The 44,846-nt window shown below is 63.9% G+C and carries 38 protein-coding genes (1 of these 38 running past the window's edge); 27 read left to right on the forward strand and 11 right to left on the reverse strand.

The genetic code is table 11. The features are described from left to right. Positions 1–328 carry the 5' portion of a hypothetical protein gene (locus ABVF28_RS01315; protein WP_371029204.1) on the reverse strand. The gene continues 269 nt to the left of window position 1, outside the view, so only the first 328 of its 597 coding nucleotides appear in the window; its start codon is at positions 326–328; its stop codon lies beyond the left edge, outside the window. Between the two features lie 346 nt (positions 329–674). Between ABVF28_RS01315 and ABVF28_RS01320 the strand changes: the two genes are divergently transcribed. Both ABVF28_RS01320 and ABVF28_RS01325 read left to right on the forward strand, forming a co-directional pair. Further along, positions 675–2,357: a LuxR C-terminal-related transcriptional regulator gene (locus ABVF28_RS01320; RefSeq protein WP_371029205.1), complete on the forward strand. Its 1,683-nt coding sequence runs from the start codon at positions 675–677 to the stop codon at positions 2,355–2,357. A 223-nt stretch (positions 2,358–2,580) separates the two neighbouring features. Next, the gene (locus ABVF28_RS01325) at positions 2,581–3,393 is read left to right on the forward strand and encodes a hypothetical protein (protein WP_371029206.1); all 813 of its coding nucleotides are present in this window, start codon (positions 2,581–2,583) and stop codon (positions 3,391–3,393) included. 154 nt (positions 3,394–3,547) lie between these two features. Here ABVF28_RS01325 and ABVF28_RS01330 read toward each other — a convergent pair whose 3' ends face one another. After that, entirely contained in the window at positions 3,548–4,642 is a 1,095-nt protein-coding gene (locus ABVF28_RS01330) for a LacI family DNA-binding transcriptional regulator (RefSeq protein ID WP_371029207.1), read from the reverse strand. Positions 4,643–4,887: 245 nt separating this feature from the next. Here ABVF28_RS01330 and ABVF28_RS01335 point away from each other — a divergent pair, with 245 nt between their 5' ends. The 9 genes from ABVF28_RS01335 to ABVF28_RS01375 all read left to right on the forward strand — a co-directional run bounded on the left by ABVF28_RS01335 (position 4,888) and on the right by ABVF28_RS01375 (position 13,607). Next, on the forward strand, positions 4,888–5,919 hold the full coding sequence (locus ABVF28_RS01335) for an SIS domain-containing protein (protein ID WP_371029208.1): 1,032 nt from the start codon (positions 4,888–4,890) through the stop codon (positions 5,917–5,919). 4 nt (positions 5,920–5,923) lie between these two features. Beyond that, entirely contained in the window at positions 5,924–6,736 is an 813-nt protein-coding gene (locus ABVF28_RS01340; RefSeq protein WP_371029209.1) for a PfkB family carbohydrate kinase, read from the forward strand. A gap of 53 nt (positions 6,737–6,789) precedes the next feature. Next, complete coding sequence (locus tag ABVF28_RS01345; protein ID WP_371029210.1) at positions 6,790–7,911, forward strand: extracellular solute-binding protein; 1,122 nt, start codon at positions 6,790–6,792, stop codon at positions 7,909–7,911. Beyond that, positions 7,911–8,834 (forward strand): ABC transporter permease, encoded by a 924-nt coding sequence (locus ABVF28_RS01350; protein ID WP_371029211.1) that lies wholly within the window; start codon positions 7,911–7,913, stop codon positions 8,832–8,834. The genes ABVF28_RS01345 and ABVF28_RS01350 overlap by 1 nt, the downstream gene beginning before the upstream one ends. Further along, positions 8,831–9,616 (forward strand): ABC transporter permease, encoded by a 786-nt coding sequence (locus ABVF28_RS01355; RefSeq protein ID WP_371029212.1) that lies wholly within the window; start codon positions 8,831–8,833, stop codon positions 9,614–9,616. The genes ABVF28_RS01350 and ABVF28_RS01355 overlap by 4 nt, the downstream gene beginning before the upstream one ends. Then, complete coding sequence (locus ABVF28_RS01360; RefSeq protein ID WP_371029213.1) at positions 9,613–10,776, forward strand: ABC transporter ATP-binding protein; 1,164 nt, start codon at positions 9,613–9,615, stop codon at positions 10,774–10,776. Before ABVF28_RS01355 ends, ABVF28_RS01360 begins: the two co-directional genes overlap by 4 nt. Before the next feature lie 63 nt (positions 10,777–10,839). Next, a complete protein-coding gene (locus ABVF28_RS01365; RefSeq protein ID WP_371029214.1) occupies positions 10,840–11,688 on the forward strand; it encodes an endo alpha-1,4 polygalactosaminidase in 849 nt (282 codons plus the stop codon). A gap of 673 nt (positions 11,689–12,361) precedes the next feature. Continuing rightward, positions 12,362–12,895 (forward strand): hypothetical protein, encoded by a 534-nt coding sequence (locus tag ABVF28_RS01370; protein WP_371029215.1) that lies wholly within the window; start codon positions 12,362–12,364, stop codon positions 12,893–12,895. Between the two features lie 364 nt (positions 12,896–13,259). Then, the gene (locus tag ABVF28_RS01375) at positions 13,260–13,607 is read left to right on the forward strand and encodes a hypothetical protein (protein WP_371029216.1); all 348 of its coding nucleotides are present in this window, start codon (positions 13,260–13,262) and stop codon (positions 13,605–13,607) included. A 186-nt stretch (positions 13,608–13,793) separates the two neighbouring features. On the opposite strand, the gene ABVF28_RS01380 is transcribed toward ABVF28_RS01375, so the two are convergent. Continuing rightward, a complete protein-coding gene (locus ABVF28_RS01380; protein ID WP_179556127.1) occupies positions 13,794–14,903 on the reverse strand; it encodes an LCP family protein in 1,110 nt (369 codons plus the stop codon). Between the two features lie 326 nt (positions 14,904–15,229). On the opposite strand from ABVF28_RS01380, the gene ABVF28_RS01385 reads away from it, so the two are divergent. Next, positions 15,230–16,843 carry a sugar transferase gene (locus ABVF28_RS01385; protein WP_371029217.1) on the forward strand — a complete coding sequence of 538 codons (1,614 nt, stop codon included), beginning with the start codon at positions 15,230–15,232 and terminating at the stop codon, positions 16,841–16,843. A 116-nt stretch (positions 16,844–16,959) separates the two neighbouring features. Further along, a complete protein-coding gene (locus tag ABVF28_RS01390) occupies positions 16,960–17,304 on the forward strand; it encodes a PqqD family protein (protein WP_179556128.1) in 345 nt (114 codons plus the stop codon). Positions 17,305–17,331: 27 nt separating this feature from the next. On the opposite strand, the gene ABVF28_RS01395 is transcribed toward ABVF28_RS01390, so the two are convergent. Further along, on the reverse strand, positions 17,332–18,321 hold the full coding sequence (locus tag ABVF28_RS01395; protein ID WP_179556129.1) for a nucleotidyltransferase family protein: 990 nt from the start codon (positions 18,319–18,321) through the stop codon (positions 17,332–17,334). Between the two features lie 146 nt (positions 18,322–18,467). Here ABVF28_RS01395 and ABVF28_RS01400 point away from each other — a divergent pair, with 146 nt between their 5' ends. Further along, positions 18,468–19,616, forward strand: a complete 1,149-nt coding sequence (locus ABVF28_RS01400; protein WP_371029218.1) for a hypothetical protein — start codon at positions 18,468–18,470, stop codon at positions 19,614–19,616. After that, positions 19,613–20,347 (forward strand): signal peptidase I, encoded by a 735-nt coding sequence (lepB, locus tag ABVF28_RS01405; RefSeq protein ID WP_371029219.1) that lies wholly within the window; start codon positions 19,613–19,615, stop codon positions 20,345–20,347. Before ABVF28_RS01400 ends, lepB begins: the two co-directional genes overlap by 4 nt. Positions 20,348–20,435: 88 nt before the next feature. Here lepB and ABVF28_RS01410 read toward each other — a convergent pair whose 3' ends face one another. Further along, positions 20,436–21,671 carry an O-antigen ligase family protein gene (locus ABVF28_RS01410; RefSeq protein WP_371029220.1) on the reverse strand — a complete coding sequence of 412 codons (1,236 nt, stop codon included), beginning with the start codon at positions 21,669–21,671 and terminating at the stop codon, positions 20,436–20,438. A 241-nt stretch (positions 21,672–21,912) separates the two neighbouring features. Between ABVF28_RS01410 and ABVF28_RS01415 the strand changes: the two genes are divergently transcribed. The 10 genes from ABVF28_RS01415 (at position 21,913) to ABVF28_RS01460 (ending at position 34,869) form a co-directional block, all read left to right on the forward strand. Next, positions 21,913–23,040 carry a glycosyltransferase gene (locus tag ABVF28_RS01415; protein WP_371029221.1) on the forward strand — a complete coding sequence of 376 codons (1,128 nt, stop codon included), beginning with the start codon at positions 21,913–21,915 and terminating at the stop codon, positions 23,038–23,040. 200 nt (positions 23,041–23,240) lie between these two features. Beyond that, positions 23,241–24,776, forward strand: coding sequence for a polysaccharide biosynthesis tyrosine autokinase (locus ABVF28_RS01420; RefSeq protein WP_371029222.1), 1,536 nt, complete (start codon positions 23,241–23,243; stop codon positions 24,774–24,776). Continuing rightward, positions 24,776–25,327 (forward strand): hypothetical protein, encoded by a 552-nt coding sequence (locus ABVF28_RS01425; RefSeq protein WP_371029223.1) that lies wholly within the window; start codon positions 24,776–24,778, stop codon positions 25,325–25,327. Before ABVF28_RS01420 ends, ABVF28_RS01425 begins: the two co-directional genes overlap by 1 nt. Then, positions 25,320–26,348, forward strand: a complete 1,029-nt coding sequence (locus ABVF28_RS01430; protein WP_371029224.1) for a glycosyltransferase — start codon at positions 25,320–25,322, stop codon at positions 26,346–26,348. Before ABVF28_RS01425 ends, ABVF28_RS01430 begins: the two co-directional genes overlap by 8 nt. Positions 26,349–26,419: 71 nt before the next feature. Continuing rightward, positions 26,420–27,370, forward strand: coding sequence for an RNA-binding protein (locus ABVF28_RS01435; protein ID WP_371029225.1), 951 nt, complete (start codon positions 26,420–26,422; stop codon positions 27,368–27,370). 2 nt (positions 27,371–27,372) lie between these two features. Beyond that, positions 27,373–28,122, forward strand: a complete 750-nt coding sequence (locus ABVF28_RS01440; RefSeq protein WP_371029242.1) for a cytidylyltransferase domain-containing protein — start codon at positions 27,373–27,375, stop codon at positions 28,120–28,122. Beyond that, positions 28,119–30,365 carry an N-acetylneuraminate synthase family protein gene (locus tag ABVF28_RS01445; protein WP_371029226.1) on the forward strand — a complete coding sequence of 749 codons (2,247 nt, stop codon included), beginning with the start codon at positions 28,119–28,121 and terminating at the stop codon, positions 30,363–30,365. The genes ABVF28_RS01440 and ABVF28_RS01445 overlap by 4 nt, the downstream gene beginning before the upstream one ends. Further along, positions 30,356–32,506 carry a glycosyltransferase gene (locus ABVF28_RS01450; protein ID WP_371029227.1) on the forward strand — a complete coding sequence of 717 codons (2,151 nt, stop codon included), beginning with the start codon at positions 30,356–30,358 and terminating at the stop codon, positions 32,504–32,506. The genes ABVF28_RS01445 and ABVF28_RS01450 overlap by 10 nt, the downstream gene beginning before the upstream one ends. Next, complete coding sequence (locus ABVF28_RS01455; protein ID WP_371029228.1) at positions 32,503–33,603, forward strand: acyltransferase family protein; 1,101 nt, start codon at positions 32,503–32,505, stop codon at positions 33,601–33,603. The genes ABVF28_RS01450 and ABVF28_RS01455 overlap by 4 nt, the downstream gene beginning before the upstream one ends. Before the next feature lie 390 nt (positions 33,604–33,993). Continuing rightward, positions 33,994–34,869: a glycosyltransferase family 4 protein gene (locus ABVF28_RS01460; protein ID WP_371029229.1), complete on the forward strand. Its 876-nt coding sequence runs from the start codon at positions 33,994–33,996 to the stop codon at positions 34,867–34,869. Here ABVF28_RS01460 and ABVF28_RS01465 read toward each other — a convergent pair. Continuing rightward, complete coding sequence (locus ABVF28_RS01465; protein WP_371029230.1) at positions 34,839–35,753, reverse strand: glycosyltransferase family 2 protein; 915 nt, start codon at positions 35,751–35,753, stop codon at positions 34,839–34,841. The two genes, ABVF28_RS01460 and ABVF28_RS01465, sit on opposite strands and share 31 nt — an antisense overlap. Positions 35,754–35,853: 100 nt before the next feature. On the opposite strand from ABVF28_RS01465, the gene ABVF28_RS01470 reads away from it, so the two are divergent. Further along, positions 35,854–36,918, forward strand: a complete 1,065-nt coding sequence (locus ABVF28_RS01470) for a glycosyltransferase family 2 protein (protein WP_371029243.1) — start codon at positions 35,854–35,856, stop codon at positions 36,916–36,918. A 59-nt stretch (positions 36,919–36,977) separates the two neighbouring features. Here the strand turns inward: ABVF28_RS01470 and ABVF28_RS01475 are convergent, their stop codons facing one another. After that, positions 36,978–38,177 (reverse strand): glycosyltransferase, encoded by a 1,200-nt coding sequence (locus ABVF28_RS01475; RefSeq protein ID WP_371029244.1) that lies wholly within the window; start codon positions 38,175–38,177, stop codon positions 36,978–36,980. A 507-nt stretch (positions 38,178–38,684) separates the two neighbouring features. Here ABVF28_RS01475 and ABVF28_RS01480 point away from each other — a divergent pair. Then, the gene (locus ABVF28_RS01480; protein WP_371029231.1) at positions 38,685–39,539 is read left to right on the forward strand and encodes a glycosyltransferase family 2 protein; all 855 of its coding nucleotides are present in this window, start codon (positions 38,685–38,687) and stop codon (positions 39,537–39,539) included. Positions 39,540–39,583: 44 nt separating this feature from the next. Here the strand turns inward: ABVF28_RS01480 and ABVF28_RS01485 are convergent, their stop codons facing one another. From ABVF28_RS01485 to ABVF28_RS01500, 4 genes are all read right to left on the reverse strand, one after another. Beyond that, positions 39,584–40,279, reverse strand: coding sequence for a hypothetical protein (locus ABVF28_RS01485; RefSeq protein ID WP_371029232.1), 696 nt, complete (start codon positions 40,277–40,279; stop codon positions 39,584–39,586). Between the two features lie 224 nt (positions 40,280–40,503). After that, a complete protein-coding gene (locus ABVF28_RS01490) occupies positions 40,504–42,294 on the reverse strand; it encodes an ABC transporter ATP-binding protein (RefSeq protein ID WP_371029233.1) in 1,791 nt (596 codons plus the stop codon). 403 nt (positions 42,295–42,697) lie between these two features. Then, the gene (locus ABVF28_RS01495; protein WP_371029234.1) at positions 42,698–43,438 is read right to left on the reverse strand and encodes a glycosyltransferase family 2 protein; all 741 of its coding nucleotides are present in this window, start codon (positions 43,436–43,438) and stop codon (positions 42,698–42,700) included. Positions 43,439–44,228: 790 nt separating this feature from the next. Continuing rightward, a complete protein-coding gene (locus ABVF28_RS01500; protein ID WP_371029235.1) occupies positions 44,229–44,660 on the reverse strand; it encodes a hypothetical protein in 432 nt (143 codons plus the stop codon). Between the last annotated feature and the right edge of the window lie 186 nt (positions 44,661–44,846).

Genomic DNA, 44,846 nt, shown 5'->3' on the forward strand with positions numbered 1-44,846 from the left:
CGTTCGCATCCGCATAGAAGGTGATGCTCGCGGCGTCGAGCTTCGTGCGGGGGCTCGTGCCGGTCACCCAGAGCCCACGGTCCGGGGGAGTGCCGCTGCCGTCGATCGTGAGGTGATTGACCGTGACGCGGCGGGGCCAGATGCCCTGCGACCACTCCGTCGTCTGCGTCGTCGTGAGGGCTACCCAGCCCTGAAGGCCCTTCTCGAGCTCTTGCGATGCCGCCGCGAGTGGGGCCGCGACGGCGACCGCGATGACGGGTGCCGACCAGGCGGCCGCGGTGAGCAGCGCGCGGCGGTGGAGTTCCGGGGTTGGTGTGGCGGACGACATGGGGACTCCTCTGAGTTGACGTAGCAGTCGTTCATGGCGGCGTGTGCTCGCCGGCGATCGGGGGACCGCTGCGCGGATCGGCTGCCAGCAGACGCGGGCTCACTCGGTTGCGAAGGAAATGAACGACGTTCACCAGCATATGCTTGCAGTTACAACGAATGCAAATGCATGTACTTTGATGGGCGGCTTGCTCAGGAAGGACGCTGGGTAGCCGGGATAGTCTCACCGCGGCTCTGCGCCGGCTGGTCTTCCCGGCCCGGGCGCGCAAGCCGGCCATCCCGGTGCCCAGACCCCGCTACCGAGAATCCCGAAGGGATCGCGTGGGCTTTCACGAGACGAGAATCCGTTGACCGACACTGCCCCCGTCTTCCTCCCGGTGCTCGCTGACGGCGTCCGCGGCCGCCGGGAGTCGGACGAGGTTGTTCCGGCCCCGTCGCCCATCGAACGCATCGTCGCGGCTCAGGCGCGCGGCGACTGGGACTCGGTCACGCAGCTTCTCGAGCAGCACTGGTCCTCGCTGCTGCGCACTTCACGCGCCGCGATGCGGGAGGTGGTGAACGCGCTGCCAGATACCGTGCTGGAGGCGAAGTCGCGCTGGGCTGCAGCACGGCAGTACCTGAACTTCGCGCCGGATGACGGGCGCGTGCGCCCGGCGCGTTTCGATTTCGAGGCGGCGCAGCCGAACGACGCGGGCGAGCTCATCGACGACCTGGCGCAGTACACCGGGCAGACGGCGCACGAACGCGGGCGCGGTCACTTCCGCACCGCAGCCTCTATCGCCGCGACCGCGATCGAGGCGGTCAGGCAGGCCTCCCGCGCAGAAGCGAAGACCCTGCGTCCGCTCCTGCCTGGGCTGCGCATCCAGTGGGCGACCAGTCTTCTCTTCGCGGGCGACATCCGCGAGGCGCTCGTCGAGTTCGAGTCTGCGTACGGAGACGCCGTCGCGTTCGACAGCGACCGCATGGCCACCGCGGCGGCCGGGTCGATCGCGCTCATCCACAGCCTCACGGGCGACTTCGTGCTGGCCCGTTCGTGGCTGCGGCGCCAGCCGACCGCGCTGAACGGCGAATTCGAGGGGCCGGGCGAGTTCGACGGCGGCCCCGGCGACGCGGTCACCGTCATGGGTGCGCTGGGCGCGGCGAACATCGCGATCGATGAGCTGAACGTGGAGGAGGCGCGGGCCTGGCTGGCGAAGGACCCCGGCGACGAGGTCGCCCCCGAGCAGTGGGCGCTGCGCCTCGGTGTCGCATCGCGCCTCGAGGTGCTGAGCGGGGACCCGCTCGCGCAGTCGCTGCGCAACCGCGCCGCGGTGCGAGCCCGGCCAGCCCATCTCGCCGAGGATGGGCTGAACGGGTGGGCGCTCAGCTTCTCCGACGTCGGCATCCGCATCGCGTTGCGCGACGTGCGTGGAGCCACGGAGGCGATCGCGGCGCTCGACGCCGGCGACAGCGAACTGCACCGTCAAGCAGCACTGATCGCTCGCATCTGGCGGTTGGTCCGGGCCGGCGAGCACGTGCAAGCGGTCGCCGTCATGGAATCGGTCCCGACCGACGAGCGCAGCCTGAGGGTCGGCATGGAGCTGCTGGCAGCCGCCACGATCATCCACCTCAGCGCCGGAGCGAAGGCGAGGGCCGCGGAACTGTTCCGCACCCTGACCACGATGGTCGCCGAACAGGGTTTCAACGGGGTGCTGATGCGCTTCAGCGACGAGGACTACGAAGCCCTGTGCGTGAGCAGCGGCGTGCGACTCAAGGTTCGCGAAGCGAGGCGGGCGTTGGTCGGTGAGCTCCACACGACCGCGCAGGCCGCAGTGTCGGACATCAGGCTCACGGAGCGCGAACGCGTCGTGCTCCGCCACCTGCTTCAGTCCAGGAAGCTCAACGACATCGCCGCCATCGAGCACGTGTCACCCAACACCATCAAGTCGCAGCTGCGAACGCTCTTCAAGAAGCTCGGCGTCTCCTCCCGCGACGACGCCATCAAGGTGGGGCGACGCAACCCGAGCCTGTGGTCCGACGTCGGGCTGTAAGGCGCGGGTGCTGCGTGTTGGCTCGCTCGCTGACCACGTGTCTACCGTCATCCGCTACCCCCAGAACGAAACCTCCGCTTCGTATAGCCTGATCGCCGCCGAACCGACGCGCGCTCAGCATTGCCTGCGCTCGTTCGCGCCCGGCCACGCCAGTTTTCTCCTCCGCCCCCAGGCGGAGTTCGAGATGTTTGAACGGACCAACATGGAGGATCTATCTGTCGGCATGCCCTCTTCGAGTCGACGTCAGGTGCTCGCTGCCCCCGCCTGGACTGCACTCGTGCTCGCGACCGCCGTCGCGACGCTGCTGGCATCTGCTTCGCCGTACACCTGGCAATACCCGGGTTCGGTCCGGTTCGTGGCCCAGGACGGTCTGCCCGCGAACTACGTGCGCACGACGGGCACGGACGCCGCCATCAGAGGGACCGCTGACGTCGCTCTGATTGGTGCCCCAGAAAAGGTGACTCCGTTCACGGTGAGCGTCGTGAGTACCGCGATCACGAACGGCTACCGGCTGCTCGACCCGAACTTCTCGCTGAGCACCCCGACCATCCCGAACCCGAACACCGGCCCCGGCGAGCCTGTTGAGGTGCCGGGCCCCTCGCGGTTCACGATCCAGCAGGCAACGCCTGCCGGTGGGGTTCCTCCGGTGTCCGGTGACATCGGTCAGACGCTCACGGTGACGTTCCCGCGTCCGGTGCGCGGGCTCACGTTCGAGATCCAGGGGTTCACGCGTTCCACCGCCAGATACAGCGATGCGCTCTCCATCACCGGGGTGCCCTTCACCTTCGGCGACCCGGATGACCAGGTGTCGGGCTCTCAGGTGTCTGGCTCGGGCACGAAGGCGGAACCGTGGACGGTCGAGAACGTCAACATCGGAGCGACCGGTTCGCAGGTTACGGCCGAGAACACGGTGCGTGCTATCAGGTTCGCGGGTCCGCTCACCAGCTTCTCCCTGCACTTCTACTCTTCGTCCGGAAACGGGGCCACACAGGCGGTGTTCCCCAGCAACATGAACTTCACCGCGAGCTGCGCCTGACCGCCTGACATCGGGGTTGCTGCGGATGCGTACTCGAAAGCGTTTCTGACGGTACGGAGTCGACACGCATCATCCGCGGTCAATAGGCTGGCGTCGTTCTGCCGTCGGCGTCGGGCTGTGGCAATGGCCACGTCTGGGTTGCGGAGACTCAGAGCTAGCTGCTCGGCGGAGATGCCACCGAGTCGCGCTCGATCAGCACCGTCGGCGAGGTCACGATGCGCGGTTCGCCTTCGAGGCCGTCGATACGCTCGAGTAGCAACCGGGCCGCCTGCTGCCCCATCGGATAGGAGGGCTGATCGATCACGGTGATCCTCGGAGTTACCAGGTCGGTCCAATCCTGGTTGTCGAAGCCGATGAACGACACGTCGTCCGGGATGCTCAACGGCGAACTGATAAGTGCCTTGTAGGCGCCGAGGCTCATGACGTTGTCTGTAGCGATCATGGCGGTCACTTCAGTCGTGGACAAGAGGGCGTCGGTGGCCGCTTCCGCGGCCCCCAGGTTGTAGGACCCCGCCCGGACCACGAGTTCAGGATGCACGGTCTTGCCAGCAGCGGCGTGGGCACGAAGGTAGCCGACGAGTCTCGCGTTGCTAGGGGAGAGCGTGAAGACATCGAGCTGCCCGAGTGCGCGTTCGTTCAGTGAGAGCACGCGCTCCATGTCATCGACGTCCTGGAACTCACCGATAATCGCAATGCGCTCGTGGCCGAGACTGAAGAAGGTCTCAACGGCGTTCTGAACTGCGCTCGGGCCATCGACCACGACGGCATCTGTGGAGATCTTGGCACTCGCTCGGTCGATGAAGGTGACGGGCTTGCCCCTACCGCTCCAGTCCACCAGATGGTCGACCCGCTTCGGCTCCGCTGGGGAGGCGATCAGACCATCCACACCGCTCGCGCTGAACGTGGCGACGGCCTCGACCTCGGTCGGCCAGTCCTCGTCGCTGTTCGCGATGAGCACCGTGTACCCGCGCTCGCGGGCCACGTCGGTGACCCCTCGCACGATGCCGGCGAAGAACGGATTGTGCACGTCACCGCAGATGACTCCGATGGATCTGGTTCTCCCCGTGATCATGCTGCGGGCGAGCTCGTTGGGCTGGTACTTGAGTTTCTTGGCAGCGAGCATCACCTTCTCGCGCGTCGACTCCCGGACTGGACCGTAGTTCCCCAGTGCCCGGGCAGCCGTCGCCGTCGAGACGCCGGCTTCCTTCGCGACTTCGATGATCGTGGCGGTTCGGGCGGTTTTCGCCATGCGGGCTCCTTCGGCTCAAGGCCGGACGCGGTGGGCAACGGGCCAGCGATGCCGGCGAAGACTTCAGGAGCGCATCGGCTCCTGACGTCGAGCGTAGTCCATGACGGCGACTTCGATGGATCATCACGACAAGAAACGAGAACGTTCTCAATCGCTCGGAATCGTTGTTGACACTCGAAATGATGCCGTGTTAGCTTCATCGGCGTGAGAACGTTCTCACTACGATCACGACGAGAGGTTCCGAATTGTCGAAGGTACTCAGCCCGCTCCGCCCCATCGAGAGCGATCTGGTTTCAACGCTCGAAGGCGCCGTCGCGCAGCGCGGGCTCACGCAGAAGATCGCGGCGGATGCCCGCGGTCGTGACATCACACGCATCCTGTTCGTGGGCATGGGTGGGTCGTGGGCTTCCTCCGTGCCCGTCGTCCTCCAGCTGCAGCGCGCCGCGATCAAGGTGCCGGTCTACAACCTCAACGCCGCCGAGTTCAACGCCCTCTACGCGGGCAACGTCGGACCGAGCGACCTCGTCGTCGCCGCATCGCATTCCGGTGGCACACCAGAGACCGTGCAGGCGGCCGAGACCGCGAAGGCAGCTGGCGCGCTGGTGGTCTCCGTCGCGATCGACGCTGACAACGCCCTGTCGGCCCCAGCCGATCACTCCCTGGTCTACTGCAGCAACCGCTCCATCACGAGCGCGAAGTACACGCTGCTCTCCGAGCTCGCCTATTCGCTGCGCGAAGCTCATGGAGATGACGCTGGAGTCGCAGCGGCGCGGTCGGCACTGGAGCGCATGCCCGCAGCGACGCTTGCTGCGACGGAAGCGTATGAAGGCCACCTGGCCGAGATCGCGGGCTCGTACGCGTTCGCCGACAACGTCTACGTGCTCGCCTCTGGCAGCCTGTCCGGCCTGGCCTACCTGCTCTCCGTCTGCTACCTCGTCGAGATGCAATGGAAGAAGTCGACGCACTTCGCCACGGGTGACTTCTTCCACGGCCCGTTCGAGCTCGCCCAGAATGAGCAGCCGTACCTCCTATTCTCTGGCGAGGACGAGACCCGCGCATCTGCGGACCGCGCTAGGAAGTTCTTCGACTCCTACAACCCCAACTACCGCGTACTTGATGTGAAGGATCTCGAGCTTCCCGGTATCGACGCGTCATTGCGTGCCGAGCTGCAGCACATTCCGATGGCCTCCATCACAATGCGTCTCGCCGACCATTTCGAATCGGTCTCCGGGCACGACCTCGACTCGCGCCTCTACATGCACAAGGTCGCGTACTGAACCCATGACGAGAATGTGCGCGGTCGGCGACAACGTCATCGACTGGTATCCACAGGAGCAGCTGGTCTTCCCAGGTGGGAGCGCGGCCAACGCGGCGGTGTTCGCGCGGCGCCTCGGCATCGAGGCTTCGTATGTCGGTGTCCTCGGCTCTGACGAGCAGGCTGAGTTCATCGCGAGCAGTCTCACCGCTGAGGGCGTGGACATCTCCCATTCGCAGTGGCGCGACGAACCCAGCTCTCGCACGGATGTCCTCGTCGATGAGTCGGGCAACCGTACCTTCACGGGCTTCCTGCCCCCGGTGAGCCGCATCCGTCTGGACGCGGCCACCCGGTCGCACCTGCAGGGCGCGGCCTGGATCCACACCGGCCACAGCAGCTTCACGGAGTCCCTGCTCGCGGAGCTCGCGGACATCGCTCCGGTCTCGTTCGACTTCTCGAAGAATGGCCTCGAGTACGCGGAGCCGCTGCTTCCGCACATCCGCTACGCCGCTTTCTCGCGAGAGGAAGCGAGCGTCGAAGACGCTGTCAACCTCTTGCGCGAACTCATCGCGCGAGGCGTAAAGTACGCCGTCGTCACCAGGGGCGGCGACGGGGCGATTGCCGTAACCCCGGATGGCATCTTCACGCAGCCGGCGACCCCCGCCGAGGTGCGCGACACGATCGGCGCGGGCGACGCGTTCCAGACCTGCTTCATCTCGAACATCGTCGCGGGCCGTACACCGACCCTCGCCCTGCAAGCAGCCAGCCGGTTCGCCGCGGAGGTCTGCAGCTACCGCGGCGCATTCGGACACGGGCAGCGCACCGCGCTGACCACATGAACCACCCGCGGCGTCCAGGCCCTCGCCTGAGCGCCACTGTTCAAGGAGGAAAAGTGAGAAACACAGCAAGACGCCCACTGGCTGCTGCCGGTCTCCTCGCGACGAGCGGTCTGCTGCTCGTCGGATGCACGCCACTCGCGGGATCGACGGACGCAGCCGACGTCCCCCTCGACCTCGCTCCGCCTGTCGCGGGCGAGATCGCTCCCGGTGCCCTCGACGGGATCAACCTCGTCTACGCCGGCAACGGCGGCGTCATTCAGGAAGGACAGACCAGCGCGATCTGGGACCCCTTCGCCGAGGAATCCGGTGCGACCGTGCAGCAGGACAGCTACGAGCTCACGAAGCTCAAGGCCATGGTCGACTCCGACAACGTGAGCTGGAACATGGTCAACTCCTCGATCCTCGAGAACGAACGCTACTGCGGTGAGCTCTTCGAGAAGATCGACCCGGACAAGGTCGACCTGTCAAATGCGCCGGAGGGAACCGTCGCCGGGGAATGCACGGTGCCGAACATCTTCATGGGTTACGTCGTCGCCTACAACACCGACGTCTACGGGGACAACGGACCGAAGAGCGCGGCAGACTTCTTCGACACCGCGAAGTTCCCCGGCAAGCGCGGCGTGCCGCTCACCCCGTGGATGGAGGCGCCCGCGATCGAGTTCGCGATGCTCGCCGACGGCGCCGACTTCGACAATCTCACGGTCGACGACTTCCACGGTGCGACGGACCTGTACGACTCGCTCGGCGAGAATCTCGTGCCCTGGACCTCGGGCGCCCAGTCGCAACAGCAGCTCGAGAGCGGCGAAGTCGACATGAGCCTCGTCTGGAGCGGGCGCGGGTTTGGCGCTGCGAACGCGGGAGCGCCGATCGCCGGGATGTGGGAGGAGTGGGTCGTCAACATCGACGGAATCGCCATCCCGAAGGGCACCCCGAACCTCGACGCCTCATACGCCGCCGTCAACTACCTTCTCGGTGCCGACCAGCAGGCGGCTGCCTCCGAGGCGACGTCCTACGCACCCGTGAACGTGAACGCAGTTCCGGATGTCCCCGAGCTGACCAGCGAATGGCTCGTATCGAACCACCTCGAGTCCGGACACAACCTCGAAATCGACTACTGGGTCGACAACTGGGATGAGCTCGCTGACGCCTGGACCACCTGGGTAGCCGGAGGCTGATGAGCATGTCCCAGCTCGCGACCGAGGCGACAACCGTCAGTATCGGCACGTCGAACGCAAGCGATACGTCGGCGCTCGTGCGGCGACGTCGCCTCCCGGCATCCTGGCTCACGCCGGTGCTCACACTGCCGGCGGCGGTGCTCATCACGGTGTTCTTCGCGATCCCCATCGTGCAGGTCATCATCCTGAGCTTCACCGACCCGCAGGCGGGTCTCAGCAACTATGCGTGGCTCTTCTCGACGCCACTCATCGGCCAGGCAGCCGTCGGCACGTTCCTGATCTCGCTGTCCGTAACGATCGTGTGCCTGCTCATGGCGTACCCATACGCCTACCTCATGACGATCGTCTCAGCCCGAACGCGGTCGGTCATGACGATGCTGATCATGGTGCCGCTCTGGTCGAGCATCCTCGTGCGAACGCTCGCCTGGGTGGTGCTGTTGCAGGACAGCGGGCCCATCAACGGGATGCTCACCGCCATCGGGCTGGGGCCGCTGCAGCTCATCCGCACCCCGCTCGGGGTCGGGATCGGCATGTCGCAGGTGCTGCTGCCGTTCATGGTCATGCCACTCTACTCGGCGCTCTCCAGGATCGACACTCGCCTCGTGACGGCGGCGAAGAGCCTCGGCGCGCATCCGGTGCTCGCGTTCTTCCGGGTGTACCTGCCGCTGTCACGCCCCGGAATTTTCTCGGGCTGCCTGACGGTGTTCATCCTGGCATTGGGCTTCTACATCATCCCGTCGCTGCTCGGTTCGCCGCAGGACACGATGCTGTCGGCCATGATCCAGCTTCAGGTGAGCGGCTTCCTCGCCTGGGGGCGGGGGTCTGCCCTCGGGGTCGTGCTGCTCGCGGCGACGCTCGTCGCACTCATCGTCGTGGCCCGCCTCGGCAAGAACACTCGCACGTCGAAGGGAGGAGCCAAGTGAAGCTCAAGGTCGTGCTCAGCATCATCAGCGCACTGGTCGTAGCGTGGCTCATCCTCCCGACTCTCGTGCTCGTGCCCATCTCTTTCAGCGAGACGGCCTCGTTCAACTTCCCCGCGAAGGGGTTCTCGCTCCAGTGGTACGAGAACTTCTTCACCGACCTCACGTGGGTCCGCTCGCTCCTGCTCTCGCTCCAGGTGGGTGTGCTCGCGACGATCATCGCGACGGTGACGGGCACACTGGCGGCATTCGGCTTGTCGAAGATGCGCATCCGAGGTCGGGCCCTCTTCGAGGGGTACCTTCTGACGCCCATGATGATCCCGGGCATTGTGCTCGCGGTCGGCCTCTACGCGGTGTTCCTGCAGTTCGGTCTGCTCGGCACTGTTCCCGGCTTCGTGCTCGCGCACACCGTGCTCGCTCTGCCGTTTGTCATCGTCAACGTCCTCACGAGCCTTGAGGGTGTCGACTCGCGGCTCGAGCTCGCGGCTGCGAGTCTCGGCGCGAACCGCACCACGACGTTCTTCCGGATCGTGCTCCCGCTCATCGCGCCCGGCGTCGGAGCTGGCGCTCTCTTCGCCTTCGTCACCTCGTTCGACGAGGTCATCGTGTCCCTCTTCATCCAGTCGCCCGGACTCCAGACGCTCCCCGTCAAGGTGTTCCGCAGTGTGACCCAGGACACGGATCCCACGGTCGCGGCCGTCTCCGTGATCGTCACCGTCTTCTCGATCCTCGCTGTGTCCGTCGCTCAGCTGAGGTTCGTCAACAAGAAAAGGCAACAGGTATGAGCACACGCGAGATTCAGAAGGATACGAAGGCAGTCGGGCTCGAGACGAACGCTACGGGACGGCTCGAGGAACGGGAACCTGCGGGCATCTCGATCATCGATCTGACCAAGACCTACGGCAAGAAGGCAGTGGTCGATCAGATCGACTTGACTGTCAGGCCGGGGGAGTTCATGACGTTCCTCGGGCCAAGCGGCTCTGGGAAGACAACCACGCTGAGCATGATCGCCGGGTTCACGGAAGTGACCAGTGGTGAACTCAGGATCCACGGCGAGTCAGTCTCCCGTGTTCCTGCGCACAAGCGGGACATCGGCATGGTGTTCCAGAACTACGCGTTGTTCCCACACCTGAGCGTCCGTGCCAACGTCGAGTTCCCTCTTCGCGTGCGGAAGATCGCTAAAGCCAAGCGCGCGGTCATGGTCGAGGATGCGCTCGCGATGGTCCGAATGACCGAGTACGGTGACCGGTTCCCGGGGGAGCTCTCCGGCGGTCAGCAGCAGCGTGTCGCGCTCGCCCGCGCGCTCGTCTACAGCCCATCGGTGCTGCTCATGGATGAGCCTCTCGGCGCCCTCGACAAGAAGCTGCGCGACTGGTTGCAGGCGGAGATCAAGCGCATCCACACTGAGGTCGGCTCTACGTTCGTATACGTTACGCACGACCAAGAGGAAGCGCTGTCGATGTCTGACCGCATCGCGGTCTTCAACAACGGGAAGATCGAGCAGGTCGGGACAGGCGTTGAGCTCTACGAGCGCCCGGCGACGCTGTTCGTGGGCACGTTCCTCGGCGAGTCGACTGTGCTCTACGGAGACTCGGCGCGTTCTGCCGACGGAGGAGCCGCGGGCACCGTCGTTCGCTTCGCCGGCCATGAGCTGCGCACGACTCAGGTGCTGGACGACACGAAGGTCGCGCTGCTCGTCCGACCTGAGAAGCTGTCGTTGTCCAGAACCGGCGACGAGACGTACGGCACGAACCGGAACTCTCTCCCCGTGACCGTCTCGACGGTCACCTACCTGGGGTCTGCGTGGCGCATCGTCGTCGAACTGCCTGACGGTTCGAGTGCGCTTGTTCGCACCGAAAGCAACGCCGGGGTGCCGAGTGCGGGGGAGCAGGGCGTCCTCCACTGGAACGTCTCTGACGGAGTCCTGCTTCGCGACGACAGGTAACGAGTCTGGCTTCGCCGAGCTCGGTCCGAGCTCGGCGAAGCCGAGGTGCCTCATGATGTCTTCATGCGCGCATCCTTCGCCCTCCTCTCGGTCGTGATTGGCACCGTGACGCTGGTGAGCACGTTCCTGAGCGGCTGCGCGGACCGCGGGGCGGTCTCATCAGTGCCTCTGCCACCCACGTCGGGCACGTTCGACTACCAGTTGGGGGAGCCGTACGCGATCGACGGCGGCATCGACGTCGTCGCCCGCGATTCGACGGCAACGCCCGAGCCTGGCGCCTACAACATCTGCTACGTGAACGGCTTCCAGACCCAGCCGGGGGAAGCGGAGGCGTGGCTGGGGGAGCGCGGCGAGCTGCTGCTGCGCGACGCCAGCGGTGAGCCGGTCATCGATCCGGACTGGCCGGACGAGTACATCCTCGACCCGTCCACGAGCGGTCAGCGCGACGGGATCCTCGCGGTGATCGAACCCGTCATCGCCGGATGCGCGGAGGCGGGCTTTGACGCCGTCGAGATCGACAACCTCGACACGTACACGCGGTTCGACGGCATCGACGAAGCCGGCGCGCTGCAGCTCGCGCGCGCCTACGTCGACGCGGCACACGCATCCGGTCTCGCGATCGGGCAGAAGAACAGCGCCGAGCTGGCCGACAGGGGGCGTGACGAGCTCGGCTTCGACTTCGCCGTCACGGAAGAGTGCAGCGCGTACGGGGAGTGCGGCACCTACTCGGCGGCCTACGGCGACCAGGTGCTGCAGATCGAGTACCTCGACAACCTGCCGGCGGCGGGCGCCGCGGCAGTGATCTCGACGGATGCGGTGTGCGACGACCCGGATCGGGCGCCGCTGACGATCATCCGCGACCGGGATCTGGTCGGGGTCGGTTCTGAGGGCTACTTCTACCAGCAGTGCTGAGAAACCATTCCCGAGCGCGTTGAGGCGATCCAGGCAACACCCTTTCGGGTGCCCGTCCGTGGGAAAGTTGCTCGCGTCAATCGCCTTGGGCTTCGAGTGACGTCGCGCTTCTAGCGATGCGCTGCTTGCCTGATCCCTCGTGGCGTCGTCGAAACTGTCTTGAATCCGCCCCAACTCTTCGTCGAGGTACAAATTCACCAATACAGATCTGGAGCACGCGCGCTTCCACGAAGGAAGAATTCACCTGGAACGTTGGCTCTTCGCTAGCGAGCGCATAGGCTAGAGGCTCCCCGAACCTCGCTGCTCGCGCCCCAATTGCTGATGCGGCACACGCTGGCTAGAAGTAGTATTCTCGCCGCTCTACTGTGAACGGATCTGCCCCATGCCCAAAACCCCTGTCGATTCCCCCCAGGCCCTCGGACGGCGCCGCGTGTTGACCACCGCGGCGTGGGCTGCTCCCGTGCTTGCGACTGCAGTTGCAAGCCCCATGGCGTCAGCGTCGCCATGCACCCTGCAGTACCCCGGGTCGGTGCGCTTTACTGCAGTAGGCGCCCTCCCCGCAAACTACACGCGATCAACGACGACTCCCACCCTCGCCGGATCTGCGAACGTCGCCCTGGTCGGCGCTCCCGCGAAGGTGACCCCCTTCACGGTCTCGATCACGAGCGCCGCCGTGAGCACGAATTACGTGCGGAGAGCGGAGAACTTCTCGCTGCTGAACGCAACTGAAACACCCCAGGGTGGCGGTGCTCCAGTTGCCGGGGTAGCGCGCTTCGCAATCGTGCAGACAGCCCCGGCGGGCGGCGCCCCACCGGCTGGTGCAGCGAACATCGGTCAGACGGTCACATTCACCTTCCCGCGCCCCGTGCGATCGCTCTCCTTCAACATTCTTGGCTTCACGCGGTCCGGTATTGCTACCTACGGCGACGCTGCTTACATCACCGGCGCGACGTTCACCAGCGGCGCGAACGGGAGCCAAGTTTCCGGTCAAGGCACCAAAACGAACCCGTGGACGACAAATACGGTCAACGCCGATCCGGTCAATTCGATAAACGCCCCACAGGTTTCTGCAGCGAACTCTGTCACCGGCGTGAGCTTCGCTGGGCCCCTGACAACCTTCTCGATCCACTACTACTCGTCTCTGGGAGTCGGGGCGGCGCAGGGCCTCTTCCTGAGCAACATGAACTTCACCGCGAGCTGCGGTTAGGCTCTGCGGCCAGCTGCTTCCTTGACAGACTGGTTCAGCTGCCCGTCGGTTCCGAAGGCTCCGCGCGTCCGCTCGGACGCGCGGAGCGTTTTGCAGAGGGAGTTCGCTGGTTGTGTGACCCTCGAAATGTGAACACACGCTGAGGAATGTCAGCCGGTCCGTCGCGGCCCGCACCTCGCTCTCGACCACCAAGCCTCCACGCTGAGACCTCCACTTAGAGTTTCCCTCGCGCAAGTACGATCTGTCCTGCTCCAATTCCTCCGTTGAGTGAAGGTTTGCTGTGCACATCTCGTCCGCATCCCGTCCGAGAGCCCTCCAGGCGTCGACCGATCGCCGCTCCTTGATTCGGAACACCGCCTGGGCGGTGCCTACGATCGCAGCCGCCGTCGCAGTGCCGCTCGCTTACGCGTCGACGACAGCCGACATCGACGTGGGCGCGTATGTGAACCGCGGAACGTGCGGAGTTCCCGGCCTTTTCGGCCCTGGGTTCACCCTGACCGCATCCCCGACCGTTCCGCTGCCGGTTGACACGACGATCACGATCATCGGAAGCGGAGTCGCGAACATCGGCACGTTCAGCCCCTCAAGTGGCGCGGCCTCGGTCGCCACGCTCAGCGGCACTGCGCGGCAAGCAGTCCTCACCGCTCCGCTGCCCGCAGGCGCAACACTCGTCTGCCAACCACGCTGCCCACCAGCGCAGCCTTCACGCTGAACGCCGTCGTGACCCTCCCCAGCGGATACACCGGCACCGGCGCCAAGCCGGCGGCCAGCGTATCCTCGACGCTTATCCTCTGGAGCGGGTTCTAGAGCCTCTTCAAGGTCCGCGTCGCGCGGCGCATGCAGATCGCCCCGTGCATCCGAGTGGATGCACGGGGCGATTCGCCGTGAGGGCCGCGCGCTAGCGTCCCGTCGGCTGGTACTCGCTGACCGTGTCGGCCGCGAGGTGCTGCTTGAGGTCGGCGATGCTCACCGTGTCCAGGAAGACGACGGACTGGTCGCCGACCATGCCGGTGCCGTTCGTCGGCAGGGTGAAGCTCCGGACGTTGCTGCCGCGGATGTCGCGCATCGAGAAGCCCAGGTTCGCCATGGTGGTGAGATCAAGGGAGTCGCTGACGCCGACGTAGGGCGTGAACTGCGTGATGATGTTGTTGATCTTGCCCGGATCCGTGAGCGTCTCAGCGCTGAGCATCTTGTCCAGCACCGCCTTCAGCCATGCCTGCTGGTTGCGCACGCGCTGGTAGTCGCCGTCGGTGAAGGCGTAACGCTCTCGTACGAAGGCCAGCGCTTCCTCGCCCGTCAGGGTGATGGGACCAGCTTCGAACGTCTTGCCCTTCATGTGCGAGGAGTTGAACGCGACGTCGTTATTGATTGTGACGCCGCCGAGTGCGTCGGTGATGCCGGCAAAGCCGTCGAAGTCGACGACGGCGACGTGGTTGATGCGCTGCCCGAGCAGCCCCTCGACGGTCTGGACGACGAGCGGAACGCCGCCGAACGAGAGCGCGGCGTTGATCTTGGCCTCACCGTGGCCGGGGATCGCGAGCCAGCTGTCGCGCATGATCGACATGATCTGGACGTCGCTGCGGTCAGCGGGGATGTGCACGAGCATCATCGTGTCGCTGCGGCTGCCGAGGTCGGTCATGATCGACGGGCTGCCGGGTGCCCGCGAGTCGCTGCCGAGAAGGAGGATGTTGACCGGTTCGCCGGCGTCGGTCACGACCTGCTCCGGTCGGCCTTCGTACTCGCCCGGGTCGCCCTCGAACGTCTCGATGGCGTCGATCCTCGATTGCACGTTCCACCAGACGATCCCGGCGCCCGCGACGGCTGCGACGAGGATTCCGACGAGCGTCCACAGCAGGATCTTCGGGCCGCGACGCTTCTTCTTGCCGTCCTCGCGCGCACCCCTGCGGGTGCCGTCCGAGCTGCCGGCTGCGTCGTGCTCGAAGAGATCTGAGAGGGCGTCGTCATCGCTTCGGGGGCGCGACGAAGCCTGGCCTGGGGTCTGCTCCATGCAGGCGAGTATGACACGCGCAACGTTTCGAGCACGATTCAGGCCAGCGGGCCTCAGTGAGCGTCGCATTTCGATTCATCTGCGACGTGAATGCACACCGAACATGTTTCGGCCAGGAAAACACGCCCACGATGCGCAAAAAAGACCGGGGTAACCCTTTCGTTATGCGTGAACGTTGGGATAGTCTCAGCTGGCACCCAGGATCTCTATGACGAGCCACAGGCCCGAACAGAGCGCGGCCAGTGGCGGCGGAGACCCGAAGCGCATAGCCGTTGCCCCTAAGCGGTGTGCGCACCAAGAAGTACTCATCTCTTATTGGAGCACACGTGACGCCTCCCTCCTCAGGGCCCGCTACCGCGCAGATCCCGGTCGTGACGACCGACGACACTCGCGACAGCGCATCACTGCCCTCGGTCGAGCCGCACTTCGCGCAGACTGCCGCGGAGCCGAACGCCCGCGTTCAGCGCACGCTCAAGCGCCGCGCCAACTGGCGTCAGGGCTACGCCCGCCTGCTGATCCTCACAGATCTCGCGATTCTGGCCGTGGTCATGCTTGGCGCTCAGCTCGTCTGGCTCGGCGGTGGCAACGCGGCCGTTCCCGCCGGTGGCAACGCAGTCATCAGCAGCGACGTGTCCTACTGGCTCGTGTCCGCCGTCATCGTCGCTGGTTGGGCGTGGATGCTCTCCCTCTTCGATACCCGCGACTACCGCATCCTCGGCTCCGGCTTCGAGGAGTACCGGGGCGTCTTCAACGCGTCGCTCATGCTTGCGGGAATCGTGTCGATCTTCGCGTATCTCACCGCGTTCGAGCTCGCCCGCGGATACGTGCTCATCGCGTTCCCGGTCGGCACGGTCGCGCTCGTGCTCTCGCGCTGGATCGGACGCCAATGGCTCGTCCGTCAGCGCAAGGGCGGGAACCTGCAGGCTCGCGTGCTGCTCGTCGGCTCGCGCTACTCGGTGCTCGACCTCAACCGCGACCTCTCGCGTCGTGAGGCTGCCGGCTACAACGTCGTCGGCGCCTGCCTCATCGACGGCAAGAGCGGTGAGCTCGACCCGAACGCTCCCGACTTCCTGCCAGGCACCGACGTGCCGGTAGGTGGAAACCCGGAAGACCTCGCGGGGTCACTCGACGCCATCGGCGCCGACACCGTGGTCATCGCCGGCAACGATGTCACCTCGACGCAGTGGCTGCGCGAGGTGGGCTGGGACCTGCACCCGGACCGCCACTTCCTCATCGTCGCCCCGGGCCTGCTGGATGTGGGCGGCCCCCGCATCGTCACGCGCCCGGTCGCGGGCCTCCCGCTGCTGCACGTCGACTCCCCGAAGTTCACGCGCATGGGCCTCCTGCTCAAGCGTGCCTTCGACGTCCTCGTGTCTGGTCTCCTTATCCTCGTCCTCTCCCCGCTGCTCATCGGGACGGCGATCGCGGTTGCCGTCACGTCGCCCGGTGGCGTCTTCTTCAAGCAGGAGCGTGTCGGCTACAGCGGCCAGCGCTTCACGATGTGGAAGTTCCGCAGCATGCGCGCCGACGCCGAAGAGGTGCTCAAGAAGCTGCAGAGCGAGCGCCGCGACGCGGGCAACGACATCCTTTTCAAGATGAAGGACGACCCGCGCATCACGAAGGTCGGCAAGTTCATCCGCCGGTACTCGATCGACGAGCTCCCGCAGCTGTTCAACGTCTTCGGCGGTTCCATGTCGCTTGTCGGTCCCCGCCCGCCGCTGGACCGTGAGGTCAAGCAGTACGAGGACCACGTGCACCGTCGCTTCATGGTGAAGCCGGGCATCACGGGTCTGTGGCAGGTCAGCGGCCGCTCCAACCTCACGTGGGAAGAGACCGTGCGCCTCGACCTCTACTACGTCGAGAACTGGTCGATGGCCGGCGACTTCGTCATCCTCTTCCGCACGGCCCGCGCGGTCGTCGCGAGCGAGGGCGCCTACTAGGGGTTCTCCCGAAGCTGCCTGGAGCGGCGGTGGTCCACGACGTGGACCGCCGCCGCTTTGCTCGTGTATGGCCGTGACGCGTTCCGAGCATCCCCGCTGAACAGTAGGCTGGCGGGATGGACCAGGGGACAGGCGAGCGGCTTGGAGTGAGCGGCGAGCTCTTCGACGCCGTCGTCGCCCCGGTCGAGTCGCTTGCGCTGGTCAGGGACGACGAGAGCGGTGATGTCACCGTCCTGTCGCTGACGGATACCGACTGCAAGCCGCTCGTGCTGAGCGGCACCGCGGCGGTCATCTGGGACGAGCTCGACGGACAGCGTTCGCTGCGCCTCATCGTGCGTGAGCTCGCCGACGACTACGAGTTGGACGAGCAGGTCATCGGGGAGCAGGTGCTGACATTCGTGGCGCAGCTGCTCGATGCGCGCCTGCTGCAGCAGCGGAACGCCCAGACGGCCGCTGACTGAGCCTGCGGCGGAACGTCAGCGCTCGTCTCAGCGCTCGTCGAAGGCTCGCAGGTCGCGGCGAGCCTGCACGATGCCGTGGAGCCCTCGGCTCACACGCCTCCACCAGGCTTGCCGGAGGCTGATGGCACCGTTGCGGAGGTCGGGGTCGATCGCCTCGAGGTCTGCGCGTGCGGGGAAGAAGGCGCGCGCGGCGATGCCAGGCTTCTCGAGCAGCGGCGCGCGCTGCAGCTTGAGCATCCACCCCGTCATCGCGTGCTCGGCCTTCGCGTTGAGACGCCAGAGTCGCAGGGGCTCGCTCGCCGCTGAGTTCGGCACGAGCGGCACGTCGTGCCCCAGATCGATGAGGAAGCGGCGCGCGGTCTGCGTGGAGTCGGTGCCGACCGCGTCCTGGAGGATCTGCTCGGAGAGCGAGGCTGTTGTGCGCGCCCCGGCGATGTACTCGGAGTCGGTGCCCTGCATTCGCTTGAGGGCCTCGACGAGTTCCGTGTACTCCGTCATCTGTCGAGAGTCGTCTGAGACCTGGCCCTCCTCGCGCAGGGAGTGGAGCGCGAGTACAAGGGCGCTGCCGGCGATGTCGGGGGTGTCGATGGGGTGTCCGGCGACGTTGACCTGGATGCGGTGCAGCCACAGCCGGTCGAAGGCGCTCTGCGGGTTGCCGAGGAACCCGGGCCAGTAGTGGTGCACGTCGATGTCGTTGGGCCAGGACTCGTGGATGAGGGTGCGCGAGTGCTGCTCGAGGAGCTTCGGGAAGTCGGGCCATGGGCGCGGCGTCCAGCCGTAGACGGCGAGCGCCTCGATGAAGTCCTTCGCCCGCGTGGGTTCGACGATGATGTCGACGTCGGTCGAGTACCTGCGAGTGCGCAGGCCGAGGTCGGCGGAGATCGGTCCCTTGATGACGAGCATCCTGATGCCCTGGTCGCGGGCAACATGCTGTGCGAGGGCCGTCGACAGCGCAACTCCATCGCTCACCGAGAAGGCGATGGTCGCTGCGTCCGAAGACGCTTCAGCTGGTGCCACTGAAGTCCTTACCTGTGAGCTGCGGGTCTGGAGGACTCGCAAGGGTGAGCATATCGAGGTCTGCGAGCGGATGTGCACTTGATCGGGGGCAGGGGAGCGCTGCCCTGGCCCGTTCTGCGGCCGGTCTGCTTGGTACAGTTGCGAGCATGACGAGAACACTGCGCCTGCATCCCCTTGGCGTAGACGTCGAACTCTGCCTCGATGACAGCATCTCTGCGGAGTTCGAGGCTGATCTGCGTGAGTCGTGGGCCGATGTGACCGGCCAGCCCAGGGATGGTGAGCCGGACGAGACGCATCGTCTTGCGCTCACGCAGCTCGACGAGCCCGAGGTGAGCGATGTGGTCGGCGGTTCTGACGCCGACCTGGCGTCGCAGATCTCGACGACCGTGACGTTGGACGCGATCGAGCACAACGGCGGGCGCCTCGTCATGATCCACGCGGCGGGCATCGCGCTCGACGATGGACGGGTCATCGCCTTCGTGGGACCGTCTGGGCGGGGCAAGACGACGCTCGCGAAGACGCTCGGACGCGAGTACGGCTACGTCACCGACGAGACGCTCGCCATCGACTTCGACGGCAACGTGCTGCCGTACCGCAAGCCGCTCTCGGTCATCGTCGACCCGAGCCGGCCGAAGGAGCAGCTGTCGCCCGCGAAGCTCGGTCTGCGGCCGCTGCCGGATGCACCGCTCAGGATCGCCGCGATCGTGCTGATGCACCGCGTCGACGAGCACGAGCTCGAAGACGGCCCGCTCATCTCGCCGGTCGCGACGGGCAGCGCTATCGGCTGGATGGTGCCGGAGCTCAGCTACCTTCCTGCGCTCCCGGACCCGCTTGTGCAGCTTGCGGAGCTCATCGATGCGACGAACGGGGTGCGCCGAGTCACGTACTCGGATGCGTCGCAGGTCGCCGCGCTGGTCCCGGAGATCTTGAGCGCGCACGGTGACGTGCAGCCGTGGACGGCCGGACACAGTGAGCCGGACGCGACGACGCCGTCGGCTACGGTCGGCGAGGACTCGTACCGTCGGGCACCCGGCGTGCACTGGCTGCTGTTCGCGAACGAGGCGGTCACGCTCGAGGCTCGCATCGTGCGCCAGCTGGCAGGTATCGCGCCCGGCCTCTGGGAGCTGCTCGGAGAGTGGACGACGCTCACGCAGCTCACGGCGGAGCTCATCGAGCAGTACGGCGAGGTGGCGGACGCACGCGAGCTGGTGCAGGTCGCCCTCGACGGTCTCATCGAGGCGAACCTGGTCGAGCGCGTCCAGGCCGCCGTCGTCGGCAACACGGCCAGCAAGTGACCGACCCGGGGGTCGCGACCGCCGCCGCGCCGCAGCCGCGTCGTTCGCCGCTTCGACGCCTCACGTCGCATCCGCTCTTCCACCTGGTTGCGGCGTTCGTCGTGCTCGCGCTTGTGCAGGCGTTCTTCGTGAAGGTCTACGCGATCCCGTCGGCGTCGATGGATGACACGCTCGCCGTGGGTGACCGCATCCTCGTCAACCGCCTCGCGTACCTCGGCGATGCCGAGCCCGTCACGGGCGACATCGTCGTGTTCGCGGCGTCGGACACGTGGGATGAGGCGCCGCCCGAGCCGCCAAGCGACCCGCTGCGGTTCGCCGCGCGAGTCGTCGGCGAGGTGTTCGGCATCGGCCAGGGCTTCTCGCACATCCTCGTGAAGCGCGTCATCGCGACCGGCGGGCAGACCATGGCGGTCGACCCCGCGACCGGTGGCATCGTCGTCGACGGAGTCGCGCTCGACGAGAGCTCCTACGTCGACCTCGACTTCGAGTTCGTGCCAGGCACCCTCGACTGCTCCACATCGCCAGCGTCGCTGCGCTGCTTCGACGAGTTCACGGTGCCAGAGGGGCAAATCGTCGTGCTCGGCGACAACCGCACCAACTCATCCGACTCACTCGCCGCCTGCCGCGGCGGGGGAGTGGACGCATCCTGCCTGCGCACCGTCCGCGACGACGACGTCGTCGGCGAGGTCTTCTCGATCGTGTGGCCGATACCGAGGTTCGGCGGGGTCTGACTTCGTTCGACGATCGGTCTCGCTCGGCGATCGGTCGCGGACAAGGCCGAAGTCGCACCTGCCCGCACGTAGGGGGCGACTGGATCCGTCAGAAGGATGTATGTTTCACGACCGGCATGAGCGAGCCGAGCCGAAGCGCTTCCGCTACTCGTTCGGCCTCGCGGTCCTTCGCCCAGGCCTGATTGCGTTGAGCGGCAATCGCGATGCCGATGCCGATGATGATGAACGCGGTCTGCGTGATGAAGACTTCCCCGAGGCGGAAGGCGCAGAGCAGAACGACGATCGATGCCGCTTCGATGATGCGGGCATCACGAGAGGTTGGCCCCTTGGCAAGGAATTGGAAGCCGGCGAGCCCGATCAGCGAGAGGAAGGCGATAAGAAGGAAGTAGCCGCCCTCGGTGATAAGGCCCCAGTAGGCGTTGTGGTACAGCCAGTTGTCGCCTGCGATCTGCGTCACCGCCTCGCCGAGCCCGTACCCGTTCCAAGGCGCGGCGATCGTCTTCTCCAGCGAGGCGGCATCGATGCGCTCACGCAGGGCGTCCGAACCTTCGCGCGTGGTCGCGTAGTCGCCAGCCGTTGAGAGATTGGTTTCAGCGAAGATGAAGCCCGCGTAGATGAGGGCAGCCAGGCAGATGCGCCAGAAAGGACCGAGGTACTTCGCCACGACGAGCCAGATGAGCGCTCCGGCGAGGGCTGCCATCGACGTGCGCGAGTCCGTGAGGACAACGCAGGCCCCGCCCACCAGCACGATGGTGCCGCGAACCCAGGCCCGGTTGGCGAGAAGCAGAATGAGGATGGTGACCACGGCGTAGGTCAATCCTGCGACGTTCTTGTCACCGAGGTACCCGGTGAGGAGGCCACCGTAGTTGTCAGGCGCGACGCCCGCGTAGAAGAGAGGCACGTTCACGAGGAGCGCGAGTGCGAACCCCTTGAGTGCGGAGGCGATGTCGATTCGCCCCGTCGCGATGAAGGCGCCCATCACCATCATGATGAAGATGCGTCCACCGCGGTCGATGTCGCTCTGCTCGACACCTGCGGCCAGAGCGTTGAGCGCGAGGTACGCGAGGATCACTGCGCAGATAGCGGGGTACCAGTAGGCGCCCGCAAGCGAGCGCGTGGGTCGGCGGAAAGCCGCGATTCCGATCAGAGCGAGGCCCGCGAGATCGTTGATCGGCAAGCCGAGACCCGGCGCAGGCAGGCGGACGATGAAGATGGCCATGATGATGGCGTCGGTGATTCGCGTCTCGCCGAGTGCGAGAGCGGATTCTCGCAACGCTCGCGTCGCAGACTTCTGCGGGTAAGCGTCATTCACCTTTTCGGTCACGCCGACGATGGTACGTTGTTTCCCAGTCGCCGACCAACCGCGTGAGGCGCACGCTCGGCTGTTCGAGGGGCATTCGTGTGACGTCGCTCAGCTGCAGATTCTCGTGTGTCACGAGTCCGTATGCTTTGCTCAACTGCTACATCCTGACTGAGAGGTGTGTCGTCGCCACGGTGACGACGGTGTACGAATGACGAAGAGCCGAAGTGCGCAGGTGGGGGGTCCTGACGGACCCCGCCCGCGTGTGGCGATCGCTCACGACTACATCACCCAGCGCGGCGGTGCGGAGCGGGTGGTGCTCGCACTCCATCGAGCATTCCCGGAAGCGTCTGTCTATACGACGCTGTATGAACCCGCGACGACATTTCCTGAGTTCGAAGAGATCGACATCATCAGCTCGCCCCTGAATCGCCTCGGTGCCCTGCGCCACGACCACAGGAAAGCCCTGCCATTGCTGGCGCCGGCAAGCTCGAGGGTTCGGATCGATGCGGACGTCGTCATCGCCTCTACGACCGGCTGGGCACACGGCTTCGAGACGACGGGCACGAAGATCGCCTACTGCCATAGTCCGGCTCGCTATCTCTACCTTCAAGATCAGTATCTCGGTGATGCCGGCCGTTTCTCCCCGGCATCACTCGGCGTGAAGATGCTGACGCCGTACCTTCGTCGCTGGGACCAGCGCGCTGCGAAGACTGTCGACACCTACGTCAGCAACTCCACGGTGGTGCGTGATCGGATTCGAGAAATCTACGGGCGTGAATCGCAGCTGATCTTTCCTCCCCACAGCGTCGATGTGAGCGGCCCTCGTCTTCCACTCCCGGAACTCGAGGACTTCGTCGGATTGGGAGGCCACCTGCTGTTGGTCTCACGCCTGCTCCCATATAAGAACGTCGATAAAGCGATCAAGGCTGTTGCTGGGTTGCCTTTGGAGAGGCTGATCATCGTCGGCGACGGCCCCGATCGCGAGGCGCTCAGAGCTTCCCTTCCGTCGAACGTCCGCATGGTGTCCGGTATCTCGGACGCCACGCTCCGGTGGCTGTACGCACGGAGCAGGGCACTCCTGGCACCTTCCCACGAGGACTTCGGTCTCACGGTAGTCGAAGCGGCGGCTTGGGGTAAGCCCAGCATCGCACTGCATTCGGGTGGCTATCTGGACACCGTCGATGAGGGAACCACAGGTCGGTTCTTCCCGCGCCCCGAGCCGGACGAAATCGCGGCTGCCATCGCGGCGTCGCGGTTCGATGTCTGGGACGTCCAGAAGATCAAGGCTCACGCGCGGCTTTTCTCCGAGGAGTCGTTTGCTCAGCGTCTCAGGGGTCTCGTCGACGACGCCCTTGGTGCCCAGGGCGGGGCCCGGGACGCGCTTGTCTAGTTCACCGATGTTGTTACTCTTGAGTTCGGTCGCGCACGAGGGAAACCCTTTACGAGCGCCCATTTGTGTGTCAAAGAGAGGGTCGACCCGTGACGGTACTTGATTTCCTGAGGCTTACGGGCCGCAGTTGGAGGACGCTGCTGATCGGTGTCGCGATCGGACTTCTTGCAGCGTTCGGCTACACACAGGTCCAGCCGCATGTGTTCACGGCGAATTCGTCGGGCTTCGTCACGGCCGGCCCCTCGGAGGGCGGGCTTATCGGAGGGTCCGAAGCCGCGATTGCCAAGGCACAGTCCTACCTTCCGCTCATCACGAGCCGCCCCGTCTACGAGAAGATCGAGCAGAACCCGGACTCGGGTCTCGCTGAGGGGCAGACGCTGACAGGGCGCTTGACGGCATCCGTCGCGCCCAACAGCAACCTCATCGAAGTGCAGGCCAGCGCAGATTCTCCTGCCGCCGCGGTTGCCCTCGCCAACGGAGCTCTGCAGGCCATGGCCGACGTCATTACCGACCTCGAGTCGCAAGCAGGAGGCGGAGTCTCCAGCGTCACTGTGCTCCCACTCCAGGACGCAGTAGCGCCGACATCACCGGAGAGCCCGAATCTGCGGAACAACCTGCTCATCGGCGCGGGCATCGGCCTCGTCCTGGCTTATGTCTTCGTCTTCCTGAGAAAGGCGCTCGACGTCAAGGTCCGCAACTCGAAGGACCTCGCGAGCGCCGCAGGTGTCGGCTCCCTCGGCCGCATTCCCAAGTCGCCTCAGCTCATGGGCAAGAACCGAGCTTCGAATGACGCGGACGCCATCGCCGCCGAGTCGTTCCGTCGCCTCCGCACGAACCTTCGCTTCGCCAGCGTTGACGAGGAAATTCGTTCCATGGTGATCACCAGCTCCAACGCCGGTGAAGGAAAGTCGACGATCGCGACATCGCTGGCGCAGGTTCTGGCTCAGTCGAACACGCCGACGATCCTCATCGACGCCGACCTTCGTCGTCCGACGGTCGCATCGGTCCTGGGCATCGACGGCAGCATCGGCCTGAGCGAGGTGCTGAGCGGGCAAGTCTCGCTCGAGGACGCGCTCACAGCGACCAAGACGCCGGGACTCTACGCGCTTCCCTCCGGCCGCATCCCCCCGAATCCTTCGGAGATGCTCGGCTCAGAGGCCATGCGCTCCATCATCCGCCTGCTGTCGCAGGATTACATCGTCATCATCGACGCCCCGCCTCTCCTGCCCGTGACCGATGCGGCCATCCTCTCGACGCGTGTCGACGGGGTCGTGCTCGTCGCGACCGCTGGACGGACGCGACGCGAGGACGTGGGAGCGGCTCGGGACATGCTCTCCCAGGTGCACGGTCGACTGCTCGGCACCGTGCTCAACATGGTTCCCCCGCGAGACACGGCGGATGGATACGAGTATCGCCGCAACCGCAGCTACTACGTCACGGCGAACAAGAAGGGCATGCCCGTCTTCAAGTCCTCGAAAGGGCACGTCGACATGCTCGAGCCGCAGCCGCAGCCGCAGCCGCAGCCGCAGCCGCAGCCGCAGCCGCAGCCGGCGAAGGACGGCCCGGGGGCGGTCAGCCTTGCTCCGCGTGCCAACCCGGTTGCGCCGGGCGCCGGGCGATCAGCACAAGCGCAACCAGCAGTTCAGCAGGCGCCTGCGCCTGCGACGCCCGTGAATACGTCGGATCCCGTTGACGACCAGATGGCCCCGACTCGTCGCTCGCGCAGAGGCGCGTAGTGCCCAAACTGCTCTTCGTCTGCCACGCGAACATCGCACGATCAGCAGCTGCGGAGGTTCTCGCGCAATCCCAGCTCGGAGACGCGAGTGCGTGGACCGTGGAGAGCGCAGGCGTGCGCGCGCTGGTCGGAGAAGACATCGACGAGGTTATAGCTGGTGCGTTGCGGGAACGCGGACTGGTCCCTCAGCAGCATGAAGCTCAGCAGGTGACCAACTCGATGCTCGATTCGGCAGATCTCGTGCTCGCGTTCGAGTCTGCGCACCGCATGTGGATGCTGCGCGAGTCCCCGAAGTCGGTTCGCAAGACCTTCACGGTCCGTGGCGCGGCTGCAATACTCGACGGCATTCCGCGACGCGCTGCCCCGCTCGCCTACCTCTCGAATGTGAAGACATCAGGAAAGGACGAGGACTTCGCGGACCCGTACGGACGCGGACCGGATGTCGCGCGCCAGGCGATCCAGGAGATCGACCTCCTGCTGAGCAGAATTCTCCCCGGAATCGACGCACTCCCTCGCGTCGCCCGCAGTTCCCCTCAGGCCATCCGTGATTGAGGCGGAGTACCCGGCACCAGCGTCGCGGCAGCAGCGCGTGCTCCTCATCAGCCCAGCCTTCCACGGGTACTGGAAGGCCATCTCCGATGCATTGAAGTTCCGGGGACACGAGGTCTACCCGCACTGCTACGACGCGCCGAGCGGCTTGCCCGGCAAGGTGCAGAACAAGCTCGTGCACGAGCTTCCCGTGGCGCTCCAATGGCCCGGGCTCCGCGAGGCGGCGAGCGTCCGTGCTGTCCGTGCCCTGGACCGGGTCCAGCCGGACGTCATCCTCGTCATCAAGGGCGACCAGTTGACCGATACCTGGTGGTCGGCAGCTGAGCGGTCCGGTGCCGCCCGCGTCCTCTGGCTGTACGACGAGCTGGAACGCATGGCCTACACGCCGGAGCGACTTCGCGAGCTGGGGCCCGTCGTGAGCTATAGCGAGAGCGACGTCGAAGCGTTGCGTCTCGCCGGTGTTCAGGCGGCGCACGTCCCCGACGCCCACGACTCGCTGCTGGAGTTCACTCCGAAGCCGGTCAAGGGACTCAGCTTCATCGGGGCGCGGTATCCGCGCCGCGAGGAACTCCTCCGAGCGGTATCGGCAGAGGGTATCGATGTGGTGGCGTTCGGACGAGAATGGTCGCGCTCCCTCTGGGATATCGCGCGCACTCGGCGCTTCCGAGGAGCCGGTTTCCCGAGTGGAGGAGACGTGCCGAGGGCTGAGTACTACGGGATCATGGCCGGCTCGAGCGCGACGCTCAACATGCACGGAGACGGCCACGACTTCAGCATGCGCACCTTCGAGGCCCCCGGAGTCGGGGGGCTCTCGCTCATCGACAAGCCGGAAGTCGAGCGCTACTACGACGTCGGCACGGAAACGCTCGTCTACTCGGGTGCTGCTGACGTCGTCGACATCATGCGACGAGCCGAGCTCGACAGCGTCTGGTCGCAGTCGATTCGTGATGCTGGTCGCCGCAAGACTCTGGCGAAGCACACCTTCGTCCACCGGGTAGCGGAGATCGAACAGCTGTGGGGTTGAACCATCCTGAGGATCTGGGTGCCTGGCGGCGCTGGCAGGAGTCGCGCCACGCACTGCGTCGACTGAAATCAGTGCTCGTCCGTCCGCCTTCTCCGAAGTTCACGCTGTTCTCGTCTGGGGTGTTCCCGACCATCCTGGTCGTCGTCGACGCGCCGACCCCCTCGCAGATCGCCGCCTATCTCGAACCTGCGCTCAAGGTCGAGGGTGCGAGCGTCGCCGTCCTCGTCGAGGGGGACGTGAGCTCGTTGCTTCCTGCGGGATGGACCGAGCATGCGCTTGTGGGGGATTCGCCCCCAGCCTTCCTGGACGGCGTTGGCGTGGTCTTCGCGTCCGGTCATTTCCTTCCCGCGAGCTCGCTTGCTCACACGTGGGCACAGGCGCTTGACGCCCGGTTCGTCGTCGCACAGCACGGCCTGCTGACCCCCTTCCAGCCGCCGCTTCCTCCAGATGCGCACACGCTCGCGTTCACCGAGGAAGACGCCGAGTTCTGGCGCTCAGGGCGAAGCGATGTGACGTACGACGTGGTGGGCTCGCAGATGCTCTGGAACGCCTCCAAGCGACGAGCCGCACGGGCCGAGGTCAGCGGCCCGCCTGTCTTCCTCGGCCAGCTGCACGGGGCGGAGCTGGCTCGTCGGACGGCCGCGCGAACCGCTCGGCGATTCTGCACGTCGACGGGGGCCAGCTACCGCCCGCACCCCGCGGAGGTCGACAAGCTTTCTCGACTTCAGCACGAACGCTGGAGACGAGCTGGAATCGTCGTTGACGATTCGACGGTGCCACTTCGCGATCTGAATCGTCCCGTCGTCTCGATCTTCTCGACCGGCGTCCTGGAAGCGGCGGCCTCTGGGCGTCCAGCCTGGGTCACCGGCGCGAACGTGCCGGACTGGATTCACGAATTCTGGGCGCGCTATTCTTTACGCGAATGGGGCGGTGAACCAACGCCAGCTCCCGTTGTTCCCCCGGTAGAACCAGCCCAAGCTATCGCCGCGAGCCTCGCGCGCATTCTGGAAGGAACAGCATGAGAATGCTTTGCGTGATCCCGGTCCGTGGAGGGTCGAAAGGCATCCCAGGCAAGAATCGGCGTCTCGTGGCGGGGAAGCCCCTGCTCGTGTGGACGATCGAGCAGGCGTTGGCGGCGCAGCCGAAGATGGACGTGCTCGTCTCGACCGATGACGAACAGTTGGCTGACATCGCGCGCTCCGCAGGCGCGGAGGTGCCCTGGCTGCGTCCGGTGCACCTCGCCGAAGACACGACGGCAACAGAGCCCGTAGTCGAACATGCGATCGCTGCGTATACGGCCGAGGGCAAGCGTCCCGATGCGGTGATGCTGCTGCAAGTGACTTCTCCTGTGCGCCTCGAGGGCACGCTCGACCGCGCCATCCAGCAGTTCGTCGCTTCGGGTGTCGACTCCATGGTCGGAGCCGTCCCGCAGACACCATTCCTCTGGCAGTACGGCGCGGATGAGCACGACCAGCCGCGCGCGCACTTCACCATCGGCGCGCGCCCGCGTCGTCAGGAGCTCGATCGCACGCAGATGTTCTATCGCGAGACCGGCTCGCTCTACGTCACCAGAACCGAGATCTACGAGCGCGAGCACAACCGCCTCGGAGGCAAGATCGGCATCTTCGAGATGGATGACTTGGAGGGCGTCGATATCGACACGGAACTCGATCTCTCCATCGCTGACCACCAGCTCACGCAGCTCCACCGCGACACAGCAAACGCCACTTCAGCAGCTTCAGCAGGACCAACAGACAAGGACACCGCTCAGTGATCTTCGAGCGCAACCTCACCCCCTACATCGTCTTCGCGGAGGACCCGATCGTTGTGGGGCTTCAGAAGATCAGCGCCAACCAGCAGCGCATCGTCTTCTGCGTCGATGAGCACGGGCGGCTCAAGGGCTCGCTGTCGGATGGTGACTTCCGTCGATGGATCGTCGCGAACCCGACGGCGTCCCTCGACGTCACGTGTGTCGAGGTCTCCAACACCAGCGTGACCTCAGCCCCAGCGACGTCCACGCCAGCTGACCTGGCTCCGCTGCTCGGCCAGGGCGGCATCACGCATCTGCCCCTCGTCGACGCCACCAACCACCTCATCGCGGTCGCCATCGACCGCAATGACGTGCTGCGAATCGGTGCTCACGAGATCGGGCCAGGCCATCCCGCGTTCCTTATCGCAGAGATCGGCAACAACCACAACGGTGACGTCGACCTTGCCAAGCGTCTCGTGGATCTGGCGGCGGATGCCGGCGCGGACGCCGTCAAGTTTCAGCTTCGCGACATGGATGCGCTCTACCGGCAGAGCGGTGCTTCGACTGCTGGAGAAGACCTCGGGGCGCAGTACACGCTCGATCTCCTCTCGCGGGTCTCCCTGCCAGCAGAGAAGCTCTTCACCGTCTTCGACCACGCGAGAGATCGCGGCGTCGACCTGATGTGCACGCCGTGGGACGGCCCGAGCGTGCAGGCTCTCGTCGACTACGGCATCGAGGGTCTCAAGATCGCTTCAGCCGACTTGACGAACCACGAGCTGCTTCGGGATGCGGGTTCTCGCGGCCTCCCGCTCATCCTCTCGACCGGCATGTCGCGCGAGTCCGAGATCCTCGAGACCGTGGGCCTCTTGCGTTCGCTCGGTTCGAGTTTCGCGCTGCTCCACACGCAGTCGACGTATCCGGCGCCGTTCAAGGACCTCAACCTGGCCTACCTCGATCGTCTTGCCGAGATCGGCGACTGCATCGTCGGCTATTCCGGGCACGAGCGCGGATGGCACGTGCCGGTCGCGGCGGTCGCTCGGGGCGCGCGCATCATCGAGAAACACTTCACCGTCGACCGCGGCATGGAAGGCAACGACCACACCGTGTCGCTGCTCCCCGAGGAGTTCGCGAAGATGGTCGAGCAGGTTCGAGACATCGAGATCGCCCTCGGTGACGCCGCTCCCCGCGAGGTGTCGACCGGCGAGCTCATGAACCGGACGACGCTCGCGAAGTCTCTGGTTGCCGCGCGGGAACTTCGCGAGGGCGAGGTGCTGCGGGCAGAGGACATCGCGGTCAAGAGCCCAGGGCGCGGACTGCAGCCGAACCGACTCGACGAACTCGTCGGGCGCAAGGTGAACCACGACATGGCCGAGGGCGAGTTCTTCTTCGAGAGCGATCTGACCGACACGGCATCGGTCGGCCGAGAGTTCGAGTTCCGCCGACCGTGGGGGCTGCCGGTGCGCTACCACGACTACAGGAAGCTCATCGAGAACTCGACGCCGGACTTCCTCGAGTTCCACTTCTCGTACAAAGACCTCGAGGTCGATCTCGACAGCTTCTTCACGGAGCCGCTCGACATGGACTTCACGACCCACCTCCCCGACCTCTTCTCCGGCGATTTCCTCGTCGATCTGGCGTCGACAGATGACGCCCACTGGGAGCGGTCGATCCGTGAGGTGCAGCGCACGATCGACACCACCCGCAGCTTGAAGAAGTGGTTCCTCCGCTCGAGCGAACCGATCATGGTCGTCACCATGGGTGGGTTCACGAAGGACAAGCACGTTCCGGCCGAAGCACGCGGCGCTATGTATGCGCGCATCGCGGATGCGGTCAAGCGCCTTGACACCGACGGCGTCCGCATCGCCGCGCAGACGCTCCCGCCGTTCCCATGGCTCATGGGTGGTCAGCAGTTCCACAACCTGTTCCTCGACCCGCACGACACCGCGGAGTTCTCCGCAACGACGGGCACGAAGCTCTGCTTCGACGTGTCGCACTCGAAGCTCGCCGCGAACTTCCTCGGGATGCAGTTCTCGGAGTACACCGAGCTGATCGCCCCGCACAGCATCCACCTTCACCTCGTTGACGCGACCGGAGTCGATGGGGAAGGCGTGCAGGTCGGCGACGGCGAGGTCGACTGGCCGCTGCTCGCAGGCCAGCTCGACGAGTTCACGCCCGGGGCTCCGTTCATCCCGGAGATCTGGCAGGGGCACATCGACAACGGTCAGGGCTTCTGGACGGCGCTCGACAGACTCGAGCAATGGCTGTAGCCGAATCTGAGGCCGACGCCCAGAGCGTGCAGGCTCAGCGGCCGATCGCGTTATGGGTCGTTCCCGTATCCGGCCTCGGGGGAGTGGCTCGCCACGTGCTCGATGTCGCAGGTGCGGGCCTCCCCGGGTACGAGCTCGTCGTGCTCTCACCAGAGGGGCCGCTCGCCGCGGAACTCAGAGATCGCGGTGCTCGAGTCGCCGTGGGGAAGTTCGGCCCGGACTTCGGCGTACTGGCCTCGATCCGGACGCTGCGGACGGCAGCACAGCGTCTGAGGCCGGCTGTCGTTCACTCGCATCTTGCCTACGCCGACGTCATCGTCGCAGCAACACATCTGCCGCCCGGCACCGTTCGCGTCACGACGGAGCACGGCATCGCCGGCGACGACCAGGTGTACCACCGGACAGCTGCCAAGTCGAAGGTCATGGCGAAGGTCCACGGGATTCGTCTTCGTCGGTTCGACCGCGTCATCGCTGTCGCGGAGGCAACACGACGTGCCATGATCGCCAAGTGGTCGCCGTCGCAGGAGATCCGCGTGATCTTGAACGGGGTCGACCCGGTTGAGTCGCCGCGTCCTGCCAGGTCGGGGCGGGCTTCGCTGCGCATCCTGGCGCTTGCGAGGCTCTCGCCGGAGAAGCGGATCCCGCAGCTCCTCAGGGCCTTCAAGGTCGTCCTCGACGCGCGGCCTGACGCGCACCTGACGATCGCGGGAGTGGGCGAGCTGGACAGTGAGCTGAAAGCGCTTGCCGCCGACCTTGGCATCTCCGAGTCGGTGACGTTCCCTGGCTTCGTCGACCCAGAGGAGGCGATGGCGGACGCGGACGTGCTCGCTCAGCTCTCGGTCTGGGAGAACTGCTCCTACTCGCTGCTGGACGCGGCGAACAGGGGCATGCGCGTGATCGCGTCGCGAGTCGGGGGCAACCCGGAGATTGTCTCACCTCGTGGCCTTGTCGACAATGATGACATCAATGCCGTGGCGGCGGCGCTCCTCGACGAGGCCGCAGAGACGCACCTCGACAACTGGCTGTCCGTTGCCGACATGACGCGTGCTGTAGCTGAGGTCTACGCAGAGGCGCTGGGCACGGCCAAGGATCGAGCGCTGCCCGACCACGTCACCTTGGCGACGAACAACGGGGATATCGGCGGGGGCGAGGTCATGCTGTTGAGCATCGCCGACGCGCTTCGAACGCTCGGCGTCGCCGTCACCATCCTGGGTCCCTCCGAGCCGGCTGCGCTCGTAGCGGCTGCGCGCGAGCGCGGACACTCGGTCGTCGAGCTGCCGGCTAGGGGGCGCAAGCAGTGGATCGCCCAGCTGCGGAGCTGGGATGCGAAGAACCGCGAGGGCCTGCTGTGGTGTAACGGCCTGGTTCCCGCCTTCGCGACCTCGTTCCATCCCCAGCGCATCGTTCACCTGCATCAGCGGCCGACGGGGGCGCAGCGACTGCTCGCGCCCATCGCGCGATTCCGGAGCCTCCGGACGCTGGTCCCGTCACTGTCCATGCAGGAGGCCATCCCGGGATCGACGGTTCTCTTCAACTGGTCCGAGCGAGTGGTGCTTCCGAGCGTCCGTGAACGCGCAGATGAAGAGCCGACCATGATCGGATTTCTCGGCCGCTTCTCGGTCGATAAAGGCGTGCCGGTGTTGGCCGAGGCCCTTCTAAAACTTCAGCGAACTCACCCCGGACGTTTCAAGCTCAGAATGGGCGGTGAGCCGCGATTCGTCGGCGAGGGGTCAAGGCAGGCAGTGGAGGCTGCAATTCGACCTGTGCAAGACCTCGTAGAGTTCGCGGGGTGGGTTTCGCGCGACAAGTTCCTTCGCAGTATCGACTTACTAGTTGTTCCTTCGGTCTGGGCAGAACCGTTCGGGCTCGTGGTCACCGAGGCCATGTCTGCTCGTGTGCCCGTGATCGTCAGCGACGCGGGAGCGCTCCCGGAATTGATCTCCGCCTCCGATGATGTGTTCAGGGCAGGGGATTCGGCCGACCTGGCCGAGGCGATTTTGCGCAAGGCCAGCCGCAGGGATAGCAGTGCCTTGGACCAAAATTTCGCGAGATGGAGAGATTTCTACAGCCCCGAGGCTGGTGTAAGAGCCCTGGGAGCTGTTCTTGCCGCGACGTCAGTTCACACGCGGCCTGCCTCGTGACGCCGACAATCGAGCCTTCACGAGCCGGGCGGGACCTCACCATCGACGTTGCAAGAGGGTTGGCAATAATCGCAATCGTCGCTGGTCACGTTCTGCGCGGACTTTCGGCTGCTGATCTCGTCGACGGGCGGTCTGCCGGATATGTAGCGACAGACACTCTCCTCTACACCTTTCACCTGGCGGTCTTCGCGTGGCTCGCAGGGCTTTTCGTGCGGCGGGGAGTGGAGCGCCGCGGTCTTCGAGACTATCTCTGGGATAGAAATGCGACCTTCATCTACTTATACGTTCTCTGGAGCTTCGTGCAGGGCGGAGTGAAGGTTCTTACGTCAAGCCTTGTTAACACACCAATCACGGTGCTGGACATATTCGACCTTGTCCACCCCGAGGGTCACCTTTGGTTTCTGCCCTGGCTTGTCATCGTTACCACCATTGTCGCAATCGCTAAACCCTGGTCGAGTCTTATGCGGGGGGTGCTAACGTTCTTGACGTCTCTAATTATGAGTCTTGTAGCGTGGGGATATTCGGGCGGCGTCATAGGTCCGGAGGGAGCCTCGCTGTGGGTCTTCTTCACGCTTGGTGCCTGGATCGGCGACAGTAAGTTTCGCGAAGTAACGAGTCGTTTCTCCTGGCGAGTCTCGGCGGTGATGTTGCTGGTCGCATTAGCATTCTTCCTGGTCGGTTTCTCGGTGCTGAGCATCACCCCGCCCACCTTCGGCTTCGAGATGCGCACGCCCCTCTCAGTGGGTCTGGGGTTCCTGCTCTCTACGATTGGCGTCACGTGCGTCTTGGCTTTAGCTCGGATTATTTCGATGTTTCCTGTTGCAACAAGGCTCTTCGGCTACGTGGGGTCCAGATCACTGCAAATTTATTTGGCACATGGCATCGCTCTGTCTGGTGCGCGAATTGTGCTCTCGTTGTGTGGAGTGCAGAGCCTAGAAGCCCATCTCATCGTTGGGTTCGGGGCAGGGCTTGGGTTCCCTCTGCTCCTTGCCTGGTTGGCGAGCCGATTGCGAATTAGGGTGCTTTTGGAGCCCCCAGCTTTCCTGCTTCCAAGCGGTCAGCGCGCCTCTGAGCGCAAGTCTCTAACACGTTCATGACCAGCGTGGATCTGGATCTTGTTTGCGTAGCAATCGTACTTATTTTGTGTAGCCCTTCCTTTCTGATCGTCTGCCGCCGATGGAGTTCCAATGCCTTTTGACGCCAGTAAGCCCTCGTCGAGCCCACGCATAGGGGTTCTTAGTCCCTGGAGCTTTATGGATCCGAACGCCTGGTCTGGTGTGGTTCCTCGAATGCTCTCCTCGCTGGACGCACGGGCAACAACTGTCCCGCTCTCCAGTTCCGGAGTTGCGACGGCATTTGCAGATCGAGTGCTTGCGCGAGGACTCGGTATGGTCTCGCCGAAGAAATATCTCTGGGACCAAGCCATCGCGACTTCGAAAGCTAGGGGGCGGAATGCGACCTCCATTGTCCGCTCGGCGAACGTTGACGTGATCCTTGCCGTCGCGGCTTCCCAGGACGTCGCATTCTTGGATGCTCGTGGCATCCCGATCGTCCAGGTTGGAGACGCGACGTTCAAGGCCATCCGCGACTACTACCCGATGTTCACGAACCTGCACCCGCTCTCAGTCGTGCAGCAGGAAGCGGTGGCGAAGAGGGCGACCCGGGCCACAGATCGCTTCGCGATGGCAACGCAGTGGTCGATCGACTCGTTGGTCGCTGACTACGGGGTGTCGAGTCGCAACTGCGTCCTCGCGCCGTTCGGCCCAGCACTCGAGCCCTCGCTGCCGCCCACGGTCGCACTCGGAGAAGTCGGTGTCCTGCGGGCGCTGCTCGTCACGAGCGACTGGGCGCGCAAGGGCGGGGATCTCGCCGTTCGCGTCATCGATCAGGTTCGTCAGCAGCACCCGGGCGTGACGCTCACCGTCGTCGGGAACACGCCCGACGGGCTGCCCGACTGGGTTGAGAACCTCGGGCGTCTCCCGCGTCAGGAGCTCGCCGAGCAGTACGAGCGAGCGGACGTGCTGCTTGAGCTTGCGACCGCCAACGCAGGCGGGGTCACGCTCACCGACGCCGCAGCATTCGGATTGCCGGCCATCGCGACGGACACCGGGGGAGTTTCGTCGATCGTCGGTAACGGCACCTCCGGAATACTGGTTACCCAAGGCGCTGACACGTTCACTGCGGCTGTCGCGGCCGTCGAGACAATGCTTGATCGCGACGTTCGCTCTCGGTACGCCAGGGGTGCGAGAGCGCAGCATGACGCAACGCTCAACTGGGAGGCGTGGGCTGATGCCGTGACCGCGCTCTGCGTCGAGGCCGTGTCATCTGCACCTCAACGAGGCGAGATGGGGACCCGGGCGTAGCGGAACTCGCGACGCAGGGTCTCTAGCGACCTGACATCTCGCCCGGCGAGCTGACGGACGGCGTTGACGACGAAGTTCAGGATCGCGGCTGCGCCGAGGGCAGCTCGGTGGAGGCCGGGGTGGTCGTTCCATTTCTCCGCGAAGCGCAGGGCCGACGTGACGACCCACGTGCGTCGCAGTTCGGGGTTCGAGGAACCACCACCCTCATGCTCGACGGTGAGGTCACCAAGAACGTACGAGTGGACGCCACGCTGCCCAAGGCGTCGCTGGAGGTCGATCTCCTCCGAGTTCATGTAGAACCGCTCGTCGAAGCCGCCAACATCGTGAAATGACTGTGTCGGCAGGTAGAGGACCGCTCCCACGACCCAATCGGTTCGGTGCACACCAGGCATCACCGTCGACGTGTTGTGACCCACCGACTCGTGCCACCACCGCCTATGCCGGAATCTGGCCAGGCCACTGAAGGCATTCACGAACGTGTGCGTGACGCGAGGGAAATGGCGTCCCGTCCACTGCGACGAACCGCTGTGGCCGATGACCTCCGGCGATACGACCGCCGGCATGAGCGGGTTCGCGAGACGAGTGAGGTCGGCGATCAGGCTCGGGCCCACAGTGAGGTCGCTGTTGAGGATGAGCAGGTATTCGCGCTGCGCGGCGGCGGCACCCACGTTCACGGTGCTCCCGAAGCCGCCGTTCTCGGCGCGCCGGATGGTCGTCTCATCACCCACCTGGACGTACGGCTCCGGCGAGGCGTCGTCGACCACGATGATCTGCAGTTCAGGAGCCCCGAGCTGCTGGGTGAGCGCGGTGACGAGCTCTTGCGTCGGAGCTGGGTCACCGTAGTGCGGGATGACGACGGAAACTCCGGGCACTGTGGTGTTCATTGCGGTCTTGGTCTTCCTGCTCGTGGAGATGGGCCGAGTGCGCCGGCGCTGGAGCTCGGGGGACCGGTCGGCACAACGCTACAGGCAGCGTGCTCCTGATATGCGTGCCCCCGCATCCCTTGCGTTAGTGTCTAAGCGTGCTCGGTCCTGGCGATCGGCTCCGATCAGAGGATTCCGGGCACTCGGCAGTACTCACTCGCACGCGGAAAGAGGGCCCGTGGCCTCGCAATTGGTCTCGATCGTCGTGCCGACCCGAGGCGGCGCACAGCGCCTCCCGAGACTCTTCGAGGCGCTCGCTCGCCAGACGGACAGTCGTTGGGAGGTAGTCGTCGTCATCGACGGAGATACCGACGACTCTGCATCCGTCTGCGCACGCGCTGCAGCCGCCGATTCACGCGTGCGAGCTGAGGTGTTCCCCGAGAATCGCGGTCGTTCCGAAGCGCTTAATGCGGGTTTTCGAGCCGCTGTCGGCGACATCATCGTGCGCTGCGACGACGATCTTGTTCCGGGGGTCGACTACGTGTCGACGCACGTCCGGCTGCATGACGAGGCCCGCGCCCAAGGGCGGGAGGTTGGCCTGGTCGGGCTGTACCAGAACGTGTATCCCGACACCGCCTACGCCGAAGCCTATGGGAGGCCGCACGACGCGAAGTTCCGCAGAGACGCCTACGCCAGCGCACCCGATAAGCACTGGAAGTACTGGGCCGGAAACGTGTCCGTCAGCCGGGCGGCCTACGAACTCGTCGGTGAGTACGACACCGCATTCCGTGCGTACGGCTACGAAGACGTCGACATGGGGTATCGGCTCGCGAAGGCTGGGGTCGCCGTCTTGCTGGTGCCGGAGCTGGAGACGCCGCACTTCGTCGCCGCGACGACGACCGAGATTCGTGTCAAACGCGCGTTCTACTCAGGATCCGCTCGGGCCGACTTCGACGTGAAGCACGCCGTGCCGCACCAGCAACCTGCGTCCGGCCTCTGGGGGAGAGCCGTGGGGCGCTCGGGCCGGAGATCTTCGCTCAGTACACTTATGCGTCGCGCACGTCGCGTCGACGCAGTGCTCGGCCGAGTTTCGGGCACTGTTGGGGAGAAGTTGGTCGCCTTCCTGGTCGAGGCGGCTGCTGTGGCCGGCTACCGCAACACGCAGACGCTCGACACGAATTTCTGATCGCGTGGCCCCGAGGGCCACGAGCATGCTCAAGGACTGCGAAGCGGAGACGCCGTGCCTCAGCTGGCGCCGAGATAGATCTCTTCGATCGACCGTCGGAAGGCGTCCCGGCCGAATTCATCCAGTGCCCAGTCGCGCGTGGAGGCCGCGCGATCTCGTTCTCCGGGGTCCTTCGTCAGCGCGCGAATGAGGGCGGCAGCGAACTGCTCCGGGTCGCTCGTGACCGCGGTGTACAGCTCGGCTGACCCAATGCCCTCCGCGCCCAAGGGAGTAGAGACGACGGGGACGCCGCGGATCATCGGTTCGATCGTCTTGAACTTAACGCCAGCGCCACTGAGCAGCGGAACCGCGGCGACGCTGACCTCGTTGTAGGCGTCCTCGAGATCCTGCACGAAACCGACCGGCTTGACGCCGGGGATGCGTCGCAGTCGGGCAACTTCATCGTCCGAGAGACCAGTGCCGACGACACGCAACTCAGCGCTCGGCTGCGCAGACCTCACCGCAGGCCAGATTCGCTGAGTCATCCACTCGAGTGCTTCACGGTTCTCGAGCCTGAAGAAGTATCCGACTAGCACGACAGTTGGGGTGCGACCTGGCTCGACCGAGCGAGCACCGTCGATTGCGAGAGGCGGTCGCACGACACGAACGTTGTCGTGACGTCCTCGAGGGTCGAGGCAAGCGCGATCCTTCTCGCTGAAGACGATTACACGGTCAGAGCGGCGGAGGATTCTCGACTCGAATCTCTTCGCGGCGATCAACGCGAGTCGCCATTTCAGTCGTCTAGCCGGACCTGCGGCGCGTTGCAGCTCCCTGGCCGCCCTCTGTGAAGAGACGTCATGGAGCGTGGCAACCACACGTGCTGCGCTGCGGCGGGGGACGCAATTGACGAGGCGGGCCCACGCAGACCATTGAAAGTCCACGATATCGGCTACGCCCAGCTCTTTTCGGATGTCACTTTTCGTGTACAGGTCGAACGCTGAAGCGAGCAACGGGGCGTCCGGGTCCCACCGTCGCCAAACGCTGTAGAGTCGCGCGAGTACCCTGCGCCACAACGTGCGTTTCAGTGCCAAGCGAGGTTCACCAGCTGCCCGAGGTTGTTGCTGGAGCGCGTGCTCGTTGCTCGGTAAGAGCGGCACCAAGTACTTCACGTCCAGTTCTAAGTCTTCGGTCAGGACCTTGTGGAGTTGCCAGACGTAGAAACCTCCCGCGTGAGGCACATCTCGGTATGGCAGAACGGGAGTCACAGAAGTGAGTCGCATGGTTTCCAAAGTTCGATCACGACCTTCCTTGTAGCGTCTGCCCGTGCGGTTCGCCCGACGTTGTCCGGAATCGGATGCAACCAGACATTACCTAGCTTGCCCATCAATGCCGCTTAGTCTCTGTCGCCGTGGTCTTGGCAAATCTTAGCGTTCGTGGGGATGTCACTAGCCCCAAGCTGCGCTGCAACGACGACGCCAGTCGTCACCGTTCCTGGTGCGCCTAGTCAGCTAACAACGGTTCCGTGCGAAGGTCCCTGGTAGAGACGGCGGACACCGTGCCATGCTGACCATGTCAGACTCTCATCGGGCGTACCGGGACTCCTGCGTCTCCGGTACGCGTATTCTCTCTGAGATCGTAGGGTGGTGAACGTTCGTTGCACTGCAGTCAGCATTCAGGGTCATTATCTGACCTCTTGCCTGGGCGTGGCGCCGCGAGACCATTGAGAGACTCTTAGCCCAGTGGTTCCTGAAACCGTTCGCACGGCGAACACGGAGTGGTGAGATCAAGTGGCATCCCAGATTTCAGTCGTCATACCCGCCTACAACGCGTCACGAGTCATTGAACGTCAGCTGCGCGCGTTAAATGCGCAGTCGAGGTTAGACTTCGACGTTGTTGTCAGTGACAACGGGTCGACAGACGAGACGGGTCGAGTTGTCGCCAACTGGGCTCCAGCATTCGCTTCCCTCCGGTACGTAGACTCCTCGGGTCTCAAGGGTGCGGCTCACGCCCGCAACGTTGGGGTTCGAGCGGTGCGATCCGAATTTGTTCTCCTATGCGACAGTGATGACGTGGTTTCGCCAGTTTGGGTCTCGGCGCACGTTGCTGCTCTTGAGCATGCAGACGCTTCGAGTGGCCCCCTGCACATAGTCGAGGAACCGGGAACGTTACCCCGGGAGATCTGGAACGAGTGCGAACTTCCGGTGTCTATGAGTTTTCTACCATACCTCCCTAGTGGAAACGCAGGGTTCAGGCGTGAGGCTTTCGAACAACTGGATGGATTCGACGAGGACCTATGGCGTGGTCACGAAGACGTAGATCTCGGCTGGCGGCTCAGTCTCGCGGGCTTTTCGGTCAGGCACACGCCAGATGCCGTGATTGAGTACGTCCAGCGCAGCACGCGATGGAAACGCGTACAGCAGCAGTTTAGTTATGGCCAAGCTTTTGCGGAACTCTACGCCAAACATGAGGCAGAGCAGATTCCCGTGCAGTCACAAGCTTGGCGAGTGAAGTGGTGGCTGGAGTGGACGAAACAAACTGTCCCAAATTCTCAAAAATGGTCTAGCGCACTGAACACACTCGCTTTCCAGGTTGGACGCGGATTTCGTTCAACTCGTCTAGGAGTCCGCTCGCCTATGTGGTGAGGTTTTATCTTGTCGCGCAATTTCCGCTGAATTCTTACCAGCCGTTATTGGTAATCAACAAGGTTGGGCTTGATTCGATCGTCGAATAACAATCGCTCGTGATATTTGAGGGCCAGCGGCCCCAGGATGTCTCCCAAGAGCGCATGCTTTGGAACTACTTCGGAAGATGCTTCGCCACCTCGGACACCGCCCGGACGCCGTTCGAGGAGGTCCTCGTAGTATTTCGTGCGACGTGTGACCTCTGCGTACCATTCGGTGGTCAGGGGGGATTGAGGTCTAAAGATGAAGGCGCCATTGCCGATGACTCTGAAGAAGTTTCTCCGCAGATCTTGTTGAACTCTACCCGGCAGTAGACTTGTGGAAAGGCTGCTGATCTCTCTGTAGCCGATTGCCCAGCTGTCCGGGCTCGCATTGAGCCGGTCGTATAATGGACCCCAGGAGGAGTCAATCCGCTTCACGTCCACGTATCCGCCACCGTGAAAGTGCATCACATAGGCACGCAGGTAATCAGCTCTGTGCGTAAGCGCAAGGTTATAGTACGCCCTCGGCAGCGGATAACCCTCGACGAGTATTTTATCCAGGGTTGTATCCGTGATCAGTTGGACGGACACGCCGGGGTTATTCTCTATCGCCGACCGAACCGCCGCCGCACGATTGGCCGTCATCGGCGCGGCGCCGAGCCAGAACATGTACAGCACCGGCGGTGCTTTAAGCAGGGCTTGTACTGGATCGTCTACCACCAGGAAAGTGTGTGCGTACCGGTCCTGGTTGAACTCGTAATTTGAGAGACGTCCACGGGCACGAAGTACTGAGTCCGTGACAGCAGTCGTCACTGGCCGACTACTCTGCTGGATCCTTTTTCGCATGAGGAAAATTTTGTGTTTCACGAGCTTAAGAGTTCGTAGCATCATTGGGAATTTTCCGGGCTCTTGGCCACACTCTCAGTCGACTCCGGGTGGAGGCGCTACGAAAGTTGGCCGATTTTGACAAGATCCTCGAAGTTAGAGTTTATTGCACGGAGCTCGGCAAATGTGCCGCTGGATTTCACCTGACCTGCCTCGAGGAAGACAATTTTGTCTGCTGACTTTATTGTAGAAAGACGGTGAGCGACGATGATAACGGTCATGTGGCCTCGAAGTGATTCAATCGTTTGGGTGATCTGACTCTCAGTTACGTTGTCCAGAGCAGAGGTGGCCTCGTCCAATATCAGGTAAGAAGGTCTCCGGTAGAGGGCCCGGGCAATTCCTAGGCGCTGTCTTTGGCCTCCCGACAGGCGAACCCCACGTTCGCCTAGGTCAGTGTCCAGACCTTCAGGGAGGTCCTCTACGAACTCGTCCAGGCGTGCGTCTTTCAGGGCGCTCATGATCGATGCGTCATCTATCAAGTCGTCTCTAAGGCCGTACGCAACATTGGCCCTCAGCGTCGCGTTGATGACAAATACCTCCTGCGGCACCACTCCGATGTGGTCGTACCACGACGCGAGGTTTGTCTTGATGGGTGCACCTCCGACAGTGACGGTTCCCGACGAGGGTTCCTGTAGGCCCAGTACGATGTCGAGGATTGTGCTCTTTCCTGCGCCGCTGGAGCCGACGAGCGCCGTTGTCTTCCCTTTCTCCACGGTGAGATTCAGGTGGTTAAGGACAGGTCTTGCTGCGTCGTCATACCTATAGGTTACTTCGTGAAGAACGATATCTCCGTCGTAAGATGCAGATTTCGTGATTCGCTCTTCATGGTATCCATCCTGATCCAGTTCGTCGACGATATCGGCGAGCACCTGCAAGCCTGGAGCGCCGGAACGCACGGCGGCGCTGGTCGCTGTGAGTCGATTGAGAGTGGGCAGCATTCGCAAGGAAGCTGCGGCGAAAACACCCAGAGTCGCAAGCGCCGCCTCGGGGGTCCCTGTTGCGAACAGGACTAAGGTCATTGCGATGACAGCCACAATGAATGCTATCTCAAGCATGTGCTTTGGAAGCTCAGCGAACATCGTTGTTTTACGCTGTGCGTGTGCTACTGCGAGCTTTGCTGTGCGGAATCGCTCGACAAACTGCCATGAACTGGATGATAGTCGCGCCTCGCGGAATCCATCGATACCCGGGATTAGTGATGTCCATGCGACGAGATCCTCCGCCATGATCTCTTCACCCGCCTTTGTCACTCCCCTGCGAGTGAGGAACTGAATCACCAGAGACATGAAAGCTAGTACGCCGACGGCCATCAACGTCGCTAGCGGCGACACGACGAAGAGTACGATGCTGAGGGCTAGGAGCGTCAGGATATCTGAGAGTAGCGTCAGAAGGCCGAGCGCGACCTGATTAAACGCCTGCGGTACTGAGGCTCCGATGTTTCTGTATATCTCCGGTATCTTACGGATTCGATGCTTGGCGTACGGGGCCAGGACGTAACGGTTCATGAGTTCGGCTGAAGCTTCGGCCGTGAAGCGCGTGGTCCTACCCAACAACCACCAACGGAAAGCAATAGCGAAACTGCTCTTCAGCACAAAAGCGGCGGCGACAAAGCTGGCCATAGCGACTACGAGGGTCTGGGTATCCTGAGTCCCCAGTGCCGAAGCGAACCAGCCGACGACACCGGTACTGGTATCGCCTGAGGTTAACACTTGCATGAGAGGCAGAATAGCGGCCACTCCGAGAGTATCCAGGGCCGCCATTAAGATGGAGCCAGCGACAGCCAAGATCACCCACCCCCTAATCGGGCCGGAAATCAGAGGACGGATAATCTTGAGGTTCTTGTAGATCATCAGATTTTTTCGCTCGCTCGCCATAGGTCCCGGGCACATACGAGCTTGAACAAGCTCTTCCCAGCGTGCCGCCTAGTGTAGGCGGCACGCTCGGCCGGGATAATCTCCCGTAGTCTACCCTGAACTGAACGGCAGTTCTCGGTCAGGCCGTCGTCGGACTCCTTCACTCCGCGGCCGCACTCACAGCAGCAGGTGAGCGGGATTCGAGTCTCGGATCCCCACCAGCGACGCAGCTTGATCTTCTTACCGATCCCGGCACAAACCTGGTCCTCGCCGACAGGTTTCGGCTGAGTCGCGGCAGTGTGTTCCTGGTCACCTGTCCCCATTGATGCGTTCGAGTGACCTCGGCATGCAGGGTCCGCTCATGTTCCCAGTAGCAGTCTCCTGGCCAGGAGAACAAACCTCAGCACTTCTCCCGCTTTGTTCGCGCAAGCTGGGTCCGTGTTCGATAAACGAAGACTCTGAGGGTCGCAAGGCTGGCGAGAGGTCGATGCCACCACCTTTTTCCGCGAAGTGGAAGTACCCAGCGTTCGGCCGCTTCGTACTCATCAACGCGCAGGCGTTGGAATTCGGGTGAACTGCTTGTTGTACTCATGTCCGTCTCGAACTGAGTCCTGATGAGGACGGCCGGCGGGAGCGATTGATGCGCGATGAGCCAATCGTCACCTCCCCAAATCCGCATCTCCTCTGGGATCGGCACATAATCGCGCCGTCGCAAGCACATAAAAGTGCCGAAGTACCTGACCGTTGCATCGGGTCTTGCCAGTCGGTATGAGATTCTCCCGGACTCAAGCTGGTTGAATGTCGAGAGATCGGGACCAACGATCCCGATCGGGTGATGCTTCAGAAGCCTCGCACTATAGGTGAGCGCCTCGTCGTGGAAGAGTACGTCATCGTTTACTATAGCTAATAGTTCTGCTGTCGCTTCCTTCGCTCCCAGATTCCAGGCAGGATTTACGTAGATATTAGCACTCTGTTGCAGGACACGAACCTTCGGAGAAGCGAATTCAAGGGGAACAACAGAGTTGTTAATGATTAGGATTTCTTTTACCAACGGATGTGCTACGCAACGCGCGATCAAGTCCTTCAGTCGCTCCGACTTCTGGAGCGTCGGAATGATGACGCTAAATCTCGCACTCTTCATGGTCGAATCCTACTGGTTGCGTCCGCGCGCGAAGGCGCCGATCTGGACATCTATGGGGTCCGGCGGTGCTGGTCGTGTCGCTAGCGTCCAGATCGTGGTGGGACGAGTGTCGCTGCAGCGTGGTCGCTGGCACAAGCTACCTGAAACAGATCGGCAAATTTCCGGTGAAGCTCGGCCTCGTGATCATGACGTGGTGAAGGGGCTCGGCCAGGCGGCGGGGTGTGAGTCGCCCACCGACCCGGAGCTCGGCGACACAATCGTCCACAGAATCCGACGGCTAGTTTAGTGCCTCCGCTTGCCTGCAGCGGTACCGCCAGCGCAGTTTCCCTGTGTTGGTGTGCTGAGTCATCATTTGCGGTTGTCTTGCGCCGCAGACAAACGTGGGCACCCCTTGTCTCGTCCCGAAGTGCTGGATGGGTGCTAAAGGTGACGGCATCCTTGAGCCGCGGTGCCGGTGTAGCCGAGGGCAGTATGGTGGAGCACGGTGCTGTGGCAAACTGGTCTCGCGTCTAGCGATAACATTGGTGGTTCGAAAGTGTCAAACACTTTAAGAGTCCTTGGTCTCTTTGAGCATAACGGTCTCAGCCGTTCACAACGCTCCTCGCCGAGTGGTGAGCGTGTGTTTGGGCCGTACCGCGTCGATCTCCTTATGGACAATGACGTTGATCTTCACACGATTTCTATGGCGAAACTCCGTTTCCACAAAAAGGTTCGGGACCTCGTAGAGCATCGTACAGGCGTAAGAGTAGATCTCGCACTCAGGGGAGTGTTTGCCGCCTTTCGAGCCGACCTAGTGCTGTCCATTCTTGAGGACAAATCCGTCCTGCCGTCCCTGTTCAGACAGTTTCGAGTTCGTCCTTATTCGGCCCGGCCACTTTCCGTGATCTCGTGCTGGTGGGCTGAAGAACTGGTAAACGGTGGCCGTGATTTGCAGAGCAAGATCAGGCGTGCGCTCGTTGGTGTTAGTCAGATCATTGTTTTCTCTCGGAATCAAACGGAGATCTTCGCCGCGGCGGGTTTCGGAGATCAGGTAGTCCCAGTCACGTTTGGTGTTGACCACGAGTATTTCCGCCCTGAGCCCTGTCCTGGGCCGGGGTTTCAAGTTTTCAGTGCCGGTGTGGACCGCGGGCGGGACTTCGAAACACTCGTGACTGCCGCGCGATTGCTGCCGGAGGTGAGGTTCGATATTTTTACGCAAATGGACATTCTGGGTGGCACCCATGCTCCGCCGAACCTAACTGTGCATCCGCCAACTGACGGCGAGGGTCACCGGAAAAATCTGGCTCTTCGCAGTTGAGGGTGTAGTCGGGGTTCGTGGATAGGGGTCGAGGTCTTCCAGGATGGAAGTTCCTACACTGCCCATCCGCCGGAAGACCTCGACGTGCACCACGCTACCTTCGCCGCGCCC

The organism is Pseudoclavibacter sp. JSM 162008 (genome assembly GCF_041366455.1).
GTDB lineage: Bacteria > Actinomycetota > Actinomycetes > Actinomycetales > Microbacteriaceae > Pseudoclavibacter.

Bases quoted from the DNA above. Each gene is read 5' to 3' on its own strand.
- ABVF28_RS01500 (WP_371029235.1), bottom strand. From the start codon at position 44,660: ATGGGTGCCACCCAGAATGTCCATTTGCGTAAAAATATCGAACCTCAC.
- ABVF28_RS01400 (WP_371029218.1), top strand. From the start codon at position 18,468: ATGACGAGAACACTGCGCCTGCATCCCCTTGGCGTAGACGTCGAACTC.
- ABVF28_RS01330 (WP_371029207.1), bottom strand. From the start codon at position 4,642: ATGGCGAAAACCGCCCGAACCGCCACGATCATCGAAGTCGCGAAGGAA.
- ABVF28_RS01470 (WP_371029243.1), top strand. From the start codon at position 35,854: ATGCGTGCCCCCGCATCCCTTGCGTTAGTGTCTAAGCGTGCTCGGTCC.
- ABVF28_RS01325 (WP_371029206.1), top strand. From the start codon at position 2,581: ATGCCCTCTTCGAGTCGACGTCAGGTGCTCGCTGCCCCCGCCTGGACT.
- ABVF28_RS01450 (WP_371029227.1), top strand. From the start codon at position 30,356: ATGGCTGTAGCCGAATCTGAGGCCGACGCCCAGAGCGTGCAGGCTCAG.
- ABVF28_RS01360 (WP_371029213.1), top strand. From the start codon at position 9,613: ATGAGCACACGCGAGATTCAGAAGGATACGAAGGCAGTCGGGCTCGAG.
- ABVF28_RS01465 (WP_371029230.1), bottom strand. From the start codon at position 35,753: ATGAACACCACAGTGCCCGGAGTTTCCGTCGTCATCCCGCACTACGGT.
- ABVF28_RS01380 (WP_179556127.1), bottom strand. From the start codon at position 14,903: ATGGAGCAGACCCCAGGCCAGGCTTCGTCGCGCCCCCGAAGCGATGAC.
- ABVF28_RS01350 (WP_371029211.1), top strand. From the start codon at position 7,911: ATGAGCATGTCCCAGCTCGCGACCGAGGCGACAACCGTCAGTATCGGC.
- ABVF28_RS01440 (WP_371029242.1), top strand. From the start codon at position 27,373: ATGCTTTGCGTGATCCCGGTCCGTGGAGGGTCGAAAGGCATCCCAGGC.
- ABVF28_RS01475 (WP_371029244.1), bottom strand. From the start codon at position 38,177: ATGCGACTCACTTCTGTGACTCCCGTTCTGCCATACCGAGATGTGCCT.
- ABVF28_RS01490 (WP_371029233.1), bottom strand. From the start codon at position 42,294: ATGATCTACAAGAACCTCAAGATTATCCGTCCTCTGATTTCCGGCCCG.
- ABVF28_RS01340 (WP_371029209.1), top strand. From the start codon at position 5,924: ATGACGAGAATGTGCGCGGTCGGCGACAACGTCATCGACTGGTATCCA.
- ABVF28_RS01495 (WP_371029234.1), bottom strand. From the start codon at position 43,438: ATGAAGAGTGCGAGATTTAGCGTCATCATTCCGACGCTCCAGAAGTCG.
- ABVF28_RS01390 (WP_179556128.1), top strand. From the start codon at position 16,960: ATGGACCAGGGGACAGGCGAGCGGCTTGGAGTGAGCGGCGAGCTCTTC.
- ABVF28_RS01365 (WP_371029214.1), top strand. From the start codon at position 10,840: ATGCGCGCATCCTTCGCCCTCCTCTCGGTCGTGATTGGCACCGTGACG.